The organism is Chroococcidiopsis sp. [FACHB-1243] (assembly GCF_014696895.1).
Classification (GTDB): domain Bacteria; phylum Cyanobacteriota; class Cyanobacteriia; order Cyanobacteriales; family Chroococcidiopsidaceae; genus Chroococcidiopsis.
The window spans coordinates 1-57,671 of the sequence record NZ_JACJQX010000026.1 but is presented as its reverse complement, the minus strand read 5'-3'; the positions used below and the strand labels follow the sequence as shown (position 1 = coordinate 57,671).

At 45.7% G+C, this 57,671-nt stretch carries 53 protein-coding genes (1 of these 53 running past the window's edge); 35 read left to right on the top strand and 18 right to left on the bottom strand.

Annotated elements, in window-relative coordinates:
* Positions 1-2,449, top strand: the final stretch of a protein-coding gene (locus H6G17_RS19615) for a translocation/assembly module TamB (protein WP_192159976.1). Its footprint begins 2,801 nt before the window's first position; the window shows 2,449 of its 5,250 coding nt (coding positions 2,802-5,250); its start codon lies off the left edge, out of view; the stop codon is at positions 2,447-2,449.
* A gap of 612 nt (positions 2,450-3,061) precedes the next feature.
* Here H6G17_RS19615 and H6G17_RS19610 read toward each other — a convergent pair.
* Positions 3,062-4,702, bottom strand: coding sequence for a S8 family serine peptidase (locus H6G17_RS19610; RefSeq protein WP_192160043.1), 1,641 nt, complete (start codon positions 4,700-4,702; stop codon positions 3,062-3,064).
* A 48-nt stretch (positions 4,703-4,750) separates the two neighbouring features.
* Between H6G17_RS19610 and H6G17_RS19605 the strand changes: the two genes are divergently transcribed.
* Genes H6G17_RS19605 through H6G17_RS19595 form a run of 3 tightly spaced genes read left to right on the top strand, consistent with a single transcriptional unit; the run spans position 4,751 to position 5,821 of the window.
* The gene (locus H6G17_RS19605; protein WP_192159971.1) at positions 4,751-4,915 is read left to right on the top strand and encodes a hypothetical protein; all 165 of its coding nucleotides are present in this window, start codon (positions 4,751-4,753) and stop codon (positions 4,913-4,915) included.
* Between the two features lie 3 nt (positions 4,916-4,918).
* On the top strand, positions 4,919-5,302 hold the full coding sequence (locus tag H6G17_RS19600) for a hypothetical protein (RefSeq protein WP_015156018.1): 384 nt from the start codon (positions 4,919-4,921) through the stop codon (positions 5,300-5,302).
* A gap of 54 nt (positions 5,303-5,356) precedes the next feature.
* Positions 5,357-5,821, top strand: coding sequence for an MgtC/SapB family protein (locus tag H6G17_RS19595; protein ID WP_192159969.1), 465 nt, complete (start codon positions 5,357-5,359; stop codon positions 5,819-5,821).
* A gap of 99 nt (positions 5,822-5,920) precedes the next feature.
* Here the strand turns inward: H6G17_RS19595 and recF are convergent, their stop codons facing one another.
* The 3 genes from recF to H6G17_RS19580 form a co-directional block, all read right to left on the bottom strand.
* The gene (recF, locus tag H6G17_RS19590) at positions 5,921-7,045 is read right to left on the bottom strand and encodes a DNA replication/repair protein RecF (protein WP_192159967.1); all 1,125 of its coding nucleotides are present in this window, start codon (positions 7,043-7,045) and stop codon (positions 5,921-5,923) included.
* A 165-nt stretch (positions 7,046-7,210) separates the two neighbouring features.
* Positions 7,211-10,051, bottom strand: a complete 2,841-nt coding sequence (locus tag H6G17_RS19585) for a cation-translocating P-type ATPase (RefSeq protein ID WP_192159965.1) — start codon at positions 10,049-10,051, stop codon at positions 7,211-7,213.
* Positions 10,052-10,256: 205 nt separating this feature from the next.
* Complete coding sequence (locus H6G17_RS19580) at positions 10,257-11,456, bottom strand: anion transporter (RefSeq protein WP_192159963.1); 1,200 nt, start codon at positions 11,454-11,456, stop codon at positions 10,257-10,259.
* A 246-nt stretch (positions 11,457-11,702) separates the two neighbouring features.
* Here H6G17_RS19580 and H6G17_RS19575 point away from each other — a divergent pair, with 246 nt between their 5' ends.
* The 4 genes from H6G17_RS19575 to H6G17_RS19560 all read left to right on the top strand — a co-directional run bounded on the left by H6G17_RS19575 (position 11,703) and on the right by H6G17_RS19560 (position 17,204).
* Positions 11,703-13,895 carry an ATP-binding protein gene (locus H6G17_RS19575; protein WP_199316865.1) on the top strand — a complete coding sequence of 731 codons (2,193 nt, stop codon included), beginning with the start codon at positions 11,703-11,705 and terminating at the stop codon, positions 13,893-13,895.
* An 88-nt stretch (positions 13,896-13,983) separates the two neighbouring features.
* Positions 13,984-14,436, top strand: a complete 453-nt coding sequence (locus H6G17_RS19570) for a response regulator (RefSeq protein ID WP_192159961.1) — start codon at positions 13,984-13,986, stop codon at positions 14,434-14,436.
* A gap of 237 nt (positions 14,437-14,673) precedes the next feature.
* Entirely contained in the window at positions 14,674-16,290 is a 1,617-nt protein-coding gene (locus H6G17_RS19565) for an ATP-binding protein (protein WP_192159959.1), read from the top strand.
* 143 nt (positions 16,291-16,433) lie between these two features.
* Positions 16,434-17,204 carry an SIMPL domain-containing protein gene (locus H6G17_RS19560; RefSeq protein WP_192159957.1) on the top strand — a complete coding sequence of 257 codons (771 nt, stop codon included), beginning with the start codon at positions 16,434-16,436 and terminating at the stop codon, positions 17,202-17,204.
* A 35-nt stretch (positions 17,205-17,239) separates the two neighbouring features.
* On the opposite strand, the gene H6G17_RS19555 is transcribed toward H6G17_RS19560, so the two are convergent.
* Positions 17,240-17,611 carry a single-stranded DNA-binding protein gene (locus H6G17_RS19555; protein ID WP_192159955.1) on the bottom strand — a complete coding sequence of 124 codons (372 nt, stop codon included), beginning with the start codon at positions 17,609-17,611 and terminating at the stop codon, positions 17,240-17,242.
* Between the two features lie 655 nt (positions 17,612-18,266).
* On the opposite strand from H6G17_RS19555, the gene H6G17_RS19550 reads away from it, so the two are divergent.
* The 3 genes from H6G17_RS19550 (at position 18,267) to mreD (ending at position 20,890) form a co-directional block, all read left to right on the top strand.
* Complete coding sequence (locus tag H6G17_RS19550) at positions 18,267-19,280, top strand: rod shape-determining protein (RefSeq protein ID WP_039716452.1); 1,014 nt, start codon at positions 18,267-18,269, stop codon at positions 19,278-19,280.
* A 122-nt stretch (positions 19,281-19,402) separates the two neighbouring features.
* Positions 19,403-20,152, top strand: coding sequence for a rod shape-determining protein MreC (gene mreC, locus H6G17_RS19545; protein WP_192159951.1), 750 nt, complete (start codon positions 19,403-19,405; stop codon positions 20,150-20,152).
* 144 nt (positions 20,153-20,296) lie between these two features.
* Entirely contained in the window at positions 20,297-20,890 is a 594-nt protein-coding gene (gene mreD / locus H6G17_RS19540) for a rod shape-determining protein MreD (protein WP_192159949.1), read from the top strand.
* Positions 20,891-20,937: 47 nt separating this feature from the next.
* Here the strand turns inward: mreD and hisC are convergent, their stop codons facing one another.
* A complete protein-coding gene (gene hisC, locus H6G17_RS19535; RefSeq protein WP_192159947.1) occupies positions 20,938-21,990 on the bottom strand; it encodes a histidinol-phosphate transaminase in 1,053 nt (350 codons plus the stop codon).
* A 263-nt stretch (positions 21,991-22,253) separates the two neighbouring features.
* Between hisC and ribD the strand changes: the two genes are divergently transcribed.
* From ribD to H6G17_RS19490, 10 genes are all read left to right on the top strand, one after another.
* The gene (gene ribD / locus H6G17_RS19530; RefSeq protein WP_192159946.1) at positions 22,254-23,423 is read left to right on the top strand and encodes a bifunctional diaminohydroxyphosphoribosylaminopyrimidine deaminase/5-amino-6-(5-phosphoribosylamino)uracil reductase RibD; all 1,170 of its coding nucleotides are present in this window, start codon (positions 22,254-22,256) and stop codon (positions 23,421-23,423) included.
* A gap of 27 nt (positions 23,424-23,450) precedes the next feature.
* Positions 23,451-24,470, top strand: coding sequence for an ABC transporter ATP-binding protein (locus H6G17_RS19525; RefSeq protein WP_192159944.1), 1,020 nt, complete (start codon positions 23,451-23,453; stop codon positions 24,468-24,470).
* Positions 24,471-24,476: 6 nt separating this feature from the next.
* Entirely contained in the window at positions 24,477-25,295 is an 819-nt protein-coding gene (locus tag H6G17_RS19520; protein ID WP_192159942.1) for an ABC transporter permease, read from the top strand.
* 47 nt (positions 25,296-25,342) lie between these two features.
* A complete protein-coding gene (locus H6G17_RS19515; RefSeq protein WP_192159940.1) occupies positions 25,343-25,801 on the top strand; it encodes a GFA family protein in 459 nt (152 codons plus the stop codon).
* Positions 25,802-25,861: 60 nt separating this feature from the next.
* A complete protein-coding gene (locus tag H6G17_RS34735) occupies positions 25,862-26,053 on the top strand; it encodes a type II toxin-antitoxin system HicB family antitoxin (RefSeq protein ID WP_347276452.1) in 192 nt (63 codons plus the stop codon).
* A gap of 126 nt (positions 26,054-26,179) precedes the next feature.
* Positions 26,180-27,739, top strand: coding sequence for a Gldg family protein (locus tag H6G17_RS19510; RefSeq protein ID WP_192159938.1), 1,560 nt, complete (start codon positions 26,180-26,182; stop codon positions 27,737-27,739).
* Positions 27,740-27,744: 5 nt separating this feature from the next.
* Positions 27,745-28,470: a DUF4340 domain-containing protein gene (locus H6G17_RS19505; protein ID WP_242038492.1), complete on the top strand. Its 726-nt coding sequence runs from the start codon at positions 27,745-27,747 to the stop codon at positions 28,468-28,470.
* 305 nt (positions 28,471-28,775) lie between these two features.
* Positions 28,776-29,060: an HU family DNA-binding protein gene (locus H6G17_RS19500; protein ID WP_015156000.1), complete on the top strand. Its 285-nt coding sequence runs from the start codon at positions 28,776-28,778 to the stop codon at positions 29,058-29,060.
* Between the two features lie 31 nt (positions 29,061-29,091).
* Entirely contained in the window at positions 29,092-30,222 is a 1,131-nt protein-coding gene (cobD, locus tag H6G17_RS19495; RefSeq protein ID WP_192159936.1) for a threonine-phosphate decarboxylase CobD, read from the top strand.
* A complete protein-coding gene (locus H6G17_RS19490) occupies positions 30,204-31,721 on the top strand; it encodes an NAD(P)/FAD-dependent oxidoreductase (RefSeq protein ID WP_192159934.1) in 1,518 nt (505 codons plus the stop codon). The genes cobD and H6G17_RS19490 overlap by 19 nt, the downstream gene beginning before the upstream one ends.
* Positions 31,722-31,829: 108 nt before the next feature.
* Here the strand turns inward: H6G17_RS19490 and H6G17_RS19485 are convergent, their stop codons facing one another.
* The 3 genes from H6G17_RS19485 to H6G17_RS19475 all read right to left on the bottom strand — a co-directional run bounded on the left by H6G17_RS19485 (position 31,830) and on the right by H6G17_RS19475 (position 35,457).
* Entirely contained in the window at positions 31,830-32,450 is a 621-nt protein-coding gene (locus H6G17_RS19485; RefSeq protein ID WP_192159932.1) for a heme-copper oxidase subunit III, read from the bottom strand.
* A 26-nt stretch (positions 32,451-32,476) separates the two neighbouring features.
* Positions 32,477-34,222 carry a cytochrome c oxidase subunit I gene (gene ctaD, locus H6G17_RS19480; protein ID WP_192159930.1) on the bottom strand — a complete coding sequence of 582 codons (1,746 nt, stop codon included), beginning with the start codon at positions 34,220-34,222 and terminating at the stop codon, positions 32,477-32,479.
* A 149-nt stretch (positions 34,223-34,371) separates the two neighbouring features.
* Positions 34,372-35,457, bottom strand: a complete 1,086-nt coding sequence (locus tag H6G17_RS19475) for a cytochrome c oxidase subunit II transmembrane domain-containing protein (RefSeq protein WP_192159929.1) — start codon at positions 35,455-35,457, stop codon at positions 34,372-34,374.
* Positions 35,458-35,563: 106 nt separating this feature from the next.
* Between H6G17_RS19475 and H6G17_RS19470 the strand changes: the two genes are divergently transcribed.
* The 6 genes from H6G17_RS19470 (at position 35,564) to H6G17_RS19445 (ending at position 40,771) form a co-directional block, all read left to right on the top strand.
* A complete protein-coding gene (locus tag H6G17_RS19470) occupies positions 35,564-35,737 on the top strand; it encodes a hypothetical protein (RefSeq protein ID WP_192159927.1) in 174 nt (57 codons plus the stop codon).
* 281 nt (positions 35,738-36,018) lie between these two features.
* Positions 36,019-36,984 carry a heme A synthase gene (locus H6G17_RS19465; RefSeq protein ID WP_192159925.1) on the top strand — a complete coding sequence of 322 codons (966 nt, stop codon included), beginning with the start codon at positions 36,019-36,021 and terminating at the stop codon, positions 36,982-36,984.
* A gap of 204 nt (positions 36,985-37,188) precedes the next feature.
* Positions 37,189-38,163 (top strand): heme o synthase, encoded by a 975-nt coding sequence (locus H6G17_RS19460; RefSeq protein ID WP_192160035.1) that lies wholly within the window; start codon positions 37,189-37,191, stop codon positions 38,161-38,163.
* Positions 38,164-38,288: 125 nt separating this feature from the next.
* Complete coding sequence (locus H6G17_RS19455) at positions 38,289-39,308, top strand: ABC transporter ATP-binding protein (RefSeq protein WP_192159922.1); 1,020 nt, start codon at positions 38,289-38,291, stop codon at positions 39,306-39,308.
* Positions 39,309-39,448: 140 nt separating this feature from the next.
* On the top strand, positions 39,449-40,345 hold the full coding sequence (locus tag H6G17_RS19450; protein ID WP_192160033.1) for an ABC transporter permease: 897 nt from the start codon (positions 39,449-39,451) through the stop codon (positions 40,343-40,345).
* A 3-nt stretch (positions 40,346-40,348) separates the two neighbouring features.
* The gene (locus H6G17_RS19445) at positions 40,349-40,771 is read left to right on the top strand and encodes a hypothetical protein (protein WP_192159920.1); all 423 of its coding nucleotides are present in this window, start codon (positions 40,349-40,351) and stop codon (positions 40,769-40,771) included.
* A gap of 36 nt (positions 40,772-40,807) precedes the next feature.
* On the opposite strand, the gene H6G17_RS19440 is transcribed toward H6G17_RS19445, so the two are convergent.
* Positions 40,808-41,245, bottom strand: a complete 438-nt coding sequence (locus H6G17_RS19440; protein ID WP_192159918.1) for a peroxiredoxin — start codon at positions 41,243-41,245, stop codon at positions 40,808-40,810.
* A 662-nt stretch (positions 41,246-41,907) separates the two neighbouring features.
* Between H6G17_RS19440 and H6G17_RS19435 the strand changes: the two genes are divergently transcribed.
* A complete protein-coding gene (locus H6G17_RS19435) occupies positions 41,908-43,146 on the top strand; it encodes a glycosyltransferase (RefSeq protein ID WP_192159916.1) in 1,239 nt (412 codons plus the stop codon).
* 65 nt (positions 43,147-43,211) lie between these two features.
* A complete protein-coding gene (locus tag H6G17_RS19430) occupies positions 43,212-44,255 on the top strand; it encodes a glycosyltransferase (protein WP_192160031.1) in 1,044 nt (347 codons plus the stop codon).
* Between the two features lie 21 nt (positions 44,256-44,276).
* On the opposite strand, the gene H6G17_RS19425 is transcribed toward H6G17_RS19430, so the two are convergent.
* Complete coding sequence (locus H6G17_RS19425; protein ID WP_192159914.1) at positions 44,277-45,833, bottom strand: TM0106 family RecB-like putative nuclease; 1,557 nt, start codon at positions 45,831-45,833, stop codon at positions 44,277-44,279.
* A 255-nt stretch (positions 45,834-46,088) separates the two neighbouring features.
* Here H6G17_RS19425 and H6G17_RS19420 point away from each other — a divergent pair, with 255 nt between their 5' ends.
* The gene (locus H6G17_RS19420) at positions 46,089-47,156 is read left to right on the top strand and encodes a SpoIID/LytB domain-containing protein (RefSeq protein ID WP_192159912.1); all 1,068 of its coding nucleotides are present in this window, start codon (positions 46,089-46,091) and stop codon (positions 47,154-47,156) included.
* Positions 47,157-47,234: 78 nt separating this feature from the next.
* Here the strand turns inward: H6G17_RS19420 and H6G17_RS19415 are convergent, their stop codons facing one another.
* The 3 genes from H6G17_RS19415 to H6G17_RS19405 all read right to left on the bottom strand — a co-directional run bounded on the left by H6G17_RS19415 (position 47,235) and on the right by H6G17_RS19405 (position 49,129).
* Entirely contained in the window at positions 47,235-47,537 is a 303-nt protein-coding gene (locus H6G17_RS19415; RefSeq protein ID WP_192159910.1) for a DUF1816 domain-containing protein, read from the bottom strand.
* A gap of 92 nt (positions 47,538-47,629) precedes the next feature.
* Positions 47,630-48,664, bottom strand: coding sequence for a 23S rRNA (guanosine(2251)-2'-O)-methyltransferase RlmB (rlmB, locus tag H6G17_RS19410; RefSeq protein ID WP_192159908.1), 1,035 nt, complete (start codon positions 48,662-48,664; stop codon positions 47,630-47,632).
* Between the two features lie 24 nt (positions 48,665-48,688).
* Positions 48,689-49,129, bottom strand: coding sequence for a ribonuclease III domain-containing protein (locus tag H6G17_RS19405; RefSeq protein WP_347276451.1), 441 nt, complete (start codon positions 49,127-49,129; stop codon positions 48,689-48,691).
* 124 nt (positions 49,130-49,253) lie between these two features.
* On the opposite strand from H6G17_RS19405, the gene H6G17_RS19400 reads away from it, so the two are divergent.
* Positions 49,254-49,496: a hypothetical protein gene (locus tag H6G17_RS19400; protein WP_192159904.1), complete on the top strand. Its 243-nt coding sequence runs from the start codon at positions 49,254-49,256 to the stop codon at positions 49,494-49,496.
* Here H6G17_RS19400 and H6G17_RS19395 read toward each other — a convergent pair.
* On the bottom strand, positions 49,484-49,852 hold the full coding sequence (locus H6G17_RS19395; protein WP_041462552.1) for an STAS domain-containing protein: 369 nt from the start codon (positions 49,850-49,852) through the stop codon (positions 49,484-49,486). The genes H6G17_RS19400 and H6G17_RS19395 overlap by 13 nt on opposite strands.
* A 224-nt stretch (positions 49,853-50,076) precedes the next feature.
* A complete protein-coding gene (locus tag H6G17_RS19390; protein WP_192159902.1) occupies positions 50,077-50,250 on the bottom strand; it encodes a hypothetical protein in 174 nt (57 codons plus the stop codon).
* A 79-nt stretch (positions 50,251-50,329) separates the two neighbouring features.
* Here H6G17_RS19390 and H6G17_RS19385 point away from each other — a divergent pair, with 79 nt between their 5' ends.
* The 3 genes from H6G17_RS19385 (at position 50,330) to H6G17_RS19375 (ending at position 53,227) form a co-directional block, all read left to right on the top strand.
* Positions 50,330-52,234, top strand: a complete 1,905-nt coding sequence (locus H6G17_RS19385; RefSeq protein ID WP_192159901.1) for a GTPase family protein — start codon at positions 50,330-50,332, stop codon at positions 52,232-52,234.
* Positions 52,235-52,360: 126 nt separating this feature from the next.
* On the top strand, positions 52,361-52,630 hold the full coding sequence (locus H6G17_RS19380; RefSeq protein WP_192159899.1) for a YciI family protein: 270 nt from the start codon (positions 52,361-52,363) through the stop codon (positions 52,628-52,630).
* A gap of 63 nt (positions 52,631-52,693) precedes the next feature.
* Positions 52,694-53,227 carry a DUF1499 domain-containing protein gene (locus H6G17_RS19375; RefSeq protein ID WP_192159897.1) on the top strand — a complete coding sequence of 178 codons (534 nt, stop codon included), beginning with the start codon at positions 52,694-52,696 and terminating at the stop codon, positions 53,225-53,227.
* Positions 53,228-53,231: 4 nt separating this feature from the next.
* Here the strand turns inward: H6G17_RS19375 and recJ are convergent, their stop codons facing one another.
* A complete protein-coding gene (recJ, locus tag H6G17_RS19370) occupies positions 53,232-55,268 on the bottom strand; it encodes a single-stranded-DNA-specific exonuclease RecJ (RefSeq protein ID WP_192159895.1) in 2,037 nt (678 codons plus the stop codon).
* Positions 55,269-55,328: 60 nt separating this feature from the next.
* Positions 55,329-56,858, bottom strand: a complete 1,530-nt coding sequence (locus tag H6G17_RS19365) for a YifB family Mg chelatase-like AAA ATPase (protein WP_192159893.1) — start codon at positions 56,856-56,858, stop codon at positions 55,329-55,331.
* Between the two features lie 62 nt (positions 56,859-56,920).
* Here H6G17_RS19365 and H6G17_RS19360 point away from each other — a divergent pair, with 62 nt between their 5' ends.
* Positions 56,921-57,271 (top strand): histidine triad nucleotide-binding protein, encoded by a 351-nt coding sequence (locus H6G17_RS19360; protein WP_192159891.1) that lies wholly within the window; start codon positions 56,921-56,923, stop codon positions 57,269-57,271.
* Positions 57,272-57,671: the final 400 nt, after the last annotated feature.

Sequence of the window (57,671 nt, the reverse complement as noted above, 5' to 3'; positions counted from 1 at the left end):
CGATTTGACAGTCAATCCCGACCGTCTAACCGCCCAAGGAAATGTGGCTGTAACTCAACCTGGTATAGGTAGATTGCAGGGCGATCGCTTAGCGGCACAATTTCGTTATGGGAATGGTGGCGGAACGCTGACTAATGGTGAATTTGTCAAAGGTCAAAGCCGCTATGCTTTGGCAGGCAGCTTTAGCCAAACTCCTCAAGGTCCTCAATTTCAAGCTAAAGCGAATATCGTCCAAGGCAACATTCAAGATATCCTCAGCGCCCTACAAATTTACGACTTTGAAGACCTGCAACGCGGGTTTCAGCCTCCCGACTACGCTACAGCAAAAGATATAGGAATCTTACAAGTCGGCGCACCAAATAGATCGCTATTGACTCAACTACGTCGTTATTCGGAAGTTTTAGTTTTACTGCAACAGCAGCGCCAGCAACGTAAGGATGCTTTTCCAGTCCCAGCTTTAGCCGAACTTCAGGGGACTTTTGGCGGTGAAATTACTGCTAGTGGTTCTCCCCAACAGAGCATTGCTGCTGATTTCAATTTGCGAGGGGATAAATGGCAGTGGGGCAAATATACCGCCGATCGCCTCGTTGCTACTGGTAACTTTAATGAAGGAGTGCTAACCCTACTTCCCGCGCGGGTACGATTGGACGAAAACACCGCTGTAGCTTTGACTGGTCGTTTTAGCAGCGAACAGCAATCAGGTCAGTTACGAGTCAGGGGCTTTCCGTTAAGCCTACTCAATGATTTTGTCGAATTACCGATCGCCGTGACAGGTAATGTGGACGGTACAGCAACCATCGCTGGTAGTACCGAGAACCCCTTAGCAGTCGGAGAATTTCAACTCAGCGAAGGCACGATCAATCAAAATCCTGTAGAATCGGCAGCAGCAAGTTTCAGCTATGCTAATGCCCGTCTCGGTTTCGGTAGCAACATTCTGATTGCTGGACCCGACCCATTAATGGCGACTGGTAGTATTCCCTTACAATTACCTTTCGCCTCCGTGAAGCCAGATGACGAGCAGATTCGGTTAGATGTCAATGTCCAAAATCAAGGACTAGCCTTACTCAATGTTTTAACCGACCAAGTAGCGTGGAAAGGCGGTGAAGGACAAGTTCGACTGCAAGTACGCGGTACTCTCAAGCAGCCAGAAGCGAAGGGAATTGCCCAAGTCAAAAATGCCACCATCACTGCTGCGGCGCTAACAGATCCATTAAGAAATGTCAATGGTAGAGCGCTATTTAATCAAGACAGAATTGCCGTTGAAGGGATTCAGGGTGATTTTTCCAGGGGTCAGGTGGTTGCCCAAGGCGTAATTCCGATTTTTGAGAATCTAGCAGCAAATGACCCAGATGCCGCTAATCCCCTTACCGTTTCTTTAGATCGGCTGAGGTTGAATTTACCCAATTTATATCAAGGAGGCGTTGACGGTAAAGTCACTGTGACTGGCTCCGCACTTAACCCCACAATCGGGGGTCAAGTTCTACTGGCGGACGGTCAGGTTTTTCTGCCAACTAGCAATGCCCCGGCTACGCCTGGGGCGCAAGGGGGACAAGGGGGACAAGGGGGAACAGCCCCGGCTCCAGCTGCTGAAGCACCTATAGAGTTGAACGATCTGCGGCTGACTTTAGGAAATAATGTGTCGGTAACGTTACCACCGATTCTTGACTTTCAAGCGGCTGGAACTTTAGTGGTAAACGGTATGCTGGGGGATTTGCGCCCTCAAGGAACTATCAATTTAGAACGTGGTAGCGTCAATTTATTTACGACTCAATTTGAGTTGGAGCGGGGCTACGAACAAAAAGCAACTTTTACACCAAAACAAGCTCTCGATCCGACTCTTGATGTGCGATTGATCGCATCAGTACCAGAAGTGACGCGATCGCAAGTTCCTTCTACTAATATTAGTAGTGAAGTTTCCGACAATACTTTATCTACAGATATCGGTTCTGTAAATACCGTTCGCGTGCGGGCAGTAGCTAAAGGACCAGCTAGCCAATTATTTGAAAATTTGGAACTGACAAGTAGCCCTTCCCGCAGTCAATCAGAGATTATCGCTCTAATTGGTGGTGGTTTCGCTCAAACCTTGGCAGGGCAGGGTGGTGGTGATACAACGACGGGACTAGTTAATTTGGCAGGAACAGCTATATTAGGTAACTTTCAAAATACGTTTACCGACATTGGCAATGCCTTGGGTTTATCAGAGCTGCGTTTATTCCCCACCTCTATTTCTAACGAGGAGCGATCGCGCTCTTCTACTCTTGGTCTAGCGGCTGAGGCTGGCGTTGATATCACGCGCAATGCTTATGTCTCGGTTTTGACATTCTTAACTGCACAACAACCAGCTCAATTCGGTTTGAGCTATCGCTTGAACGACAACACCCGCGTCCGCGCCGCGACAGATTTTGCCGACGATACGCAAGCTGTGGTTGAGTATGAAGTGCAGTTTTAAATCCTATTGTCATAGTAAGGTTGGCATTGCCCACCCTACACTCAAATTTCACTAATATAGTGGGGAGCAGGGAGCAGGGAGTAGGGAGCGGATGAAAAAGTTTTGGCTAATCTTGCTTGTAGACAATTGATTTGTCCTAATCTATTCACTTTTTGCTTTAATTACTATAAATCTTCTTTTATATTTCTATTCTGTTACAAAGAAGGTTATATTTTAAATATACAGGCAATAGTAACACATAGATTAATAAAGTTAGCTTATTGCAGTGAAAAGAAACTCAAAAGTATCGATTAGATATTTTGGGTTCAACATGCTGCACACTAAAAAGATACCCAAAAAATGTATTAGCGTTTAGTGGGAATTTTTAGGGAGGCAATTGCAGCTATGAATTTTATCGATTGTCTAGTTCTAACTTTTGCTAACATGGCTCTGTGTCTCAGCTTGCCTAAGCTACTGTCTTTATTGACAGCTCCAAAGACTCAGAAAATCGAAGGCATGAAACCAGCTTTAAGCGTACCAATAATTGAGTCTGAAGCTCCTAGCTTTCTCCAAATAGAAAGTTAGAAAGTTGAGAAGTTTCACTTTTTTGACTTTTAGATTTTAACTTTTGACTTACTTAGTAGGTACAGTCCACCAGGCGATCGCGTAAGGTTGAGAGGGTTGATTTACTTGTTGGCGAAATTGGACGCGAATTTTGTAATTGCCTGTAGTGGGAACTGGACAAAAAATATGCTCGATACTATCAACCTCGCTAACCGAGGTACAAATATTACTAGCAGCAGCGTTAGAGTCTGCATTTAATAAGTAAAGGTCGAGATTATTTAAACCGCGATCGCGAAAATCTTCTCCAAGATCGAATTCACCGTTTTGATTTTTATCTCTTAGCTCTACGAATCGATCCCATACTAGGGTAATTGCAACGTAACTACCTTGTTTTAAAGGTGCGGCGAGGACATAATCTTCAGCAGAGTTAGCTTTGAGTTGATGATAGTTCCACCCCAGCGCTGGAACTGGTTGCAAAGATTGCCACTGACCTACTTTAAACTGTTCGTAGGCGCGAAAAGCATTCAATTGACCTGCACCGATTTCAGAATTTAAAGAAACTTTGGGCTGACGGTAAGCATCGGAATCTATCCAATTACGATTTTGTTTGTCAATAATCGTCTTACTCATCCCTAATCGCAAGCCATCACCTGCATCTTGTACTTTATCAGCAGAGTTAAGCAACACCGCTTTCATCACCTGATGGCGACGAGCATCCAAACTCCAATTCCGTGTAGATCCCCCCAACCCCCCTTTCCAAGGGGGGCGAGAGGCGATCGCCTGCTTCTTAATCTGTTTATCTCCATATTCCTGTAACAGCGCCACTGTAGCTGTAACGTGAGGTGCGGCAAAGCTCGTACCCGTAACCTCCTTGACCTTAGCATCGGGGTTAAGGGCATAAACCCTGTTGCCAGGAGCAACCAAACTAATCGACTGCCGCGTACCGAGATTCATTTCTCGTCCCCGCAATCCACCTTTAACACCACCACCAGCAGCACTTAAATTTGTCACGTCAACTTTGCGGAAAATTCCGTCTTGACGGGAGGAAAAAGCAATATTCATGCCGTTGTAATTATCGGTAGGAATGGGAATTCCGCCCTTCCCCTGATTTCCAGCAATAACATACAACACATCGTGAACGCGACTAGACCAATCCAGACAGCGAGTTAGTAGAGAATGACCATCTAATCTCGCCTCCGGTCGCGGGTCGCGTTCCAAAGTTTCACCAAAACTAAAATTAATCGCCCGCACGTCACCGCTATTGCGGTTTGCCGTTGATTGTGCGGATAAACATTCTTCCGGCTGTCCGGCATACTTCACCGAGCCTACCGCAGTCGAGTATAACCTAGCTCCTGGGGCGATCCCTGCCAGAGTTTTGCGATCGCTAATCATAATGCTGGCAACATTTTGGGCGTGGGGGTCGATATTCGTATTTGCCTTAGCCTCACCATTACGCAAAAACACGCCAGCTGGGGCGATCGCAGGTTGTTTGGAAACCGCTTTGTCCAAGCCAAACTTTCCAGGTCGTCCAATCTCCACCTGACCGATCGCAATTTTCCGCCCAATTAAGTTGTAAGGTAATTCATGCAGCCGTTGGGCATCAATTCCCGCGACTCCGATAGACAGCGTTTCCTGCGTCCACACCGGACGCGCCAACCCCACAGATGCCAAACAAATGCCCCCTGTCACCCAGACCAGCTTTTTCACCAATTTCTCCTTCATTTAGGAAATGCAGCTTTACACTTTACTCTAAAACAAATGGGAGTCGAGAGCCGGGAGTCGGGAGTCGGTAGGGCGCACGGCTGTGCGCCCGTACGGGAGTCGTTCGGCGCGGAAGTCGGAAGTATTTCACGCACCACGCCTGAGCGCACCACGCATCACTCATTTAAAAAAGCTACGATCGCATTAGTACTGGAGTCATAAATTATGTGGGGTAGTTTTCAAAACAGTCAGTTACGGATTGAAGTAGAGGCATCAGCAGCAGCAATCAAAGATAGTTTGTTGCGTCCCGAACAAATGCAAAAATGGCTATCGCCACAACGGTTAGCTTCAGGAATGCCAGAACAACTCCATCCAGGTCTGACTTTTACTAGTTGGATTGGACCTGTAGCGATCGAGCATCAAGTAGAAGTGGCAAAGCCAAATTGTCTGCGCCTGTTACTCCACGGGGGAATTGATGGATTTCACGAATGGTATTGGGGCGAAGGTTGGGTACAATCGCGCATCGAAGGCGTATCCTTACTTCCACTCAATTTGGCTCAAACGTTAGGCTTGCTGCGCTTGCGCCAATTTTTAACAGTTAATAGTTAACAGATCTATGTAGAGACGTTACATGTAACGTCTCTACACCGCAACAAAGAACGAATGACTAATATATCTTTTGCCCCTGACGATTGGTTAAGTATTTGCTTCAGGCTAGCTATGGCATTGGTATTTGGGGCAATCCTCGGTGTAGAACGCCAGATCGGTCGCAAACCAGCGGGTTTACGCACGCATATGCTAGTCAGTCTGGGTTCGGCATTACTAATTATGATTCCATTGCAAATCGTGGCGACAGCAGAGGAAGGACGTGATGCGATTAGTCGCGTCATTCAAGGAATTGCTGCTGGAGTAGGGTTTATTGGTGCTGGAGAAATTTTGCGCGAAACTCAATCGCAAGCTCGCATAGATCGGGTACGGGGACTCACTTCAGCGGCAGCGACTTGGGTTTCTGCTGGCTTGGGAATTGCTGCTGGTTGCGGCTTATGGCAAACGGGTCTAGTTAGTTCTGTGTTGGCTTTGATCGTTTTGACTGTATTTAAAAGACTGGAACAACCGAGAAAGGGGTAATTGGGAAGTCGGGAGTCCGGAGTTGGGAGTCGGGAGTTAGTAAATTCTCCTCTGCTCCCCTGCTTCCTTGTCCCCCTTGTCTCCTTCTGTCTCCTGTCTTCACTGGTCACTGAAGATTTGCCCTGCATTAACTGAGAGAATTTGCGATGCTTGGAGCCACTGGGAATCGAAGGCAGCTAAATGAGTTGTAGCAATCAACGTTTGAAAACGGTCTTGAATTGCCTCTAGAAGTTGATTTTGACGGTTGAGATCGAGTTCTGCCAAGACATCATCTAGTAATAATAGCGGTGGTTCTCCGACAACGGCTTCGATCAGTTTCAATTCTGCTAGCTTGAGGGCTAAAACTAAAGTGCGCTGTTGACCTTGGGAACCATATTGCCTAGCAGGAGTTTGATTAATTGTCAATTCAATTTCATCTCGGTGGGGACCGACTAAAGTTGTGTTTTGATGTTGTTCGGCGATCGCTCTTTGCTCGATCTTGTCTAAGAAAGCTTGCTGCACTCCTTCAGGGTGAGTTTCGGTGAACGGTACGTTTGGAGCATACCGAACTTGCAAAACCTCGGCGCGATCGCTAATGCTAGCGTGCCACTCAGCAGCCAAAGGTGCTAAACGCTCGATCGCCCGCGCCCTTCTCCTCACTACCCGCGAACCAATAGTTACTAGTTGCGCATCCCAAGCCGCTAATTCTTCCTTCTCCTGTACGGGCATTGGAAACCCGCCCCTACTTTTCAAAAAGGCATTTCTCTGCCGCAATACTTGATTGTATTGCTGTAAGATATGGGCGTATACGGGTTCTAACTGGATTAACAGCGTATCCACCCAGTGACGGCGCTGTTCTGGCGCACCCCGCACTAGTTCTAAATCTAAACTGGAAAATTCTACAGCGTTCAAGACACCTAAAAAATCCAGTTGGCGGCGCAATTGTTCGCTATTGAGAGCTACTGTCCGCCGCCCCTGACGGCGCAGAGTTACAGATAGATCGATGATGCCTGCTTGTCGTTCTAGCTTGGCGTGAATTTGTCCGAATGCCTCTCCATCCCTAACTAAATCGCGATCGCGTGCCAAACGGTGCGATCGCAATGTTGCCAGCAATTCCACTGCTTCTAATAAATTGGACTTACCCTGAGCGTTATTACCCACCAATATTGTTTTAGGAGCAACGAAATCAACTCGCTGCGCCTGATAATTCCGAAATTGGTTCAAGTGGAGGGTTTTGAGGAACATTTTGATTGGGAATTGGGAATTGGGAATTGGTAGTTAGTAGTTGGTAGTTGGTCATGCGTCATTTGTCATTTGTGGTGATTGATGGAATTGATGGTTAGTGGCGATCGGTTTTGACTTTTGACTTTTGACTTTTGACTTAACTCATTACCCATTACCCATTACCTATTACCTATTCGCTTTCCGTCGCTGTTGCCAGTTAATAAACAACTTCTCCATTTCAATCCAGACGAACATTAAACTGCTGAAGCCAAAGCAGATTAATAATTCTATCGGAGTTATGAAGTGAGTGCCAAAGAAAGCTCGCAAGGGCGGAACGTAAATGAGCAGCAGTTGCAATACTGTGGTTAAACCTACAGCTCCTAAAACGTATGGATTAGACAACGGATTCATTTGAATTGTCAGACGGGTGTTGGAGCGAATCGCCAAAGCATGACCCATCTGTGCTAGGCAGAGCGTGGTAAATACCATCGTTTTCCAGCGATCGCGACTTAGTTCGTTCGGAATGACATTCGCTTGCGTGTGGAAATACGCCCATTCCATCAAAATAATTGACAAAATGGCAAAGATAATCCCAATCCGCACCATGTACCAGCCTAAACCTCGTGCAAAAATACTTTCGCGGGGACTAAATGGCGGACGCTTCATGACGTTGGGTTCGGCTGGTTCCACTGCCAAAGCCAACGCTGGTAGACCATCCGTCACTAGGTTCATCCAGAGAATTTGTAACGGTGACAGCGGTACGCCACCGAGTCCGAGAATGGGAGCCGCAGCAATGGTTAACACTTCACCGATGTTACTACCGAGAATGTATTTAATAAAGCGGCGGATATTGGTGTAAACAACTCTACCTTCTTCAGTGGCAGCGACGATCGTGGCAAAGTTGTCATCTAGCAATACCATATCGCTAGCTTCCTTGCTCACGTCCGTACCCGTAATACCCATTGCAATGCCGATATCTGCCTGCTTCAAGGCTGGGGCATCGTTCACTCCGTCTCCCGTCATTGCCACAAATTTACCTTTGCGTTGCAATGCCTGGACGATGCGCAGTTTATGTTCGGGAGACACTCTAGCATAGATGCTCGTTTGGTCTACTTCCCGTTCCAAATCGGCTTGACTCATCCGTTCTAATTCTTGCCCAGTTACGGCGCGATCGCCTGCTTGAGCAATGCCTAAATCGATCCCGATTGCCCTTGCTGTTAACTGGTGGTCGCCCGTGATCATGATCGGACGAATCCCAGCTTCGCGAGATCTTGCCACTGCATCCCTCACTTCTGGTCTGGGTGCATCCAGCATCCCCACCAATCCCAGCCAAACTAATTCTCGTTCTGAAGTATCTTCCGAACTTTCTGGAGGTATTTCTGCTAAAGGCTTGTAGGCAAAACCCAACACCCGCAGCCCTTGACTTGCCATTTGGTTATTTTTTTCCAGAATTTGCTGCCGCTGAGCCTCGTTAATCGCCACAGCGCGATCGCCTGTATGAATGCGATCGCACCTTTCCAAAGTCAATTCTGGCGACCCTTTCGTAAACATTAAATAAGCCGAATTATGAGAAGCTAAAGACGAGAGAGCGTAATCTTGTACCTCCTGCCTTCTGCCTCCTGCCTCCTGCCTCGTTCTACAAATCACGCTCATTCGCTTGCGTTCGGAGGAAAAGGGAAATTCCGCCACGCGGGGCAAACGGCTCGACCACTGGTCTTTTTGAATTCCGGCTTTAGCGGCTAAAGTCACCAACGCCCCTTCGGTGGGGTCGCCGACAATCTTCCACTGTCCTTGTTCCTCTTGCAGGAAAGAATCGTTACACAAGGCACAGGCAACTAGCAATGCTTGTAAGTCTGAATCTCGGTCTGCGTCAATCGCTTGACCATCACTCAAAAATTCTCCTTGGGGCGCATAACCTTCGCCAGTTACCCGCAGAGATTTTTGGTTTAACTCGACCGCCTGCACCACCATTTTATTTTGCGTCAGCGTCCCTGTTTTATCGGAGCAAATTGTGGTAACGCTGCCTAAAGTCTCTACCGCAGGCAGTTTGCGGATCAGGGCGTTCCGCCGTACCATTCGCTGCGTTCCTAGCGCCAGAGTCACGGTAATTACCGCTGGTAAGCCTTCTGGAACTACGGCAACTGCCATACTCAAAGATACTTGCAGCAGTTCTTCAAACGCATTCGGACCCAAGCGCACCACACCACCTATAACTACCAAAGCGACTAAAACCATCGCCCCTGCTACCAGGACGTTGCCCAACTGTGACATCCGTTGTTGTAGGGGAGTCGGTTCGCTTTCCACCGCTTGCAACATGGCAGCGATTTTACCGAGTTCCGTTTGCATCCCCGTATTGGTGACGATGACCTTCGCCCGTCCTTGAGTGACTTCCGTACCCTGATAGACTAAGTTCACGCGATCGCCCAATCCCGTATCTTCCGGTACTTGGATGTCGGCTTGCTTTTCTACCGCATGGGATTCTCCCGTCAATGCTGACTCGCGAATTTGCAGGTTTGATTCTTCGATAATCCTGCCATCGGCGGCGAGTTGGACTCCTGCTTCAAGCAGCATTATGTCCCCTGGTACGAGATCTTTTGCTCCAACTTCCGTCAGTTTGCCGTCGCGCGTGACTCGAACCAAAGGGGCAGATAGGCGTTTGAGCGCAGCTAGAGCTTTTTCAGCGCGGCTTTCTTGTAAGTAGCCGAGAATACCGTTGAGAACGACGATTAAACTAATCGCGATCGCGTCTTTGGGAAATTCGTTGTTGCGTATATCTAAAACTGCCGATACAACTGCCACGGCAATTAGCATCAGCAACATAATATTTTTGAACTGATCGATCAGGATCGCTAGCGGACTGCGACCTCCTGATTCTTGCAATTCGTTGGGTCCATACTCCTCTAAGCGTTGCTTGACTTGAGACGAGCTTAAACCCGCTTCTGCATTGCTTTCTAAGACTTGTATAGTTTTATCAACTTCTAAGGTGTGCCAAACGTGTGTTGGGTTAGAATGAGGGGTTGCAGACATGGATAGTTTGCTAAGAAATGCTTGCTGAATTAAATCATAAATTAAGCACTATATTTAAGCTATCTGTTCTAGGTAGTGGTGAGAGGCAGGGGAAGAAGTTGTAATTCACACCTCATAGTAATTCTCGATTGTGTGGATGACATTTGTAGGGGCGCACAGCTGTGCGCCCCTACAGACGTGTATTGCATCTAATTGAAAACCGCCATCATTGCTGTAGCCAAATATAGGCAATTCCTAACGTTACTAGAGTTAAAGGCAAGCCAAAGCGCAAATGTTCCCAAAAACTGAGGCGATAACCTTGTTTTGCCGCAGCTTCAGCCACAATCATATTTGCCACCGAACCTAAAAGCGTCATATTTCCAGCTAAAGTTGAACTAGCTGCCAGTAACAACCAACCTTGAGTACTATTTTGAGGAATTAATGGTTGTAACAACAATACTGCTGGAACGTTGGATATTAAATTAGAAAGCACTACTGTGACGCTTAATAATCCGGCGTTGCTATCTGTTAATACTGTAAAACTTTGAAGAAACTTTAGATTTTTAACACCGTTTGTGAGTATAAATAAGCCGGAAAACATCAGCAATAAATCCCATTCTACTACTGGTAAAATTTTCTGTGGCTTTAGCCTACGGGTAATTAAAAGCAATCCAGATGCTACCAACGCTGACTCTGCTAACGGTGCGCCGAGTAGAAATGCTGTTAACATCCCTCCAGTAATAATTAAACTTTTATACAGTACGGGTTTAAGAATACGTCTGCGTCTAATGTGGGAACGGTCGAGGGTAGGTTTCAAAGAACGAATTTCGGGATATAAATACCACAGCCAGCCTAATTGGACGAGCAATCCTACTATAGCGACGGGAGCTAAAGTTTGAGTAAATTCTAAATAACTAATTTTTGAAAAAGCAGCAATTAAAATATTTTGAGGGTTGCCGTTAAAAGTAGCAACGGAGCCAATATTTGTTGCCCCTACTAATGCTAAAAGATAGGGGATTGGGTTTAATTCTAAAACTAGCGCTAGAGCGAGTGTTAAAGGCGTAAAAATTAGCGCGATCGTATCGTTGAGAAATAAAGCTGATAAAAAACCACTCACGAATGTTAAAGCAGTTAGTAATCCAAAAGGACTGCGAGTATAACGTAATAAAATATTTAAAGCTAGTTGAAAAAACCCGGCGCTGGTAAGGTAAGCATTGACAATCATAATACTAAGGAGAAAAACGATCGTGCCAGCGTCGATCGCCTCCCAAGCTTCTTTAAGACTAAAACTACCAAAACCAACTAGACAAGCCACTCCCACAAAAGCGATTGTCGCGCGATTCATCCGCAAGCCGGGGAAGTATCCTAGCCCCAAACCTAAATAAGTTAACCCAAGGATAATGTATTGGAAAAGGTCATTTGTCATGAATGAGTAGTGAGTTGTGGTAATTGGTAGTGGTGCGTGTTGATCAGGTGTGGGATGTGGGGTGTATGTGGGGTAGTGTGGTGCGTGATGCGTGGCTTGCGACTTGGAATTGCTCCCTCAGCTCTCTTCTCCTTGTCCCCCTTGTCCCCCTCGTCCCCCTTGCCCCCTTGTCTCCCTCAACTCTTATTATTGATATTTGATAAAACTTAACAATATAATGATAGGCGCACTACCTGAGTGTTAGACGTGAATCTAACGAACCACGAAAAACCGATTCACGCTCCTGGCTCAATCCAGTCATACGGAATGCTATTGGCGCTGGAAGAACCAGAATTAAAAATATTGCAAGTTAGCAGTAATATCAACACGTATTTGGGGCTGCAACCCCAAGATTTACTCGATCGCCCTCTCAGTCATTTAATCGATCCGCAACAAGCGATCGCGATCGGGCAGCAGTTAACAGGAGAAAATACTAAAAGTCCGCTCAAGCTGTCAATTTCAACAGATCGAGGCAAACGTTATTTTGATGCGATCGCCTATCGCACGGCAGATGGAGCAATTGTAGAGCTAGAACCTATTGACTCGCCCAATGAAACTAGTTTTTTAAGCTTTCACGCAGCGATCGCGGGTATACTGTCTCAAATCCAAAATAGGTCTAGCTTGCCAGAATTTTTGCAATTAGTTGCCCAGGAAGTGAGAAAACTGACTGGATTCGATCGCGTCATGGTTTATCAATTCGATCCTACTGGTGCGGGTTGCGTTGTTGCTGAAACCAAACGCGCAGATTTATCACCCTATTTAGGGTTGCACTACCCTGCTACAGATATACCCCAGCCAGCTAGAGAATTATACGCTCGCTGTTGGCTGCGATTTATTCCCAATATCTCTGCTCCATCTGTAGATCTAGTCACGCTCGCTCGGCAACCTGTAGACTTAAGTTTGTCAATTCTCAGGAGCGTAGATGCTTGTTGCGTAGAATACCATCGCAATATGGGTGTATCAGCACTTTTGGCGATCGCCCTAATGCAGGAACAGCAACTTTGGGGTTTGATTGCCTGCCATCACTATACGCCTAAATATCTTACTTCTGAGGTGCGGATTGCTGGCAAGTTTTTGGGACAGTTGGCTTCGCTGGAGTTAGCCAATAAAATTCGTCAACAGGAATTGAGCGATCGCGTTAAGCTGAAATCGCTGCAATCCGAGCTAATCGAATCGATTTCCCAAGCGAGTAATTTTGTTGAAGCTTTAATCCAACCCGCACCGCGTCTGTTGAGCCTCACCAACGCCACGGGAGCGGCGGTTTGTCTGGGAAATGAAATTTCTTTAGTGGGGGCTACACCTAGTTTAGAAGAAGTGCGATCGCTAATAGACTGGGCAGATACTCAGATAAGCGATAACTTGTTTGCAACTGATTCCCTCGCGCAACTTTATCCTCCATCGGTAGAATTTAAAGCTACAGCCAGCGGTTTGCTATTATTGCGGATTTCTAAAATTCGCCGCTACTACATTCTCTGGTTTCGTCCCGAAGTTATCCAAACCGTGACTTGGGCGGGCGATCCAAACTCGTCGTTTCAGCTAGGAAATGGCAGCATGAGCCTGTCACCCCGCTGTTCTTTTGAACGATGGCAGGAAACAGTTAAATTAAAGTCATTGCCTTGGCAATCTTACGAACTCGATAGCGCCACCGATTTAAAAACTGCGATTGTGGGAGTCGTGCTACGCAAGGCAGAAGAATTAGCCCAAATTAACCAAGAATTAGAGCGCAGCAACCGCGAATTAGCTGCTTTTGCCTATGCTGCATCTCACGATTTGAAAGAGCCTTTACGGGGGATTTACAACTACTCCACAATTCTGCTAGAAGATTATGCTGCGTTGCTGGATCTAGACGGAGTTGATTGCTTGCAAACGATTAAGAGTTTGTCTCAGCGCATGGAAACTCTGATTGACGCTCTGCTGCGACTCTCGCTACTAGGAAAAGCCCAGCTGCATTTACAAGTAACCGATCTGAACGAGTTATTGCAACAAGCGATCGCCGTTTTATTTGCCAGCCGTCCAGACGCGCAGATGAGCATTCGCATTCCTCGCTGCTTACCAACAATCGAGTGCGATCCAGTGCTTGTCAGCGAAGTTTTCAGCAATTTAATGAGTAACGCCCTGAAATATAACGATAAAACAGATCCTTGGGTAGAAATTGGCTATGAGGAGCGATCTGGTGGATCGCCAATCTTGTACGTCCGAGATAATGGCATTGGTATTCAAACCCATCACCACGAAACAATCTTCAAACTCTTCAAGCGGCTGCACTCCCAAGATAAGTATGGCGGGGGAACCGGAGCGGGGTTAGCGATCGTCAAAAAGATTGTCGAGTTGCACACTGGGAGGATCTGGGTTGAATCTGTCCCTGGAGCAGGAGCAACATTTTATTTCTCTCTACAATAATTAAATTTTTCTAAAGGTATTTATGCTTAGTGAAACTTCTTGAAATAATTAACTTATGTAACAAAACATGTGGTTTTCATAAGAGCGGATGACAACTAGACCGAATGCACCGTTGCTGGTAGCTGAGGATAGCAATGAAGATTTTAAAATGCTACAACGGCTAATGCGGCGGATGACTGTGCAGAATCCCATTTATCGCTGTAAGACTGGGGATGAGGTATTAGACTTTCTGTATCAGGCGGGAGATTATCAAAGCCCCGATCTAGCGCCAAGACCTTCAGTTATCCTGCTCGATTTGAACTTACCAGGAATTGACGGACGCGATGTTTTAGAGTGCCTGAAGCAAGACATTAGTTTCAAAGAAATTCCGATAGTCGTATTTACGACATCTGCTAATCCTAAAGACATTGAATTGTGCTATCAAAGAGGCGCAAACGGTTATTTAATCAAACCAATGGACTCTAGCGAGTTAGAGAAAACCGTTCAAGCATTTGTAGAATACTGGCTCGAAGTCAACACGCCGCCATCAGTTGTCAGTTAATAGTTGTCAGTTATCAGTTAACAGGGAACGGGGACAAGGGGGACAAGGAGGACAAGGGAGAATAACAACCATCAACCATCAACCATCAACCATCAACAAATGACTAATGACCAATGACCAATGACCATTAAGTAAATTTTTTATATTTTATTTATATTTTGTTGCTTTTTCTTTAAAATTCTATAAGAATGCACAAATATAACTTCAGGAGAGTTATTGCTCTCCCGATCGCTAAATATGCCGAACGCTCAGACGCTACTCATCGTTGATGACTGTCCAGAAGATCGGAAAATCTATCGTCGGTATCTGCGGCAAGATCCGCATCAGTCATATCACATTCTAGAAGCTGATTCAGCTAAAGACGGACTGGCACTATACCAAGAAAGATACTGCGACTTGATCTTGCTCGATTTTTATCTGCCAGATATGAGCGGGTTAGATTTTCTGGAAAAGTTAGAGCTAGAATTGGCAGTTCCGACAGCGGTGATTATGCTGACAGGGCAGGGCAATGAAGGAATTGCTGTGCAAGCCATGAAGCAAGGCGTGCGAGATTATCTCGTTAAGCAATATTTAAAACCAGATGTGTTGCAGCTAGCGGTGCGTAACGCCCTGAAGCAGTCGTGTCTCCAAGCCGAGTTATGTAAAACGCGAGAGCGACAGCGTTTAATTACAACTACTGCGCTGCGAATTCGTCAGTCGCTAAATTTAGAGCAAATTTTACACACAGCAGTGGTAGAGGTACACCAACTGCTCAGATGCGATCGCGTTATGGTTTGTCAGTTTATTCCCACCCAAGGCAGTCAGATTGTAGCCGATTCGGCAAAGTCTAGCTGCGAATTAGAAATAGGTGACTTTATTCGAGAGTTTCCCCAAATTGGAAGCGGCTACGAGGCAAATTGGAGCGAGATTTGCGATCGCCTACCAGAACAGTTTCAGTCACCTGCAAGTTTAGTCGTACCGATTCAGCTCAGTTATAATTACACAAACTCGCAACCTTGGGGTTTACTGATCGCCCACCACAGTACTAGCGAGTGGCAGTGGCAATCAGATGAGGTAGAAATTCTACAACAACTGGCAGTACAGCTAGCGATCGCCATCCAGCAAGCGGAACTTCTAGCGCAGACTCAAGCTGCATTAGAGGCAGAAAAACAACTCAATGCGTTTAAATCCCAAATTATTGCCACCGTTTCCCACGAATATCGCACGCCTCTAGCTGCCATCCTCGCATCAGCATCAACATTAAAGCAAAATAGCAATCTACTACACCAAACCCAGCAACAACGGTTTCTGCAACTGATTGAAGACAAAGCCAGACACATGGCAAAACTAGTTGATGACTTGCTGAGCGTAAATCAAACAGAGTCGGGCAAGATGAAGTTTCAGCCGATGCTGCTCGATCTGAAGCAGTTATGCTCGGAATCGCTCGCAGAGCAAAAACAGCTAGCTAGCGATCGCCATCAATTAAGCCTCCATTCTACAGGAGATCTGCAAGATTTCTGGGGCGATCGGCGACTATTACGGCGAACCTTTGGTAACTTAATTTCTAATGCTGTCAAATATTCTCCTAATGGAGGGTGTATTGAGGTAGACCTTAAAGCAACTGACACACAAATAATCTTTTCTGTCAAGGATAAAGGTATTGGCATTCCCGCAGCAGATCGAGCCAACCTATTTAAATCTTTCAGTCGGGGTAGCAACGTTGATACCATTCCAGGTACGGGTTTAGGACTAGCAATCGCCAAAGCTTGCATCGACTTACACGGTGGAGAAATTAGCTTAAAAAGCGAAGTAGGGCAAGGAACTGAAGTGACAGTTATTCTTCCGACGAGAAAGAGGAGTGGAGAGAAGTCGTAAGTCGGGCGAATCTACGTGAATCTATTTGTTGCCGAAACTGTAACGCATCCAGAATTTGAATTGCTTCAATGCCAGATTAGGAACAAATCATTTCCCGATGCTTTCTAATTCAGCACGGCTACAGTGTGAGGTAAATCTAATCTATGCAACGCTCTCAAATTTCTGAAACACGATCGATAAAACCGCCCCTACGACTTCCCACTCAACTAGTTGCGATCGCCTTAAGCTTGTCAACTCTCAGTTATATTTCTCCCGTATGGGCGCAACCAGCTCCAGAAAAAATGGATCGAACTTATAAAACTCTGACTGTCACGGGTAGAGGGGTAGAATCTATCCCCACCACGCTAGCTCAGGTACGTTTGGGAGTGGAAGTACAAGGCAAAACAGCCCAGCAAGTGCAGCAAGAAGCAGCGCGGCGATCGTCAGCAGTTGTAGACTTATTGAAATCGCGTAACGTAGAAAAACTAGAAACTACGGGAATTTATTTAAACCCTCTTTATAACTACGCCAACAACGAGCAACGGCTTACGGGTTATTCTGCCATAAATACAGTAAGTTTCCGCGTCCCAACGTCACAAGCTGGTAATATCATTGATGCTGCCGTCAAAACTGGAGCAACTCGGATCGAAGGGGTGAGTTTTACTGCTACAGATGAGGCGATCGCCAAAGCGCGACAACAAGCCCTGCAAGCAGCAACAAAAGATGCTCAACAGCAAGCAAGTGCTGTTTTGAGTAGCCTCAATTTCAGCCAAAAGGAAATTGTCAGCATTCAAGTCAACAGCGCCAACCCGCCACAGCCTCCCATGCCTTTAATGGCAAGAGAAACAGCTTTTGCTGATAAAGCTGCTACGACTCCCATAGTCGGCGGAGAGCAGCAAATAGAGGCTTCTGTGACGCTGCAAATTGGTTATTGATGGTGTAGAGACGTTTCATGAAACGTCTCTACAGCTTAAAAATTATCATCGCTACTGTAACCGCTATAGCCGCCACCAGCTTCGTTGTCGCGTTTGGAGCCTAAAAGATCCATTTTGTCCACAAGAATGATTGGCGTTGAACGCGGTGTACCCGTATTGCGATCGTCCCAGGTGTCGAACTTTAAGGAACCCTTGATTCCAATTAAACTTCCCTTACGAACGTAATCTTTGGCTGTTTGCGCTGTTTTACCCCAAATTTCTAGCGTGAACCAGTCTGGTTCCTCGCTATTTTTGGTTGGTCTCCTTACAGCTAGCGTCATCCGGCACTTGACACTACCAGACTCAAAATACTTAATATCAGGGTCGCCACCAACACGACCGACAAGAGTAACAACATTAAGACTCATATCACTCAATTTTAGTACAATTGTACTCGAAATCCATAACCACAATCCTAACTTATTCCGTACCTATACTGGCAAGATCTCAGTTATCAGTTATCAGTGGCTGGTGGCTAGTGACTAGAGATAAAAAGCTGGTTTCACTAGTTACCATCCAATTAGCAATTACTAATTTATGAAGATTTTATGAATTGGAGCGTTATGTATTCACTTCTTGTCAACGCTCTCCTTTTTTCTTCAAAAGTCGATTAAGTGTTAATACTTATTCATCAAGCGATCGCCCGAGTTTCAATAGTTGGAAATCGGCTTTTCGGTAACTGATAACTGATAACTGATAACTGACAACTGAGGAATTACTTAAAGTAAGCAAAAAATGGCTTAAATTTGTATAAAGATTCAGTGAAATTACCCTTGGGAATTTAGTTGGATAAGCGTTAACTTTTCTTAACTGAAGGGGTGTTTTTGTCAGCCAGTCTAAGAATTGCAACTAAGCCTGACCGAGAATTAGTTGGCTCGACTAAACTCGAATTAGAGGGGTAAGAGAATTCCGATCTAGTTACTAATACTCTACTGATGTGTAAAAACTATATCTTGCTTTTACGGGGGAGTGAGAAGCGTGGGTATGTTTGGTCTGTTTAACCGTTTGTCGTTGTCTAGAGATATGGGTATCGATCTCGGTACTGCAAATACCTTGATTTATGTCTCTGGCAAAGGAATTGTACTGCAAGAACCTTCAGCGATCGCGCTGGATTTAAGCGATAAATCGTCAATTGCTGTGGGAGAAGAAGCCAGAAAAATGCTTGGTAGAACGCCTACTAAGCCCGTGAACGTCTCGGTAATTCGACCGCTACGTGATGGAGTCATTGCTGACTTCGATGCCGCTGAAATGATGCTGAAGCATTTCATGCAAAAAGTTCATGAAGGCAGGGTTGTCTCTCCCCGCGTCGTGATTGGTATTCCCAGTGGAGTTACGGGGGTGGAACGCAGAGCATTGATGGATGCGGCATCTCAAGCAGGCGCGAGAGAAGTTTATTTGATTGACGAACCACTAGCAGCAGCAATCGGCGCGGGTTTGCCCGTTGCCGAACCCATCGGTAGCATGATCGTAGATGTTGGGGGTGGAACAACCGAAATCGCCGTTCTCAGTCTTTACGGTACGGTACTGAGCGAATCGGTACGAATTGCAGGGGATGAGCTGAATGAAGCCATCATGCAGTACATGCGAAAAATTTATAACTTAGTCATCGGCGAACGCACGGCGGAAGAAATTAAGCTGCGGATTGGCTCTGCCTATCCCTCCCGCGATGACGAAGATAATATGATGGAAGTTAGGGGATTGCATTTGCTTTCTGGTTTGCCGCGTAGCGTCACGATCAAAGAACCAGAGATTCGCGAAAGTATGTCAGAACCGCTGTCTGTGATTGTGGAAGCACTCAAGCGGACGCTGGAACGGACACCACCAGAACTTGCAGCCGACATTGTAGATCGAGGTATTATGCTTGCGGGTGGAGGCGCGAAGTTGAAAGGACTAGATACGCTAATTAGTCATGAAACTGGAATTGTCACCCACGTAGCAGCCGAGCCGATGCACTGTGTCGTCTTAGGAACGGGGTTGGCACTAGAAAAATTCAAGCAAATGGAGCGAGTGTTTAGCGATCGCTCTCGGCGAGGGTAGCGTTGACAGTTGACAGTTAACTATCAACTGTCAACTACAAACAAACTGCATACCTCTCAGTTATCTAAACCTAAAAGCCTATTAAGTCAGCCCAGCGAGTTGACTGCTAACTACTAAAACCTATGTATATCGAACGTCGTCAGTGGTGGGAGAAACGCGCCCTACCGATCTTACTATGCATTGTTGCTCTTGGTACTGCATGGACTATCAGGCAGACCCAGGCAGCACTGATTTTTGAAATTTATCAACTCATCACGCTCCCGTTTCATCGCTCGGTTTCCGTGCAAGCAGAGCGCTTAAGTGATGCTCAAAATCAAGAGCTTCAAGCTCAGTTAGCAGAACTCAAAAGTCAAAATCAACAGTTGAAAAAACTACTGAGTTATGAGTCTGCTAATAATTTAAAACAAGCTATTGTCGCTCCAGTCATCGGACGTAGTGCCGATCAATGGTGGCAACAAATAACTTTGGGACGCGGTACGAGTACGGGAATTAAAGTCGGAAATATCGTCACTGCTCCTGGGGGGTTAGTGGGTAAGATTAGTAGCGTCACTCCCAATACCAGCCGCGTACTGCTAATTAGCGATCGCACCAGTCAGCTAGGGGTGACAGTCAGTCGCAGCCGTCATACAGGATTTTTACGCGGGTTATCAGAAAGTCAAGCCGTGATGCAGTTTTTTGATAAAGTGCCTGACGTGAAACGCGGCGATGCGATCGTCACTTCTACCTACAGCCAAATTTATCCTGCCGGATTACCTGTAGGTAAGATTGAATCCATTGACTTGAGTAAAAGCCCCGCTCCCGAAGCTATCATCTCCTTTTCTGCTCCCATGCCCCATCTAGAGTGGGCAGTTGTCTACGCTAAGAGCGAGTGAGTCGGTAGGGGCGCATAGCTGTGCGCCCCTACCGACTCCCTACTCATTTAATTACGATTTACAAATTCTGAATTACGATTTTTGTTTGCTGCTTTAAGATCGAGGCTCTGAAAATTGAAATTTTAAAAAATATCCTCTTTTTTTATGCAGGGACTTAAATCTTTGCGTCATCGGTGGCAGAAGTCTCCTGGTTGGCGACAGCTTATTAATGGGGTGGCAATTGTTGGCTCGGCGAGTTTGTGTCTGCTCCTACTACCGATGCGCTTGCCAGGAACAGTTTTACTTGGTATTGCTCCTAACTGGCTACTGATCTGGGTAGTCACTTGGAGTATTAAACGCTCGGTTTTACAAGGAGCGATCGCAGGTATTACTTTAGGACTGATTCAAGATGGCATGACTGCCCATAATCCTACCCATGTTTTTGGTTTAATGATGGTGGGAATTCTGACGGCACGGTTGCAAAAGCAGCGCTATCTTCAGGAAGATTTTATTTCTGTGGCTTTAATTGTCTTTGCTATGACAATTATGGTAGAGACGATCGCCACCCTACAATTTGGTTTCCTGGGTGAGGCAACAACATATACATTTGGTTTGCCATTAGAGAAATTAGCTGAGGTATGGCAACATCACCAACAAATTGCATTAATCTCAGCCGTAATTAGTAGCCTTTGGGCTCCAGTTATTTACTATCCCTTAAATCACTGGTGGACGACAACGAGATTTTTGGGCACGCGATGATGATCTGAGAACAGCTTTAATCGAGAATTTTTGGTCAAAACCTGCCCCTACATTTTTCCCATAATCTCAGCCAGAGCCTTGACAAGTTGAGCGTTTTGCTCGTCTGTACCAACGGTAATGCGAAGTTTGTCTTCTAGGCGCGGATGGGGAAAATATCGGACTAATATACCTCTTGTTTTCAAACTGTAGTAAAGATATTCGGCATTACCATGAGGCGATCGCGCTAGAAGAAAGTTGGCTTGGGATGGATAAATATCAAAGTTGAGTTTTTGCAATTCACTAGCTAACGTTGCCCGTGACGTTTTGATTTTCTCGGCATTAGCATTTTTGTGTGCTTGGTCTTGAAGTGCAGCTACTCCTACAATACAGGCGATCGCATCAACGTTGTAGCTATCTTTCACCTTCATTAATCCGGCAATTAAAGCAGGATTAGCTACAGCAAAACCCAGTCTGATCCCTGCTAAAGAGTAGCCCTTGGAAAGCGTTCTTAAAATGATGACATTATCGTGTTTTTTAGCTAATTCCAAAGCATCTTCTGTGGCAAAGTCAACATAAGCCTCGTCAATGACTAATACACCGTGCAATTGCGCCGCTAACTTGTCGAGTAAATCTAGTGGCACAACTGTACCAGATGGACTGTGAGGTGAAGCAATAAATGTCACAGCTCCATTTGCCGCGATGATTCCTTCTAACGGCAGATTGTAATTATCGTCATAGGGAATTTCGACAAATTCAGCATCCTGAATCTGTGCCAAGGTACGGTATAAAACATATGTTGGCATGGGACAAACAATCTGCCGCTGTGGTGAGGTACAAGCGCGGGTAATAACACCAAGCAGTTCGTCGCTACCGTTACCGACAATAATCCAATCCGAAGGGATATCTAAAGCAGCACTAACAGCAGTGCGAAAACGTCCAGCCATTGGTTCTGGATAGCGCCGTAATAATTCTCCATCTAAGTTACGCAGCGCTTCCAATACCAACGGTGACGGTGGGTAAGGATTCTCATTCGAGTTAATTTTGATAATATTTGCACCAATGAGCTGTTCTCCAGGTACGTAGCCTGACATTTGCTCGATATTGTGGCGAAAATATGTCATAGCTTTGTAGGGGCGGGTTTTGACCAAAAGTTTACAACTAAGGTTGTCAATCTATTTGTTAAACCCGCCCGTACAGTTGTAGGGGCGGGTTTTTTGAAAAGCCCTGTAAATGAACAAATAGTTCGACGGTTAACCTTATCCCGATCGCCATCGGAAGTATTAATCCGTGTATAAATGTGGGAGCTTGTACTGTAAAACTCTCACCAAGCCTATAATATAGCGCAGAATCTCAGCTAATCTTTGGAGTACAAGCGGCATTGGCAATGGATTCCAAAATAGAGCCAAGGGTAGGTAATGCTTTCGACCGAGAAATGATGCAAAGGTGTCTTACCCTTGCCCGTCGTGCTTTGGGACGCACTGCCCCTAATCCTATGGTTGGGGCTGTTGTGGTACAAGATGGAAAAATCGTTGGCGAAGGCTTTCATCCTGGGGCGGGGCAGCCTCATGCAGAAGTTTTTGCCTTAAAAGCAGCAGGCGATCGCGCTCTGGGAGCTACCGTTTACGTCAGCCTCGAACCTTGTAACCACTACGGACGTACTCCCCCTTGTACGGAAGCTTTAATCGCGGCTAGGGTAGCAAAAGTCGTAGTAGGAATGGTCGATCCGAACCCTCTTGTTGCAGGTGGAGGAGTGGCGCGGTTACGCAGTGCCGGAATTGAAGTTGTTGTTGGAGTGGAAGAGGCTGACTGTCGGCAACTTAATGAAGGATTTATTCATCGCATGATCTATCAGCGACCCTTTGGCATCTTCAAATATGCCATGACCCTCGATGGCAAAATCGCCACCACAAGCGGTCATAGTGCTTGGATCACCAATCCAGCAGCGCGAGAGGAAGTGCAGCAGCTACGAATTGCGTGCGATGCCATCATTGTTGGCGGAAACACCGTGAGAATTGACAATCCTCGCTTGACAATCCGCCAAATTGATGAGCCTAATCCTTTGCGGGTGGTCATGAGCCGGACGTTAGATTTACCAACTACAGCTCATTTGTGGCAAACCGAAACAGTACCGACATTAGTAATGACGCAAACAGGAGCAAACCCTGACATGCAGATGCTATTACGCGATCGCGGTGTAGAAATTTTAGAACTCGATTCCCTCACCCCCACCGCAGCAATGGCTCATCTCTACCAGCGCGGCTGTCTTTCCGTCCTGTGGGAATGCGGCGGAACTTTAGCAGCAGAAGCGATCGCCCAAGGTACAGTTCAGAAAATTTTCGCCTTTATTGCCCCCAAAATCATCGGCGGAAGTACAGCCCCCACCCCAGTAGGTGATTTAGGTTTTACCCAAATGACACAAGCCATAACTCTCGAACGAGTCCAATGGCGCACCGTAGGATCTGATTGTTTGATGGAAGGGTATTTACCAAGTCGGGAGTCGGGGGACAAGGGGGACACGGGAGACACGGGGGACACGGGGGACACGGGAGAATAATAACCAATTACCAATTACCACCAACTGATGATTGAAGTCGAACATTTGAGTAAAACTTACGGTTCTACGTCTGGGATTCAGGATGTGACTTTCAGCGTGGAAGCGGGAGAAATTTTGGGTTTTCTTGGACCCAATGGAGCCGGAAAGACGACAACTATGCGGATCTTAGCTGGCTATCTACCTGCGAGTAGCGGTACGGCACGCATTGCAGGCTATGATGTCCACGAACAGTCCTTAGCCGTGCGTCAGCAGATTGGTTATTTACCAGAAACACCACCTCTATATCTCGATATGACGGTGGAAGGGTTTCTATATTTTGTAGCAAGACTGAAGGGAGTAGCCGCAGGCGATCGCCATCGGCGGGTCAAAGCAGCTATTGAAAGGTGTAACCTACAAGAAAAACGGCGTGTCTTGATTCGCAAACTTTCTAAGGGTTTCCGTCAACGGGTGGGGATCGCTCAGGCGATCGTTCACGATCCCCCAGTGATTATTCTCGATGAACCTACGGTAGGACTCGATCCCCGTCAAATTATTGATGTCCGTAATTTAATTAAAAGTCTTGCTGATAGCCATACAATCGTGCTTTCTACCCACATTTTGCCGGAAGTTAGTATGACCTGTAACCGTGTCGCCATCATCAATCGCGGACAAATCATTGCTACCGGAACTCCTGATAGCTTAGAAGCCAACCTAACTGGTGGTGCAGGATACGAAATTGAGACTGAAGGCGATAGCGCGGCGGCGCAACAATTAATAAAAATGCTGCCCAGCGTGCGATCGGTAGAATCAATATCTACCACAGAAGCCAATCGCTACGTGCTGCGAGTCGTTTCCCAACCAACTACGGAGCCAGGACCAGATATTGTTGCCGTTTTGGTCGGAATGGGACTGAAAATTTACGAAATGCGAAGAACGCGAGCATCTTTGGAGGATGTGTTCTTAGAACTGACTATGGAAGAGAAGCCGTTAGAAAGTGAATCGGGAGTCGGTAGGGGCGGGTTTCTAAACCCGCCCGTACAGGAGTCGGAAGTCGGCAGTGGTGAGTAAATTATTATGCGTTTAATCTTTGGTAACATCATCGCGATTTATCGAAGGGAGTTACAAAGTTATTTTGTCTCTCCTTTGGCTTATGCGATCGCGGGTATATTTTGGTTATTATCTGGGTTTTTCTTTGCCTTGATTCTGTTGGGTCCACAAGGAATTATTCAGCAAGTTGCTCAAAGAGATTTACTGCAAGGGCAGCAACCTGGAGTTCCCGCTTCACCGATTGATGTGGCTTACGAGTTTCAACAGGCTTTCTTGGGAATTATGGGTTCTTTGGCTTTATTTATCTTGCCTATATTGTCAATGGGTTTGTATGCCGAAGAACGCAAGCGCGGAACTTTGGAATTACTCGCGACTTCTCCCGTAACAAACTGGGCGGTTGCTGTAGGGAAATTATTAGGAGTTGTTACATTTTTTCTAACGCTGATATTGCCAATTTTTGCTTATGAAGCATTTGCTTTAAGTACTGCGAACCCTGCCGTATTTCCAGTCGTTCCCTTGATGGGACATTTGGGACTCATCCTATTAGCGGCAGGGATCTTATCTTTAGGAATGTTCATTTCTTCTCTCACCGATAGCACAATTTTGGCAGCGATTATTACGTTCGCTTTAATTTTGTTTCTTTGGGTGGTAGATGCGATCGCCCAAAATCTCAGCGGTACGCCAGTAGGTGCAATTTTGAGTCATCTTTCCTTACTCAAACACTATACCAATTGGATTCAAGGAATTTTTGATTCTAGTAGTTTAGTTGTTTTTCTCAGTTACATTCTGTTAGGAATTTTTCTCACCGCACAGGCGATCGACGCTTTGCGATTTCAAAGATCTTGATGTTGCGATCGCGTTTCAAAAACAAGTAATTAATTTAAGGTAAAAATATGACGGCTCCTTACACTGGGGGATGTCAATGCGGACAAATTCGCTACGAGATACAGGCTGAACCTTTAACCCTCTATGCTTGTCACTGCAAAGAATGCCAACAACAATCTTCCAGTGCGTTCGGGATGTCAATGCCTGTGCCTCGTGAGGCAGTTATTATTTTGCAAGGACAACCGAAACAGTGGAAGCGGTTTTCTGACAGTGGGCGTGAAGTTATTTGTTTATTTTGTGATGAGTGTGGAACGAGATTGTTTCATTACCCCGCTCGTAATCCCAAAATTACTAACGTTAAACCTGGCACGCTAGATGATACTAGTTGGTTGAAACCTGTCGATAATTTGTGGACTCAAAGCGCCCAAAAATGGATGAATTTTGACGACACAATGCTCAACTATGAAGCACAACCAGGTGATTTTACGCAATTATTTGAGCATTTTTGTATACGTAATTCTATATGATTTGGAATCCAGAAGACTACGCCAAAAATTCAGATGCTTCAGACTGGAGAAGTTATGTAAATACAAAATGTCAAGATTATTGTAGAAAAATACTCTGATGGTTACGTTGCATACCCAATCGGAATTGAAGGAGTTGTGATTGGTGAAGGTAATAGTTATGAAGAAGCTGTGTCAGATGTTAGATCGGCTATTCGTTTTCATATTGAAACTTTTGGCACAGAAGTCTTGAAATCAGAAAATCCAAGATTATAGAAATCCTAAATTATTCACGAATAACAGATGCTTTCTACTGCATTGCCTCCTATAAGTTATATATAGCCCCCCTTTTTAAGGGGGGTTGGGGGAATCTCTTCTGCCATACTCAAAAATCAATTTATTATGAAAACCATTGCTAAAAAAACGAAAAAAAACTACTGGCAATATCTATTTTTACTCGGTCCCTTTCTCATCCTCATGGGCTTAACAGCGGGGACTGTTGCAGGTAGCTGGGGAATTATCCCGTTAGGATTAATTGCTGCTGGCGCTGTTTTGAGTCTTTTAGGTTTGCTGTGGCAAGCCTATAAAACTAAGTGGTGGAAGCGACGTTCGACTCAGGCGGGAACAAATGCGATCGCCGCAACTTTAGCAGTTTTGGTCATTCTCGGACTGATTAATTTCTTAGCCACGCGCTATCAAACGCGGATCGATTTCACCGAAACGGGACTATATACGCTAGCCCCTCAGTCGCGGGAAATTGTCCAAAATTTGTCTCAACCTGTCAAAGTGTGGGTGTTCGATCGCAACCAAAACCCTCAAGATCGAGCATTATTAGAAAATTATCGCCGTCAAGGGTCGCAATTTAGTTTTGAGTATGTCGATCCGCAAACACGACCAGGGATAGCTCAAAAGTTTGGCGTGAGATCGTTTGGTGATGTTTATGTAGAAGCAGGCAATCGGCGACAGTTCGTACAATCGGTCGGACAAGGGCGATTGTCAGAAGTGCAACTGACAACTAAAATTCAGCAAGTGACAAGCGATCGCGCTGGAAAAGTCTATTTCCTTCAAGGTCACGGCGAAGTTGGGATCGGGGAACAGAGTAAGCTATCCTCAGCCCTGAATACACTTAAAGATAGAAACTTTGCTGCCGAACCGCTGAATTTAGTCCAGCAAGCGAAGATCCCTCAAGATGCGACTGTAGTTATCGTTGCTAGTCCCAAACGAGGATTATTTCCGCAAGAAGTCAAAGCCTTAAGCGCGTATTTAGAACAGGGTGGAAGTTTGATGCTACTCCTCGACCCAAATACAAACCCCAATTTAGATAGTCTGCTGCAAAATTGGGGGCTTACCCTAGATAACCGAGTGATTATCGATCCCGCAGGACAAGCAATCGGTTTTGGACCTGCTTTTGCTGTGGTTGATAACTACGGACAACATCCAATTACACAAGATTTTGGGAGTAATCTATCGATTTTCGGTGGCGCGAGAGCAATTGACAGCAAACCAGTCACAGGGGTGGAAGCAACGCCAATTCTACAAACGAGTGCTGAAAGTTGGGCGGAAAGCAACATCCAAAGCCAACCATTGCAATTTAATCCTCAAAGCGATCGCAAAGGTCCTTTAACTATAGGTTACGCCCTCAATCGCATCGTCTCAGCCGAGCCAGTAGCTAATTCTGCTCCCAAGACAACTCAAGCCAGGATGGTCGTCATTGGTAACGCTCAATTTGCGATCGATGGATTATTCGAGCAGCAATTGAATGGAGACGTATTTTTAAATTCCGTTAGCTGGTTGAGCAGTCAAGATAACAAACAAACTCTATCCGTGCGCCCTAAAGAACAAAAACAGCGTCGTCTGAATCTTACGCCCCTACAAATTAATCTTCTAGGTTGGATCTCTCTAGTCATTTTGCCAGTGATTGGTTTTGCTTCTGCTTTATTGCTGTGGTGGCTGCGGAGATAAATCAGTTGTCAGTTATCAGTTATCAGGGAGCAGGGAATAGAGAACGGGGAACCGCGACCAACTACCAACTACCAACTACCAATTACCCATTACTCATTACCCATTACCCACTTCTGATGAAACTCCAACGCACGACCTTAATTTTGCTCCTCCTCGCGCTGGGAATGGGGGGGTTTGTGTACTTTTATGAAATTCAAGGCACGCCTCAACGCCAGGAAGCACGAGAAAAGCAGCAACAAATATTTACGTTTAAAGAAGACCAAATTCAGTCTCTAAATGTTAAGACTCGCAACCAAACTTTACAGTTTACTCGCGATCGGGATAGTAAGACGGGGTGGCGAATGCAGGTTCCCGAGAAAGCGCCAGCAAGCGAAGGGGCGATCGCCTATTTGTTAGATTTGTTGGTCAGTAGTAAGAGCGATCGCGTTTTGACCGTACCCGCCGCACAGCTCTCTGACTATGGCTTACAGCAACCTCAAGCGACGGTAGAAGTTAAGTTACAGGATGGGAAAACTCATCGATTGGTCTTGGGTCAGCCAGATTTTAACCGTAGTTTTTTGTACGCTCAAGCCGATCCACCGACTCCACAACCCGCTCAAATTAGCGTACTATTGGTCTCTACTAATTTTGAGAATGCTGTCAACAGACCTCTAACAGAGTGGAAACAGGCTTCAGCACCGCCCAACAAATCGCCAGAGTCGCAAACAAATCTTCAAAACAATCAAAAATAGCCTTGCAATTATATCAGGTTATATTTTTTTGTTTTTATCAAAAAATCAATTGGCGGAATTTCGTCAAAAATTGTGCAGAAAAAATCGAGCAATTGTCTAAAAAATCCTGAAATCCATATAACTTAAAGGTTTTAACGATCTATATTTGGCAAGCAGACCTTAGAATAGGTCAATGAAATATCCAACCAATGAGAGTTTCAGCGATTTTAGTGGGCAAACTAGCCACAGACAAAAGTTGAAGCTCAGGTTGCGAGAGTTCAGAATCACTTGTTTTGAGGTAGTTTGTTAACTCATAGGAGAATGAAATGAACAAGGGTGAATTAGTCGATTCAATTGCTGAAAAGGCAAGCGTGACGAAAAAGCAAGCAGATGCCGTGCTGACAGCTGCTTTGGAAACCATTATCGATGCAGTCTCCACAGGAGATAAAGTGACACTAGTAGGCTTTGGCTCTTTTGAGTCGCGGGAGCGCAAAGCTCGCGAAGGTCGCAACCCGAAAACTGGCGATAAAATGGAAATTCCGGCAACTAAGGTTCCGGCTTTCTCAGCAGGGAAGCTATTTAAAGAAAAAGTCGCTCCTCCCGAAGACTGAGAATAAAGTTCTTGCAGGAAACCCGAACTGGATGCAACCCGTACATGGAGGAAATTTAGCTTGGGCAGCAGCGATCGCGGGTTGTGAGTCCGAAGCGATTCTCGATTTTTCGGCTAGTATCAACCCTTTGGGACCACCCCAAAGCGCGATCGCGGCGATTCAATCTGCCATAAGCCAACTCAGTTCCTACCCCGATCCCAATTACAGCGAACTGAGAACAGCTCTAGCGCAGGTGCATCAGTTACCACCAGAATGGATTCTGCCGGGGAATGGCTCGGCAGATTTACTTACGTGGGCGGGTTGGGATTTATCGGAATTAGCTGCAACTTACCTCGTGACTCCAGCTTTTGGCGACTATTGGCGGGCGCTGAAAGCGTTTGGTGCAAAGGTTGTTGAGTGTCCGTTGGATTTAGAGGGAACAGGGAACAGGGAGCAGGGAGCAGGGGACAAGGGGGACAAGGGGGACATGGAAGCAGGGGAACAATTCAAAATTCCCCTCACTCCTCACTCCTCACTCCTCGCTCCTACAAATTCTGGTTTACTGCTCAACAATCCGCACAATCCTACGGGGCGGTTGTGGCACAGAGAAGAAATTTTGCCCTATCTGGAGCAATTTGCTTTAGTAGTGGTGGATGAAGCTTTTATGGATTTTCTACCACCAGCAGCGGAACAAAGTCTGATCCCATTGGTGCAGAAATATCCTAATTTAGTCATTTTGCGATCGCTGACTAAATTTTACAGCTTGCCAGGACTGCGATTGGGATACGCGATCGCCCATCCCGAACGTCTTAGTTGTTGGCTGGCGCGACGCGATCCTTGGGCAGTCAATACTCTTGCCGTTGCTGCGGCGATCGCGGTACTTCAAGATAGCCAGTTTCAGCAACAAACTTGGGCATGGCTACCACCTACACGAGCGCGATTAGAGCAGGAGTTATCTCAGATTCCAGGATTGCAACCTCTGCCTGGTGCTGCTAACTTTTTATTGGTAGAGTCTGAGCGACCGAGTTCAAAACTCCAACAGCAGCTATTAAAACACGAGCGAATTTTAATCCGAGATTGTCTTAGTTTTCCCGAACTGGGCGATCGCTATTTTCGGGTTGCCGTGCGCTCTACAACTGAAAACGAGCGCCTCATCAAAGCACTATGGCAGATTACGACATAGTTATTATTGGCGGTAGCCCAGCCGGACGCTACGCCGCCGCGATCGCCGCACAACAGAATACTACCGTAGCTTTAGTTGAGAGGGAGCAGGGAGCAATTCAAAATTCAAAATTCAAAATTCAAAATTCAAAATTTTCCAACTCCCGTACGGGCGGGTTTCTAAACCTGCCCCTACCGACTCCTGACTCCCTTTCTTACATAGGGCAATTAGCTCGACAATGGGAAAAGATGGGGAATTTTGGCTTGCAGGTAAGTCATGAAAAGGCGATCGATGACTGTCAAGTTTCCATTCAGTGGGAACGGGTAATGCAGTGGGCGCAAAACGTCCAGTCAAATTTAGCAGAGGAGAATTCACCTACTGTTTTAGCTGCTTTAGGAGTTGATTTTATTCTAGGACAGGGTAAGTTTGTCGTTCAGCCAAATCTGGGCTTTGTCGTTAATAATCGTTGCCTGACAGCGCGGAAATATCTGATTGCCACTAACCCACGTCCGATAGTTCCTGCGATTGAAGGGCTAGCAGTTTCAGGATACTTAACCGCTACCGAGGTTTTCTCGTCGTTGACTTCTCCGAACCCACCAAAACGTTGGGCAATCCTCGGTGGCGATCCAAATGGGTGTCAGTTGGCACAAACATTAGCACGATTGGGTTTAGATGTCACTTTAATTGTCCAGCGTCCTCACATCTTACCCAGAGAAGATCTAGAAATTGCTCAGTTATTGCAAGCTATTCTCGAAGCTGAGGGAGTGCGCGTTCTCACCCATACTACCGTTACTCAAGTCAAAGGCATTGAAGGCAAAAAATGGATTCAAGCCGATCGAGAGGCTATGGAATTTGATGAAATTGTACTTTGTGCCGGACAACAGCCAGAACTCGAACAGCTCAATTTAGAAGCAGTGGGAGTGAAAATGCAACGCGATCGCCTGCGATTGAATCAAAAATTGCAAACGACAAATTCACGCATTTATGCTTGTGGAGATGCGATCGGCGGTTATCAATTCGCTCATATTGCCAATTATGAAGCTAAAATTGCTCTGCAAAATGCTTTACAAAATGCTTTGTTTTCTGCTCAATATCGAGTTGATTATCGTAATATTCCTTGGTTAGTCTGTACCGATCCGCCCTTAGCAAGAGTGGGTTTTACAGTAGCTCAAGCCAGACGGAAATATGACAATGATGTCTTAGTATTACAGCATTATTTTAAGACTTTAGCAATCGCCCAAATTCAGGATGAAATGACGGGGATTTGTCAATTAGTCGTGCGGCGTAATGGCACGATTTTAGGTGGGGCAATTATTGGCTCTCAAGCAGGGGAGTTAATTAATGTTATTGCTTTAGCGATCGCCCAAAAACTAAAAATTGACTCAATTGCCGATCTCGTTTCCGTCTATCCCAGTTGGGGAGAAATTTTAGCTCAAACTGCCAGCGAGTATCTTTCTACTTCACTATGTCAAAAAAATTGGCTGCAAAATCTGCTTGCCAAGATAGGGTGCAGGGTGTAGCAATAAGAAAAAACCCCTATGTAGGGGCTAATTTCAACCAAGTGCAAAATGTAAGATATCTTCAGTTTAGATCGGTTAACAGCAGACGACACTAATAACTGTTAACTGTTAAAGCAAATACAACAAACCAAACAGAACAATCCAAACAACATCGACAAAGTGCCAATAAAGTTCGGCGGCTTCTACACCAAAGTGATGCTCTTGACTGTAGTGGTTGGCGCGACGCGATCGCCACAAAACCGCTAAGATTGCCAATACGCCAACAGTCACGTGCAGTCCGTGGAAACCAGTCAGAACATAAAATGCACTGGCAAATAAGTTCGTTTTCAAACCAAACTCTAGATGGCTGTATTCGTAGATCTGTCCTGACAGAAAAATAATCCCCATCGCCGCTGTAATTGCCATCCAGGTACGCATACCCGTGACATCATTCTTCTTAATTGCGGTATCGGCATTATGCATCACGAAACTACTAGAAATCAGGATAATCGTGTTGACTCCTGGTAGTAGAAGTTCTAATTCTGGCGTTCCTTCGGGGGGCCAACTGGGTAAAGTGGAGCGATAAGCCAAATACGCGCCAAACATGCCGATAAAAATCATGCCCTCTGCAATTAAGAACATGACTAAGCCAAACATCCGAAAATCGGGATGTTCTTCGTGATGGGCGGCTTCTGCTTTGTGGTGGTAATTAAGTTCCGTTTTTGCTGGGTCTATGGTTGGACTTTGCATAATTTAGGGAGTAGGGAGTGGGAGTTCTACTTACGATCTTCAGGATTGGCAGCTACATTTGGGTCGGGATCGGCACGTAAAGCCGATTTGGGTCCAGCAGCTAAAGCCGGTTCTCTTTCATCAGCCAAGGGAACATCGACCTCAGATTTAGGTCTGTCCATACCGTAATCGTAAGGACCAGTTGCTAGTACGGGAAATCCATGAAAATTTTCGATCGCCGGTGGCGAGCTTGTCATCCATTCTAAGGTTAGTGCTTCCCAAGGATTGTTACCAGCTTTGGGACCGTACATCCAACTCCAAATCGCATTAATGATGAACGGTACGGTGGAGATAGCTAGTAAGTAAGCCCCCATCGTACAGACAAAGTTCAGCGTAGCGAACTTGGCATCATACTCGGCAATCCGGCGGTTCATACCCATCAGTCCGAGTTTGTGCATCGGTAAGAAACACAAGTTCATCCCAACATACATCAAAGCGAAATGAACCTTACCCCAGAATTCATTCATCATCCGTCCTGTCATTTTGGGATACCAGTGGTAAATTCCAGCATAGATCCCGAAGACCGAGCCACCAAATAAAACGTAGTGCAGGTGGGCAACGACAAAATAGGTATCGTGAACGTGGATGTCAAACGGTACGGCAGCCAGCATTACACCACTGATCCCGCCGATGACGAACAGGCTGACAAAGCCGATCGCAAACAGCATCGCACTGTTGAGCCGAATTTTACCACCCCACATCGTCCCCAACCAACTAAAAACTTTGATCCCCGTAGGTACGGCGATGATCATCGTTGTGATCATGAAGAACATCCGCAACCAACCAGGAATACCACTGGTAAACATATGGTGCGCCCAGACGATCAATCCCAAAAAGCTAATTGCCAAACTCGAATAGGCGATCGCTTTATAACCGAAAATTGGTTTGCGGGAGTGAACGGGAATCACCTCAGAAATGATCCCGAAAAAGGGCAGAATCATGATGTACACCGCAGGGTGCGAGTAGAACCAAAACATATGTTGGTAAACTACCGGATCGCCGCCCCCTGTGGGATTAAAAAATGCCGTGCCAGCAAATAAGTCGAAAGATAGCAGAATCAAAGCACCTGCTAACACTGGTGTAGAAACGAGCGTCAAGGCAGAAGTCGCCAGCATTGCCCAACAGAATAGGGGCATTTGCGTCGTACTCATACCTGGTGTCCGCATCTTCAACAAGGTGACGAGAAAATTAATTGCCCCCAAAATTGAAGAAGTTCCCAACAGCAAGACGCTGATAATCCAAATTCCCTCGCCTAATTGTCCCGTTACCAAACTGAGGGGTGGATAAGAAGTCCAGCCAGCATCGGCAGCGTCGCCCAAGACTAAACTACTGATGAGTAAGATTCCCCCAGGTGGGATCATCCAAAACGCAACCGCGTTTAAGCGCGGAAATGCCATATCCTTCGCCCCAATCATCAAGGGAATCAGAAAGTTGGCAAACCCCGCTCCTGCTGGCACGATCCACAAAAAGATCATGATCGTGGCATGAAGTGTAAACAAGCTGTTATACACTTCGCGACTGACAAAATCGACTTCGGGCGTTCTCAGTTCCGTCCGCACCATGTCAGCCATTACGCCGCCGATACAGTAGAAAATAAACGTCGTCACCAGGTATTGAATGGCGATTACCTTATGGTCGGTATTAAAAGTAAAGTAATCGCGCCACTTTCTTTCCCCTGGTTCTGCTTCCAAGATAGATAAGTTAGCCGATCGTTGAATTTGTGCTTGAGTCATAACAAAAAAGGGAGTAGGGAGTAGGGAGTAGGGAGTAGGGGAATACAACAGAGAGAAGGAAAAGGAGATGATTTGGCTGTTGCTTCATCGTCCTTGTCTCCGTTGTCCTCCTTGTCCCCCTTGTTCCCCTTGTCCTCAAAATCTCAACACTAGTGATGGTGAAGCTGGTGTAGCGTATCGGGCTGAATTCCCATCTGCGCGGTGTAGGGGGAGAGAAATTCAGCAGGGGAACGATCTGCGGCATTTAGGGCGATCGCCTGTTCTAGGTTGCCTTGAGTTGCTACTTGTTGTTCCTGCATCCACTTGTCAAAGTTTTCTGGTGTTTCCACAATAAACTTGGTGTTCATCGCCCCGTGATAAGGACCGCATAGTTCAGCACAGATCACTTTATATTCCCCTACAATTTTTGGGGTGAAGCGAATTTCACTTTGTCTACCAGGAATCACATCTTGTTTTAAACGCAACTCTGGAACCCAGAAGGCGTGAATTACATCGTTTGCTGTCATGTCTAGCTTCACCTCTTTACCAGCAGGAACGTGCAATTCGCTAGCCACAACGCCCGTATCTGGATAGGTGAAAATCCAAGCATATTGCAAGCCAGTGACGTTAACTGCTAGCCCTGGGACTTTTCCTTCGTTACCCGGGCTAGCACCAATGCCAGGAGATACTATACCTATACCAGGAGAATCGCGTTTTTGCGGCACTTGGTCGGAGTTACGAACGGAGGCTGTAGCTGGATCTGACATTGCCTCATCCGACTTGATTTGATTTGCGTTAGGTTCGGTGCTAGGCGGCGTATCGTTCAATGTTGCCGCGATCGCTGCCCCTGGCATCTTCATTGCTTGCCCAGCAATAGGGGCTTCGTGAGCGCTGTGGGGATCGAAACCACCAATTTCGTTGTAGACATCAAAGCTGTAGATCGATAAGCCGATGACAATAATTGCCGGGATCGCCGTCCACAGAATTTCTAGAGGAATATTACCGAACACGGGAGGCGCGTCAGTGTTATCGCCCTGGCGACGGCGAAACTTAAAGGCAGCATAGATCAATATGCCTTGTACCAGCACAAACAGACCCGTGCCAATCGTCATCATTGTGTCGAACAGCCCATCAACCAAGGTGGCTTCATCTGAGGCTGCCGTGGGTAGTAACCCGTGATTCTGACCGTACCACAGACTTGTCAGAGTCAAGACGATGCCAATTAATAGCGTCCAAATAGAACTAGGAATGTTCACGGTTAAGGATTTGATAATTTTTAGCTTCTTAACAATTAGCCACACTCACTTACCAAGGTAGTGCAGCCAGCCCAAAACCTGCCGATCCTCAAGTTAATTTTTTCTGATGTTTTGGAGGGAGCAGGGAGCAGGGGAGCAGAGGGGCAGAGGGAGCAGAGGGGCAGAGGAAGCAGGGGAGCAAAGAGAGAAACTGCCTCTCGCCAGAGCGCAAGAGCGCCTTTCACCAACTACCAACTACCAACACCCCACACCCTTTCTTCACGCTCTTACTGATAACTGACAACTGATTCCCGTCTCAATCGAATCGACTACCTAAGCGAATCTAGCTCAAGTTTGAGTTGGTTATCTATAAACCATGAACAAATGTAACGGAGTAGAACAATTTAAAAATCTCTAAAGCTTAGGGGCTAAGCTACGGCAATCCGGCACATTAGGTATATGGCTAACCAAATCACCTTGCGACGATGCGCTAGGGTGGAAGGTGAGCTAGCACTTACATATTTGTAAATACTTGGTTAGATACTGGCAACTCTTTGAAGACAGGCAATTAAGGTACAGTCCATGACTGAGTTCGTCCTGCAAAGACAAAACACAGACACAATCGAGCAGTCCCAGCCACGGGAAAGAATTCGGCGATTGGTGTGGAAATTATGCGTAGCAACTTTGATCTTGATGGCGATCGGTAGTGCTACGCGGGTAATGAATGCTGGGTTAGCTTGCCCAGACTGGCCCCTGTGTTACGGTACGCTCGTACCGACTCAACAGATGAATTTTCAAGTATTTTTAGAGTGGTTTCATCGCCTAGATGCAGCTTTAATCGGGCTAGGGGCGATCGCGCTAACAGTCGTGAGTTGGTGGAACCGTAACTTTCTCCCCCGCTGGCTACCTTGGGCGGCGATCTTTGCCCTTAGCCTGATTGTCTTTCAAGGGGTCTTGGGCGGACTGACAGTTACGGAATTACTGCGATTCGATATTGTCACTGCGCACTTGGGAACGGCGCTCTTATTCTTTAGTGCATTACTGGTTATTGGCACGGCACTCACGCCTTATCAAGGAACTGGTAACGCAGGTAAATTGGCTTGGTTGGGATTGGCTGCTGCTGTGTTAGTCTACGTGCAAAGTTTGCTTGGCGCATTGGTAGGTTCGCGCTGGGCGCTACACCAATGCTTAACCGGACAGCAATTGTGTAGCGTCATGTACAGTCACATCGGGGGTGTGGTTCCCCCAACGCTAGCTACCTTAGTTTTAGTACTCCTGTCTTGGCGAACTCCGGCTTTGCATCCCGCATTGCGCCGACTGGCAAACATGGCTGGCGGACTAATCCTACTACAAATTCTTTTAGGGATCGCCACCTTCCGCTTGCATTTACAAGTAGAACCACTGACCGTATCGCACCAGTTTGTTGGTGCAGCCTTACTAGGTGTTTTGGTTGGCTACACCGTACTAGCAATTCGCGATGCCTCCGGCGGTTCGCGAAGCGATCCTCGCGGTTATAGCAATCAGCTGTCAGTTATCAGTGAGCAGTGACCAGTGACCAGTTATTAGGGAGCAGGGAGCACAGAGAGCGCACGAGCAGTTGATTTTGACTTCTGACTTCTGACACCTGTACGGGCGGGTTTACCAATTGTCTTTGACTCTGACCAGTATTTCTGGTGAACCCGCCCCTACGAATGACTTCTGACTTCTGATACTGTGTTGGTTTCAAAATAAACGGAATTTGGTGTGAATTTTATGATCGGGGCAGATGTCTCTAGACACCATCAAAACTTTCTTCAAGTCGTTCATAGCTACTATCAGCTAACTAAACCGAGGATTATACCTCTACTTCTGATTACAACTGCTGGCAGTATGTGGATTGCAGCCGAAGGACGAGTCGATCCAAAATTACTCGTTGTCACCCTAGTTGGGGGAACTTTTGCTGCTGCTGCTGCCCAAACCGTCAACTGTATTTACGATCGCGATATCGATTATGCGATGGAACGAACCCGCCACCGTCCAATTCCTTCAGGACGAGTACAGTCGCACCACGCCCTAATTTTTGCGATCGCCCTAGCCGTAATTTCTTTCTCACTCTTAGCGGTCTTTGCCAACTTGCTAGCGGCTCTGTTAGCAATGTCTGGTATCGTTTTCTACATCGCCATATATACCCATTTTCTCAAACGTCATACCCCTCAAAATATCGTCATTGGTGGTGCAGCAGGGGCAGTACCCGCCTTAGTTGGTTGGGCAGCGGTGACAGGCACTTTAAGCTGGACGGCTTGGACGCTTTTCGCCATTGTCTTTCTGTGGACACCACCTCATTTCTGGGCGCTAGCATTGATGATCCGCGAAGACTACGCCAAAGTAGGCGTACCGATGTTACCAGTTGTAGCAGGTGACGAGGCTACAGCAAAGCAGATTTGGTTTTATACCTTAATTCTGATCCCCACTACGTTTTTACTGATTTATCCCCTGCAATCATGCGGTTTCATTTACAGCGCGATCGCCCTTATTCTTGGTAGCATCTTCGTGCAAAAAGCTTGGCTGTTATGGCACAATCCCACCTGTAAAACTCAAGCGCGATCGCTATTCCTCTACTCCATCCTTTACATGATGCTATTGTGTGCGGGCATGGTGGTCGATAGCCTACCCTTCACCCACCAGGTTGCAAACGCTTTAGCTTCCAGCTTAAACACCATCATCAGCACGATTCTCATTTCTAGATAGTGGTGCTTTGACTAGTGGCTAGTCAATCTATTTTCTTGCCACTAGTCACTAGTCACTACTCACTCTTCTATGATGAAGACAGGAAGTATTTAGATTTGTATCGCTGCTAGCGAGAAAAAGCTCCTATGGCTCCTGCTGTTTTCATCCAAAATTTGCAAAAGCGTTATGGCAGTGTTGAGGCTGTCAAAGACATCTCCTTTGCGATCGAACCTGGGGAGATTTTTGGTCTACTCGGTCCCAACGGTGCGGGTAAAACTACAACCTTGCGCATCTTGTGTACCCTCTCTACACCAGATGCAGGAGTAGTAGAAGTTTCTGGAATTTCAGTAGTAGATAACCCTAGAGCCGCTAGACGAAGATTGGGATACGTAGCCCAAGAAGTCGCCCTCGATAAAGTGTTGACTGGACGCGAGTTGCTACAATTGCAAGCGTCTCTTTACCACATACCTAGTAAACTAGTCAAACAGCGGGTGGACACGGTATTAAATTTACTCGGCTTGCAGGAGTACGCAGACAAAAAGACGGGAACGTACTCTGGGGGATTACGCAAGCGTCTAGACTTAGCAGCAGGCTTGCTACACGCTCCCGATGTTTTGGTATTGGACGAACCCACGGTTGGACTGGATATTGAAAGCCGTTTTGTCGTGTGGGATTTTTTACGCCAACTGCGCGAACTAGGAACTACCGTCTTAATCACCAGCCACTACCTAGAAGAAATTGACGCATTAGCCGATCGCGTAGCAATTATCGATCGCGGTTTAGTTATTGCTTCCGGTACGCCTTCCCAATTGAAAGACAAAGTAGGAGGCGATCGCATTACCCTCCGCATCCGCGAGTTTTCTCCCCCAGAAGAAGCAGAAAAAGCTAAACAAATGCTGACAGCACTGCCCTTCGTCCAAGAAGCGATCGTTAATAGCGCTCAAGGTAACTCGCTCAATCTCGTTGTCACACCCCAAGCAGAAGCTTTAACTCAAATTGAAGGAGCGATGAAATCTGCTGGCTTACCAATTTTTGGCATTTCCCAATCTCGCCCTAGTTTAGACGACGTTTACCTCGCCGCCACAGGTCGCACTCTGATGGATGCCGAACTCGCCGCCGCCGGAAGCCGCGATCCCAAAGCAGAAAGAAAGCAAAATATGAGATAGGTAATGGGTAATGGGTAACGGGTACTAATGGTTAATAGTTATTGGTCATTTGCAACTCACTATTAACACCTATCAACTACCAATTACCAACTACCAACTACCAATTACCAATTACCAATTACCAATTACCAAACAATAATATGAGCAGCACTTTTATACCTCCAAAATCTGATGCTAATTGGCAACAACTGGCATCGACGGCAGTTCAAAAAGAAGATACTCCTAACTGGCTAGGAGAACTCGTCCAAGAAACTTTGGCACTGACTCGCCGCCTTTTCATCCAGTTGCAGCGTCGCCCCTCAACTTTAATTGCTGGAATTATTCAACCTGTCATGTGGTTGATTCTATTTGGTGCTTTGTTTCAAAATGCCCCCAAAGGACTGTTTGGAGATAGCACCAATTACGGTCAATTTTTAAGTGCTGGCGTGATCGTTTTTACTGCTTTTGGAGGAGCGCTAAATGCAGGATTACCAGTCATGTTCGATCGCGAATTTGGCTTTTTAAACCGCTTATTGGTGGCTCCTCTGGCTTCGCGCTTCTCGATTGTTTTAGCTTCAACTATTTTTATTGTCAGTCAGAGTTTGTTACAAGCAGCGGTAATTGTGGCGGCGGCTGCCTTTTTGGGCGCTGGCTTACCCAATCTAGCTGGTTTGGGTGCGATCGCTTTAATTATTTTACTGCTGGCTTTGGGCGTAACAGCTGTAAGTCTCGGTTTAGCCTTCGCTTTACCAGGACATATAGAACTGATTGCTGTAATTTTCGTGACTCAACTACCCTTACTATTTGCTAGCACGGCTCTCGCGCCTTTGTCTTTTATGCCCAAGTGGTTGCAAATTGTCGCCACAATCAATCCATTAAGCTATGCGATCGAACCGATTCGCTATCTCTATCTACACAATAGCTGGAACTTAGGTAGTGTAGTCATGCAAGCTCCTTGGGGTGCAGTGACATTTGGCGGAGCTATACTGATGTTGGTCGGTTTTAGCTTCGTAGCTGTGCTGAGCATTCAACCCTTACTGCGGCGGACTCTGGCATAAGGTATGAAGCCTACCTTTTCTCCTATTTTCAGTTATGTGAGCCATCACTCCATGAAAATCTCTGCTTCCTCTCTAACAAAAATCTTTTTCGGTGCAGTAGTAGGAACGAGCTTAGCTACCTTATTACTACCACACCCCACTTGGGCGCAAGCAACCACAGATGCCGAACCTCTGCGGGATCTGAATCAGGAACAAAACCGCGATCCCTTTTCCCGTGGTGATACTGGCGACGCTATGAGCGGTTTAATGGATATTATGCACCGCGCTCAAATGGGTAATATTCGTTCTGCGGGAGATTTTGCCACCGAGCAAAATCAATCTTTGGACGATGCCGCTGCTAAGTTTCGCCAGCAGCAGCTACAAAGGATGCAACAAAATCAATTGCAGCCTAATAACAATCCTGCTAATCCACCTCAAACAAAATAAGTAAGTAAAGGGATGGCGTTGCCATCCCTTTACTTTTTATAATCCTAATGCTGCTAGCACGTCACTAGCGTGGCTTGTGGTATTAACACTGCTATCAACGTGGATAATCTTACCGCTCCCATCAATGACGTAAGTTACGCGCTTGGCATAGCCGCCACCGTCAACGTCATAGGCTTTAACTAGAGTCTGCTGAGTGTCAGCTAAGAGCGGAAAATTCAGCCCGTATTTCTCAGTAAACTGTTGATGAGACTGCTCGTCATCAACGCTTACACCTAAGACTACAACTTCTTTGCCATCGTAGGTTTGCTTGGCATCTCGGAAACTACAAGCTTGTTTCGTACAGCCCGGTGTATCGTCTTTTGGATAGAAGTACAAAACTACAGTTTTACCAGCAAAATCAGATAAGGAGACTGTATTACCATTAGTATCTTTGACTGTAAATGTAGGTGCTTGCGTACCAACTGCTAAAGCCATAAGTTTCAGTATCTCCCTAAAAGTTGATTGAATCTACTAACAGTAAACATATCTTATCTATCACTATTATTGTGGCGATCGAAAAAGAGTTTACTGTATTTCCTCTCTCGATTATTTTATCAATAATTGTTATCTTTTTAAACTCTATTTTTTAACATAATTTCTTAACACTCAGCGATCGCGAGAGATCCGTTCAGTGACTTTTAGCTTTAAGGGATGCTTTGTCAAGCCTCTCAGTATACATAATTATTAATTTTCAACCATAAGTTTTTGCGTCCAAATTATCTAAGAGTTTTCTCACATTAATTCCCTAGAAAACTCATTAACATCTTGTTCAAGATCTTATTTAAAACTATCCGCTCGCTTACTTTGTCTTTAAAACAGAAAAAAGATAAAATTTGTAGCAAGCCTTACCGATTCTCAAGGGTAGAAATAAACCGATCGAGGTTTGCCAAATTTAACGAGCATTAGACTCGTTTTGATGTTTTCCTCTATGAATTTTGGGTAACTTGTGAGATTATACAATTGCTCCTGCAATTTGGTAAAAGATATAAGTAATCCGTTTATTCTCCGCCTAACTCGTAGTTCCTGATTGCTTCATTAGCATCAGTCTTCTATAGACAGTACCAAAATTTTTATCTTAAAATCCCCGCTCAATCTCTATGCTAAAAGTAGCATTTATTGTCAATCACTTTCCTTTACTTTCAGAAACCTTTATTCTTAACCAAATTACCGGACTCCTAGAACGCGGACATCAAGTAGACATATATACTTGCACTCCAGGCGATCTGAATAAAGTACATCCTGATGTAGAAAAATATTGCTTACTAAAACGTACTTATTATCTACCAGAGATTCCCCAAAACTTTCTAAAACGATCGCTCAAAGCAATTGGTTTACTGAGTATAAATTTTACGAAAGCACCTAGAAAATTACTGCGATCGCTTAATGGTTTCAAGTATGGCAAATCGGCAACTTCTTTACGATTATTTTATGCCGCGATCGCTGGTGCAGACAAAGAAGCATATGATATCGTTCACTGTCAGTTTGGAACTTTAAGTTTTTGGGGTATGCTGTTTCGGACAATTAATGCTCCTCAAGCCAAATTAGTCGTATCGTTTCGCGGCTACGATATCAGCCAATTCATTCAAGAACATGGCGATCGCATTTACGATCGCACCTTTGTAGAAGCCGATCTCTTTCTGCCAAATTGCGACTTTTTTAAACGTCGTCTCCTCAAACTCGGTTGTGACGAAAAAAAAATCTGCGTTCACTACTCAGGAATTGATTGCGATCGTTTCAAATATACACCCCGCTATCGCCATTCTCATCAGAAAATATGTATTGCTACCATTGGGCGTTTAGTAGAAAAGAAAGGAATTGAGTACAGCATTCGTGCTGTAGCAAAAATAGTAAAATCTTGCCCTAATCTAGAATATAAAATCGTTGGCTGCGGTTCTTTACAAACAGAACTAGAACAATTAATCCAAGAACTAGAGTTAACTAATATCGTACATCTATTAGGTAAAAAAGATCGGCAGGAAATCATTGAAGTTTTGCAAGCATCTCACATATTTATTGCTCCCAGTATCACGGCACGCGATGGCAATCAAGATGCCCCTGTTAATGTCTTAAAAGAAGCAATGGCGATCGGCTTACCAGTTATTAGCACCTATCACGGAGGAATTCCAGAGCTTGTAGAAGATGGTGTTTCTGGGTTTCTAGTACCAGAAAGAGATGCAGAGGCGATCGCCTCAAAGTTACAATATTTAACCGCACATCCAGAGATATGGAATATTATAGGTGCAGCTGGTCGCGATCGAGTAGAAAAATATTTTAATATGCAAAACCTTAACGACGAACTTGTCGATATTTATCAGAAAGTGAGTAGTGAAGAGTGAAGAGTGACTAGTGGCTAGCGGCTAGCTATTTACAAATGACAAAAGACAAACAACAAATGATAAATATGAATTTACCCAAAGTTACAATTGTAGTAACTCCTCGCGAACGTTTTAGTTATACTAAAGAGTCTTTAGAAAGTATATACGCACATACGCAAATTCCTTTTAAATTAGTTTATATTGATGGTAACTCTCCTAGAAAAGTACGCCAATATTTAGAAGAACAAGCGCGAGTTAGAAACTTTCAAATTATCAGAACAGATTACTATCTTTCTCCCAATCAAGCTAGAAATATAGGCTTGCGTCAAGTGGATACTCCATATGTTGTATTCGCTGACAATGATGTGGTTGTTTCCCCTGGTTGGTTGGAAAATTTAGTGCGGTGTGCTGAAGAAACACAAGCGATAGTCGTTGGACCATTGATGTGTCAGGATTTACCAATACATGAAATCGTCCACTTTGCAGGTGGCGAATCTCATATTTGGGTTGACAAAAATAAAGCAACTCCCAGACGCAGGTTGCGAGAAAAGATGTACAAGCAGGGAAAACGAGTCGCAGAAGTCCGCGATCGCCTATACCGTAACGAAACTGAATTAGCAGAATTTCACTGCGTTCTCGTGCGTACAGAGATCTTTTCCCGCATTGGTTTATTAGATGAAGCCATGCTGAACACAAAAGAACATCTAGACTTTTGCATGAGTGTCAGGGAGGCGGGAGGTAAAGTCTATTTTGAACCCAGCAGCCTTGTCACTTACGTACCGGGACCACCCTTAGAGTGGACGGACTTACACTTTTATATGCTGCGTTGGAGTGATGCATGGACTTTAGCGAGTTTGCATCGCTTGCGTGACAAGTGGAATTTAGCTGAAGATACTTACTTTCTACAAAAATACAAACAATTAGGTTGGCGGCGGCGATGGACAATCGTTCATCCCCTCAGCCACCGTCTCACCTTTGGGATTAAAAGCTATTGGCTAGAAAAAATTCTCGTTCCCCTCGATCGCATTTTAAATCGTTACTTGACATCAAGCCACGCTCGACAACAGCAAAAATTTCAACTACAACCGCAACAAACTAACGACATACAGGACAATGGTTTTGCAGCTTGAAATCAGGAATAGAAACGCCAGCTAAGATACTAAAGAAACTCGATCTAAATCCGTTTCTAATTCCCGCTTGATGAAAGTTTCTAACCAATCTTTTACCAGACGAGTCGCGCGACAATCATCTTCGTTATAACGTTCAATTACTTCGAGAAAAGAGCGATCGCCTGTTGCTAACCAGCGATCGTACCAATAAATACACTGCGAACCGTGCGCTTGAGGATCGCGCCATTCAAACCCAATCCAACGAGCGATCGCTTTGAGAGCATAACTTTCAATCGGTAGCACCACAGTCTGGGCGATCTGCTCGTAAACATCGACACAGCGATCGACGATCGCTCTAACTTGTTCTACTGGTGTCCGATAAAGTTGAGCCAAGCGCTTAATTGTCTCGACTTCATACGAGAAAAAATGAAAAATGGGCGCTTGTGGATAGCGCCCAACGATCTCTAAAAATTGTTGCCAAATCGTGCTTTCATCTGACTGTGTTTCTGCTAGTAAAGAATGAAAAGTTTCCGTTTGCTTCAGGCGATCGACCACTAACACTCCTAACATGTAATCGAGATTTAGATCTGGCTGTGCCTCAATATCAAAGTAGATTTCAATGGGATTTGGTAATTGGTAATTGGTAATTGGTAATTGCTCCCCTGCTCCTCTGCCCCTCTGCTCCCTCTGCCCCTCTGCTCTCTTGCCCCCCTGCTCCCTGCTCCCTGCTCCCTGCTCCCTTAAAAGCGAAATCGGACGATTTTCCAAGACTGACTGCGCTTGCAATACCAAATGATGAGCTATCTTTTTGTCAAAGCCTCGTAAGCTTGCTAAGTCAGATGAGTTAGCCTTAGCTAAAGATTCTACCGTGACAAGATCGATCGCCTGTAACTCTTTATAACGGTTGGGTGTCACCCCAGGTAGTAAAGACAAATGTTGTTGAGATCTGGCAACGCTAGAACAATAAGTATACCAACGGCATAAACTGCATCGCTGGCGAGAAATAAAGACTTCTGGTGCTTGAGGTGCTGCTAGTGTTTGGACGCACTCGGCAAAAATTTGCTGCATTTGCGGCAGTATTCTGGCTAAACTTACCTCATACATCTCTTTCCGACGCAAGAGCAACCAGGCTCGATCTGGTGTAGTCTCCTGCACCATGCCCAACGCCTGTCCGTGAAAAGCAGCTACAACTTGATACTCTAATTTGGGGCGCTTACCTAATTCAATTTGGGCTGGAATATACATCCAATTTCCAAAAATCGATTGCCCTGGTTGTTTAATTAACAAATCGGGACGGCTGAGTAGTGTTACATCTTCTGAAGTGTGGGCGATTATAACTCCTCGATAAATCTGCTCTACACCCTGTTGCATTAACTGCCAAGTTGCTGTTGCTCCTGCTTGCCAATCCTCTTTAGAATACTGAGGTTGCTGATAAATCCGTTCTGCCATCATGCTCTGTCTATGCTCGAACTTGTCCTGTTGTAACTTCAGCAACAGTTCGCTAGGAGCATCTTTAAGCGCCAAATCTCCGTGGCGATCGAGAAATGGGCGACGATTACAACGTTGGTATTGTAGCAGCAGCTCAGCAGTCATTAGCATAGCTCTAGCGTAACAGGAAAACCATGAGTGATGTGTAGTGCGCTGAGGAATGGGCTGTTGGTAGTTGGTAATTGGTAAAATTACTGGTCACTGGTCACTCATAGCTGCTCGATCGCTCCCTGCTCGATCGCTCCCTGAAAACTGGTCACCGATCGCTGATTCGGCTAAAATGACTTAGTTCTGCTGTGCTACCGTCAGATGGTTCGGCGGGTTGACGATCGCGACTGATGAACGTAAAGCTAAACGCAAAGCTATATGAGTAGATTCGACCGACAAAATAGAGGATTCAAAGTTATTGGAAATTTAGGGATATTGCTGATCCCGATCGCGTCTGCACCTCTGCTTTTACCTTTGTTCAGTCAATCTTTCTCTCCGACTTCTACTACGGCAACAGATCCATCTTCTGCGACTTCAGCTAACAATAATGTTGCGAATAACGTTTCTAGTGTTGCTCAATGGGAGGCAGAAGCTAGGCGGGAGGAGCAAAGCAAGATACCAAAAACTCAGCCACCAACGCTCAATCAAACGAACAAACAGCAACCTCAAAAAATTAAACGAAAACGGCAGCCTGTAGCCAAAAAAACACAATATGCTGCGCCAAACTTAGAAATTCGCGTGGCGATCGCTCAAGATGCAGATTCTCTAATTGTTGGCTCCTCAACTCCCGCCCAAGTTGTAGAAACAAACGGCAAAGTCTTACGCCAATTGCCCAACGGACAAGCTTTTACAGCACAGCCTGGCGACTCAGATCGGATTACAATTGGCAATGCCCAATTACCCAATGCAGTCTGGATTTACCCCCAAAAAGGAGGTGTGGTATACGTAGGCGATCGCTGGTATAGAGGTAAACTCCTGCTCGTTGCTCGACAACAGAAGCTACTCGCGGTTAACTATGTCGATTTAGAGCATTATCTTGCTAGCGTTGTCGGTAGCGAAATGCACGCTTCCGCCCCAACTGAAGCTCTTAAAGCTCAAGCCGTCGCTGCCCGTTCATATGCTTTGGTTCACATGGTACGTCCGGCAAATTCCTGGTTTAATCTCGGGAATACCCAGCGCTGGCAAGTCTATAAAGGGATGAACAGCGAGTATAACACTACGCAAAAAGCCGTCAAAGATACTGCTGGGCAGATTATTAGTTATCAAGGCGGCGTAGTCGAATCGCTTTACGCTGCGACAGATGAGATCGTTCAGAAAGCTCATGGTGGCAAAGGTATGAGCCAAACAGGAGCCTATCGACTGGCAGCACAAGGCTACAACTACCTGCAAATTCTGGCGCACTATTACCCCAAAACCGCCACAGCAAGGCTGGAAATCAAGCCTTGAAGTAGGAGAGGAGCAGAGGAGCAGGAAAGACTAAAACAACTTCTGACTCCTGACTTTTGCCTTTTGACTTTTTCAGAATTACATTTGACTGCTGAGAATTGGCTTGATTTGCGGTTCCGATCTTTCTCCCATATCATCGGCGATCGTTAACCGAGAGGGTTTACAGCGTTTGATCTCGACTGCAATCCCTTGGGCTCCTTCATGCTCCAAATCTTCTATGTAACCACGCTGGGCAGCTGCCGCTTCTTTGGCGCTGAGAAAAGGACCGAAGTAGTAAGTACAACGGGGATTTTGGGTATCAATTTCTACCCACCATGCCCAACCGAAGTTATGGAAGAAGCTAATCAGATTTTCTTTAGTGTGATTCCAAATTGGGTTCATGTCTTTTTTTTCCTATCAGCTTGTGGTAAAGGATTCGGGCTAATAAAACAAATCGTAAACTATTGTCACAGTTCGTAAAAAAAATTTCATCGCTAGTTTTCTAATTTATCTTTTTTTGTACCCATGTTGACATAATTTACATGTTGCCAGCGTTGGCGAAAAATTTCGTAAAGTGCCATACCAGTTGCGACAGAAGCGTTCAAACTCGGCGTATTGCCTGACAAGGGAATCGATACCAACAAATCGCAGCAGCGCTGAGCGCTCAAACTCAATCCTTCCCCTTCCGAGCCAACTACTAGCACAATAGGACCACTGAATTTGACTGTCTGTATCGATTGTTCCGCTTCTAATGCTGTACCGTAAACCCAGAAACCAGCTGCTTTTAATTCTTCTAAAGCACGGCTGAAGTTAATGACTCTGGCAACAGAGAATGTTTCTAAAGCACCCGCTGCGACTTTCATCACCGTAGACGTGATCCCAGCAGCTCTGCGTTGAGGGATGACTAAGCCTTGCGCTCCAATTGCCTCAGCGGTACGGATAATTGCCCCTAAGTTGTGAGGATCGGTAATGCCATCGGCAGCAACAATTACGGGTTGCTGAGAAGTCGATTTAGCTTTGTCAATTAGCTCTCCTAATTCCAAATAATCGTAGGGAGCTACTTGAGCGGCGATCCCTTGATGATTGGCGTGATGGGTAATTTGGTCTAGGCGTTTGGGTTCAACCTCATCAATGACCGTACCATTCTCCTTTGCCTGTTGGAGCAGAGAATGAAAGCGATGATCGTAACGCAAACGAGCAGTAACCCAAAGCCGATTAAGCTGTCGTTGGGTTTCCAAAGCTGTCAGCACGGGATGGCGACCGTAAATCAGATCGCTCTCTTCTTCTGATGTGGACGGTGGAATTTGGGACGAGAAACGATCTGTCTTGTCGCGCTCTGTATTGTAGGTAGGACTATCTAAGACTGGTCGAGAGAAATCTTTCTTTACTGCCCCATGACGTTTTTCCCCATCCTGTTTAGTGCCATTATGTTTGAGATCGGCACGCTTGCCTGTATAACGCTCTGGTTTGCCACGTTGCGGTTTTCCAGAAGGGTTAGATTTGGCTTTTAATTTGGGTAGCTCTGTCATAAATTTTTCTTATTGTTAAGAGTCCTAGCATTCTTTTTTATTTATACTAGGGGAGTTTAATGTTTCTGTAGGAGCTAATGGTAGCTGCTCCAAGAGTTGATACAAGCGCTGGCGATCGCTCAGATAAAGATAGCCTACGAGAGTTTCTAAACTCGTTGCTTGTTGATAAACTTCTGGTGCGGCGCGACGTGGTCGTCCTACAGTAGCATTACGTCCCCGACGCACGATTTCTAATTCAGCTTGATTGAGATATGGAGTGAGAAATTGTAAGTGCGAAGCCTGTGCCTCGGCTCTAACCTGGGCAACGACAAGGTTGTGGTAAGCCTGCGATCGCTTGTGGGGCAGTAAAAAGTGGCTCCTCACATACAGCTCGTAAACCGCATCGCCCAAATATGCTAAAGCCGTAGGTGAGAGTTGTTGTAGCTGCCCAGGAGCGATCGCTAACCAACTAGGTAGCAACTCCAACTGAGTGACTACATCTGTCTGAGCTTCCCGAGCTGAGCCGTCGAATAAATTGTCCTCCTTCGGTTCCACTCCGTTTGGATTCTCCCAGAACAATCAGTTGTCAGTTGTCAGTGACTGGTGACTGGTGACTGGTGACTGGCAGCTAGACCGAAACAAGGATCTAGTCAATACACAGGCTACTCTCCAACTACCAATTACCAATTACCAATTTCAGCGATCGGCGATCGGTGACTACATTATTATGATCGATCCCCAAATTCAGGGGGTTGAACCTATGATAAGTTTTTTATATCAAAAAATTAAGCTATCCAGATCGCAAAACCGGATAGCTAAAGTTAAAATGCCTGCGATCGCTCAAGATGCTTGAATATTTTCTAAAGCTGCTTCAACAGTCGGTCGTAAACCTAAATATTGCTCTAGGTTAACTGTCTTGACTGTTTGAGTTACGCGGGCATTGGTGACAATTTGTGAAGTCCCACCGTTAGTTTCAGTCTGCTTCTTCAAATGCACCAAAGCGCCGATCCCAGAACTATCGACAAAATCAATTTGGGACAAATCCAATATGATGTGCTTTGGTCCCTCTTCAACATACTTGCCGAGTACCTTGCGAAAGGTTGGTTCTGAAAAGGCATCAAGCAAACCCGTCAACCGGAATAACTGATAATTACTCCGAACCTCACGAGTTCCTCTCAGGCTAACAGTTAGATTTAGTGTCTCAGCGATAGTTCCCTCCTCGCCACTTCTTGTTTCAAATCGAGGCTAAAGTATAAATGCTTGGTTGAGATGTTGTCTACACTCAGGTGGTAGAAGTTAGGGGCTTGAGGCTAAGAGCTTGGTGGTAGAAAACAGAACATCGTCTATTCCTGTTCGCTTCAGATCTTGCCTTTGCACTCCTAGTTTTTAAATTTTAACTCCTCCTGTCTCTGTGGGTATAAAATACTATGAATTTATTGTAGGTAATGGGTAGTTGGTAGTTGATGGTTGTTGGTTGATGGTTGTTGGTTGATGAGTGGTGCGTGACTTAATTGCGAATTGCGTAACGCTCCGCTTCGCCTTTGGCTAACACGTAGCGAGGCGATCCCGTAGGGGTAGTGTAGCGCAGCGAAAAGTGCGAATTGCAAATTGCTCCTCTGCTCCCTGCTCCCTCTAAACTAAAACGATAGACTTTTTACAGATATCTCATCCAGTTAGGTAGGGGCAATGGTGCGATTAAAGCTGTGGCAGTGGATTGTCTTAGCAACTCCGATCGCGTCTATCGTTGGTTTCTTCCTGGTAGCAGCAGGTTTGCAGATCCATGAGTGGCGCATCAATTGGATCTGGGGTCTGTTTATTCTAATATTTGTCGGCTGGCGGTGGTTGCTAGTCCGGTGGACTCGTTCTGTTGTCGTGGAAATGGAGGCTGTAGCGGCAGAAGTTAGCAAAGAAATAGAATCGTTTTCCGCAGATGCCACACTCTCAACGCCAGACAGCAGCAAGAAAGCAGAAGCCACGCTACAAGAAATTCTCGTTGTAGCACAAAGCGATCGCCCTTTGTGGGAGGACTGGCAAACTTTTTGGCAGCGCTGTCAAGATTTAGTTGTCGCAATCGCCCAGATTTACCACCCAGAAGTCAAGTATCCGCTTTTAAATATCTATATTCCTCAAGCTTACGGACTGATCCGAGGGACGGTAGATGATTTAGATCGGTGGATACAAAAATTATCCCCTGCTTTGAATCAAGTTACCGTCGGGCAAGCATATGAAGCTTATGAAGTTTACCGCAAGCTAGAGCCATCGGCGCGGAAATTCTGGCGGGCATGGAACTTAGCACAGTGGCTTTTGAACCCAGCCGCCGCCGTAGCGAAAAAAGCTAGCCAGCGTTACACAAACCAGGCAGATCGACAACTTTTGGTCAATTTGAGTCAATTGTTACGGGAAGCAGCGTTAAGAAACCTGTGTCGGCAAGCGATCGCTCTCTACAGTGGCGATACCTTACCTGGGTTAGAATCCTCCAAGACTTCAACTCTACCCCAGGCAAAAACTCAAACTCTCCGAGAGATTTTGACGCAAGCCGAGCCTGTGGAAATTGTAGAGCAAAAACCTGTCAGCATTCTCCTAGTAGGACGCACTGGAGCCGGAAAAAGCAGCTTAATTAATACCTTATTTAGAGCAGAACTCGCCGCCGTTGATGTTTTACCTAGCACCGATCGCTTGCAAAATTATCGCTGGCAAACTGATACGGGAGAAACGCTGACACTGTGGGATACGCCGGGATACGAACAGGTTAATCGCGCCCAGTTACGGGAACAGGTTCTCGAATATGCCAGCAACTCAGATTTGTTGCTACTTGTCAATCCCGCCCTCGATCCGGCGTTACAAATGGATGTAGACTTTCTCAAAGATATTCAGACAGAAGTAACGGATTTGCCCGTAATTACCGCTGTCACCCAAGTCGATCGATTGCGTCCGATCCGCGAGTGGCAACCACCTTATAATTGGGAACTGGGCAATCGCCCCAAAGAAATTTCCATCCGAGAGGCGATTCAGTATCGCGCCCAACTGCTAGCGAATTACTGCGATGTCGTGCTACCCATTGTCACGGCAGATCCGCAAGTCGGTCGAACTGCTTGGGGAATCGATGCGCTATCCTTAGCTTTAGTTCAGGCGATCGCCCCTGCTAAACAACTCCGGCTAGCACGCTTCATGCGCGATTTAGACACTCGTACCACCGCCGCCGCCAAAATCATCGATCGCTACACCTTCCAAATGGCAACGACTCAAGGACTCACGGCTTTACTCAAAAGCCCTGTCCTCCAGTTTATCTCCACCATCTCAACCGGATCGCCTACCTTAGCTAATCTCCTAGCGGCACAAATTCCGGTGGAACAATTGCCTGTTGTCATTGGTAAATTACAAATGGCATACGAACTATTTTCACTGCTCAACCCGGATAAAAATCCGCGTAACTTCGACTTACTCGCCCTGTGGTCGTTGTTATTGGAAAACTCAGCATCTCCAGAAAATAATGCTTGGGCATTCGGTCATGCTTTGGTAGAGTATTGGACGCAGAGTTTAACTGTCGAACAATTAAGACAGCGGTATGAAGGTTATCTCAAGCAAGTCTGAATTCATGACTGATGGCATGAAAATGGTAGATTGTACGAAACATAATCAGTTTATGTTTCAATTCCATGCTTTTCAGCGTCGGTTAAGTGCTTTCTATCTACAAAAACGTAAAGAGTGAAAAAACTTATGCCTAAATATATCGTATGGGGAAGTTACTGCAAGGACGTGTTGGAAAAGCGCGTACCTTATCGACAAGCACATTTAGATGGTCTGGCAAAACAGAAAGAAGCTGGGGTTTTAATTACAATTGGTCCAACTAAAGATGTAACCAAAGTATTTGGGATTTATGAAGTAGAAGATGAGGCGACAGTACGGAATTTGATTGAGTCCGATCCCTATTGGGTCAATGGGATTTGGACGGAGTATGAAGTCAAAGAGTGGATACAGGCTTTTTGAAAATTGTACTTAAAAATTCCGTCTTGGCTTCGGTTCATACAAAAACATTTTAGAGGTGAAACAATGTCAGCGATCGCCACTCAATCAAATTTAATTATCAAGCGAGTACTTTTCACCTGCATATCTTTACTATTAGTTTTTGCTTGTTTACTAGGAACAAAAATAACTTTGACAGGGGAACCGCAGTTACTTGCTGGAACTCGTCCCGACAATTTAGGCGTTCGTGCGGGTGAACTTGCACCTTGTCCCAACACTCCTAATTGTGTTAGCAGTCAGAGTCAAGATCCCGCACATAAAATCGAGCCTTTTATTTATAATTCCTCTGCTCAAGCGGCTATGACTGACTTAAAAACTGTGCTTCAGTCATTTAGAAGAACAAAACCGATCGCTCAAACAGAAAATTACCTCTATACGGAATTTACCATTCCTGTTGTTGGGTTTGTAGATGATGTAGAGTTATTTTTAGATGATAATGCTAAAGTCATCCACGTTCGTTCGGCTTCTCGTATGGGTGAGTCAGATTTGGGTGTAAATCGCAGCAGAATAGAAACTTTGAGAGCAAAGTTTAACCAAATTAATCGCTCTGATTCTATATAGAAAATTAAGTTTTAGCCATCTCCAAAGCTTGAATTGCCGCTTGAACGAGATTGTAATAATGGGGTTGAAAGAGATCGACTTGAGTAGCATCTTTACGGCTACTACCTAATAACCCCATCAGATTTCCTGCCTCAATTGCTAAAACTCGTCCTTCAGTGTTCTTAATTCTTAATTCCAACGAATTATTTGTAGGGAAAACACCGCAAGTATAACGCCGCTGTTTGTATTCAAAGGGAATTGTAGTGGCAGTTCGTCTCAGGGGAAATAATATTTGCGGCTGATTAGCTAGACGCACACCAATTAATTCTAACTCAATATTAGTATTGCCATTCCAAGTATTTTCTCGCAAACGATAGGCAATATCTATCCGTGGTGGTAAAGGGAAATATTCGCGCCAACGCCAGGCGATCGCTTTCATTTGGACGGGAGAGTTATTATTTTGAGCAACGGTCAATTTAATATGACCCTTACCAATAATCTGCTGGTCGATGACTTTAACATTAGCCGTCCAGAAGACGGGTTCTGGATTCTCAATTCCACAAGGATGTAAAATATCTAACTGTTGATAAAGTTGTAAATTGAGCCGATCTAAATTGGCTTGCGTGTCAATTTGAAGCAATGGCTTTAAGTGTTCCGGTTGCAAACAAGAGTTAGCAAATTGAATCAACCGCGATCGCAATGCTTCTAAGTTTTCAGTTGGCAGGGAAAAACCGCCTGCTGCTTTATGTCCGCCAAACTTACCTAATAACTCTCGACAGAATTCCAAGGCATCAAAAACATTAAATTCAGGAATACTACGTGCCGAACCGCGAATGTGATGTTCGTCTTCATACGTGCCAATAAATACGGGTACGCCGTAGCGTTCGACTAGGCGAGAGGCGACGATCCCGATTACGCCGTGATGCCAATTTGGTTGAACGACAAGTAAGACACGATCCTCTTGTAGAGACATGGCGTGCGATGATTCGACATAAGCGATCGCTTCCCGTTCGATTTCTTCGCAAAGTTGTTGGCGACGGGCGTTAATTTGTTCGCATTGCATTGCCCGTTCTAAGGCAATTCCGGCATCATCAGTTGTCAATAGATCGATAACAATTTGCGGATCGCCAATTCGCCCGATCGCATTAATACGAGGACCGAGGCGAAAACCGATATCATCTGGTTTGAGCGACTTATTTTTGTCGTTCACACCACTAACTTGAATCAAGGCTTGAATTCCCTCAAGCTGAGACTGAGGCAGCAGTCTCAATCCGCGTTTCAGCCACCGACGATTGACACCAATTAAGGGTGCGAGATCGGCGATCGTTCCTAAAGTAAAGAGTTCCAATAAAGGCTTGACTAAACCCTTGAGTTGTCTTGTTTTCTGAGCCAGACAAATAGCCAAAACGTAAGCAACGCCAACCCCAGCTAAACCCCAATAAGGTGAAGATTCGGGAATGAGTTTGGGATTGAGGATCGCGTTTGCTGGGGGTAAAGTGGGGGGAATGTCGTGATGGTCGGTGACGATGACATTTAAACCGAGTTCTCTTGCTCTGGCGATTGGTTCGATCGCGGCAATACCATTATCTACGGTTAAAATCAGCCGCACGCCTTCAGTGTGGAATTCTTCGACAATCCGCTTGTTAATTCCATAGCCCTCCTGCATCCGGCTGGGAATGGCATAATCGACTTGCGCCCCCAACCAGCGCAGGCTGCGGAGTAGCAAGGCTGTACTCGTCATTCCGTCAGCATCGTAGTCGCCGCAAATGGCAATTTTCTCTTGGGAAGCGATCGCCTGTTGCAATAATTCTATGGCGATCGCTAGGTCGGGAAATGCCTCTAGGGGTGAGGGCAAATCTAAAGTTTCTGGATTGATAAATATTTCTGCCTGCGCTGGTGTCTCGATGCCGCGATTGACTAAAAGCTGGTTGACTATAGGTGAGAGCTGGTTTATTTTTGTCAACTGGCTGACCAACTCCGGTTGAGCTGGATGTATTTGCCAGCGCTGATTTGGCAAGCGACGCGGACGGCGAGGTAATCCTGATGGCGGTTGGGCTAACACGGGGACAGAAATAGAGGCTCAGCACTATATTGTATGAGGCTAATGGGTAATTTAGCGCGATTACTGCATTCGATCTATAGTTCTATACTGAATTGCCTCGGCAACATGATGGCTTTGTAGGTTTTTCTCTGCCCCTAAATCGGCAATTGTCCGCGCTACCTTAAGAATGCGATCGCTGGCTCTAGCGGATAAGCCTAATTTCCGAATTGCTCCTTCTAATAAGCTTTTAGAAGCATCATCTAATTGACACCACTTCCGCAAATGGCGACTTTGCATTGCTGCATTACAACTAACAGACAATTCTGACTCAAACCGATCGCGGGTGCGATCGCGTGCTGCCTGTACTCTTTGCCTGACGCTTTCCGAATCTTCCCCCGTTGGTTGCTGGGTAATCTCTTCTGGTTTCAGCCGATTCACAGCCACCTGCAAGTCAATTCGATCCATCAAGGGACCCGAAAGTTTTGCCCAGTATTGCTCTCTTTGTCGTGGGGAACAGGTACACGCTTGGATGGAATCGCCAAAGTAACCGCAAGGGCAAGGATTTGTACTCGCGACTAAAGTAAACTGGGCGGGAAACATCACCGATTGGCGAGTACGGGATACGGTAACGTGACCGTCTTCTAAAGGTTGGCGTAGAAATTCCAAGACATCTCGCTTGAATTCCGTTAATTCATCTAAGAATAGAACTCCGTGGTGAGCTAAAGAAATTTCCCCAGGACGGGGAAAAGTCCCGCCACCAACTAAAGAAGGACCAGAGGCGGAATGGTGGGGACTGCGAAAGGGACGTTCTGCAACCAGCGAACCTTTATTTTTCAACAACCCGGCTACCGAATGAATTTGGGTAACTTCCAGCGCCTCATGAAAACTGAGTGGTGGCAAAATTGACGGTAGACGACGAGCCAGCATCGTCTTCCCACTCCCTGGTGGACCCACGAAAATTAAGTTATGCCCCCCAGCTGCGGCAATTTCTAAGGCTCTACGAGCGTGAGCTTGTCCTTTGACATCTTTTAAATCTGCACCAAACTGGATACTTCTGACGATCTCCCGCTTGCCTTCAAACTGCACGGGCTGATACTTTTCTGGCTGATTGAGAAATGCTGCAACTTCCGATAGAGACTGAAAACCATAAACTGATATCCCTTGTACTAAAGCTGCTTCCTGGGCATTATCTGCGGGTACGACTAACCCAGTAATCCCCATTTTTTGCGCCGCCGCCGCCACGGGTAAAACACCAGCCACTGCCCGCAAGCCTCCATCTAAGGAAACTTCACCCAGAAATAAAAAATCCCCTAGCATTTGCGGGTTGACCTGCTCTGAAGCCGCCAAAATGCCCACGCTCATCGGTAAATCGAAGCTGGGTCCTTCTTTCCTAATATCTGCTGGCGCTAAGTTAATTACGATCCTTTTCAACGGGAAGGCATACCCAGCGTTTTTGAGCGCTGCTTTCACCCGTTCTTTCGACTCCTGAACTGCCAGATCCGGTAATCCTACCACGACAATTCCTGGTAGCCCCGCCGAGACATCGATTTCGACTCCTACTTTGACGGCATCGATGCCGACAATTGATGCACTCCAAACCCGTGCCAGCATTTTATATTTCTTCCATGACAAGAACCCTTTAGAATCTCTAACAGAGTTCAAGGGCGATCGGCATGAGTGAAACTACAGATACTATTTTTGGCAAAATCATTCGTAAAGAAATTCCCGCCAATATCGTTTATGAAGACGAACTGGCGATCGCATTTACAGATATTAATCCCCAAGCGCCCGTTCACATTCTCGTGATTCCCAAAAAACCTATAGCCAAGCTATCGGATGCTGAATCTCACGACCAAGCCCTCATGGGTCATTTGTTACTAACTGTTAAGCGAGTCGCCCAACAAGTAGGACTGAATAACGGCTATCGCGTCGCGATCAATACTGGTGCAGACGGCGGACAAACTGTGGATCACATGCACCTTCACATTCTTGGCGGGCGACAAATGAGTTGGCCTCCTGGTTGACTCGTGTTTCACAGAGACATTTCTGTGTGGATAAGCTGAGGGAGCTGAGGAAGAAATAATAATTAAATTACTGATAGAAAGAGTAATTTTCGAGCTTGTATTGAATTTCGATTATGCGGCTGAAAGCTTTGCCACGAAAGTTTTTCAGCCGCTCTGTCTTTCATCTGAACCGAATAAGCTATAATAAAAACTTATTGTTACTATAACATAAGCTAATCTTCATAATCTTTACAAAACTCCATGAAGTTCCTTATAGTATTAACAACAGGGAAAACAAACCCTGATTTGCATAACCAAACGCAATACATAGAACCATGACAACCACATTACAAAGACGCGAAAGCGCTTCCTTGTGGGAACAGTTTTGTAACTGGGTAGCAAGCACAGAGAACCGCCTATA

Excerpts from the sequence above, each read along its gene's own strand:
- cobD (WP_192159936.1), top strand. The coding sequence starts at position 29,092 with ATGCAACCCGTACATGGAGGAAATTTAGCTTGGGCAGCAGCGATCGCG.
- rlmB (WP_192159908.1), bottom strand. The coding sequence starts at position 48,664 with ATGACAGAGCTACCCAAATTAAAAGCCAAATCTAACCCTTCTGGAAAA.
- H6G17_RS19550 (WP_039716452.1), top strand. The coding sequence starts at position 18,267 with ATGGGTATCGATCTCGGTACTGCAAATACCTTGATTTATGTCTCTGGC.
- H6G17_RS19595 (WP_192159969.1), top strand. The coding sequence starts at position 5,357 with ATGACTAATATATCTTTTGCCCCTGACGATTGGTTAAGTATTTGCTTC.
- H6G17_RS19445 (WP_192159920.1), top strand. The coding sequence starts at position 40,349 with ATGAAGCCTACCTTTTCTCCTATTTTCAGTTATGTGAGCCATCACTCC.
- H6G17_RS19570 (WP_192159961.1), top strand. The coding sequence starts at position 13,984 with ATGACAACTAGACCGAATGCACCGTTGCTGGTAGCTGAGGATAGCAAT.
- H6G17_RS19465 (WP_192159925.1), top strand. The coding sequence starts at position 36,019 with ATGACTGAGTTCGTCCTGCAAAGACAAAACACAGACACAATCGAGCAG.
- H6G17_RS19525 (WP_192159944.1), top strand. The coding sequence starts at position 23,451 with ATGATTGAAGTCGAACATTTGAGTAAAACTTACGGTTCTACGTCTGGG.
- H6G17_RS19385 (WP_192159901.1), top strand. The coding sequence starts at position 50,330 with ATGGTGCGATTAAAGCTGTGGCAGTGGATTGTCTTAGCAACTCCGATC.
- H6G17_RS19360 (WP_192159891.1), top strand. The coding sequence starts at position 56,921 with ATGAGTGAAACTACAGATACTATTTTTGGCAAAATCATTCGTAAAGAA.
- H6G17_RS19455 (WP_192159922.1), top strand. The coding sequence starts at position 38,289 with ATGGCTCCTGCTGTTTTCATCCAAAATTTGCAAAAGCGTTATGGCAGT.
- H6G17_RS19585 (WP_192159965.1), bottom strand. The coding sequence starts at position 10,051 with ATGTCTGCAACCCCTCATTCTAACCCAACACACGTTTGGCACACCTTA.
- H6G17_RS19580 (WP_192159963.1), bottom strand. The coding sequence starts at position 11,456 with ATGACAAATGACCTTTTCCAATACATTATCCTTGGGTTAACTTATTTA.
- H6G17_RS19470 (WP_192159927.1), top strand. The coding sequence starts at position 35,564 with ATGTTTTGGAGGGAGCAGGGAGCAGGGGAGCAGAGGGGCAGAGGGAGC.
- H6G17_RS19490 (WP_192159934.1), top strand. The coding sequence starts at position 30,204 with ATGGCAGATTACGACATAGTTATTATTGGCGGTAGCCCAGCCGGACGC.
- H6G17_RS19605 (WP_192159971.1), top strand. The coding sequence starts at position 4,751 with ATGGGAGTCGAGAGCCGGGAGTCGGGAGTCGGTAGGGCGCACGGCTGT.
- H6G17_RS19555 (WP_192159955.1), bottom strand. The coding sequence starts at position 17,611 with ATGAGTCTTAATGTTGTTACTCTTGTCGGTCGTGTTGGTGGCGACCCT.
- H6G17_RS19375 (WP_192159897.1), top strand. The coding sequence starts at position 52,694 with ATGTCAGCGATCGCCACTCAATCAAATTTAATTATCAAGCGAGTACTT.
- H6G17_RS19460 (WP_192160035.1), top strand. The coding sequence starts at position 37,189 with ATGATCGGGGCAGATGTCTCTAGACACCATCAAAACTTTCTTCAAGTC.
- H6G17_RS19415 (WP_192159910.1), bottom strand. The coding sequence starts at position 47,537 with ATGAACCCAATTTGGAATCACACTAAAGAAAATCTGATTAGCTTCTTC.
- H6G17_RS19565 (WP_192159959.1), top strand. The coding sequence starts at position 14,674 with ATGCCGAACGCTCAGACGCTACTCATCGTTGATGACTGTCCAGAAGAT.
- H6G17_RS19515 (WP_192159940.1), top strand. The coding sequence starts at position 25,343 with ATGACGGCTCCTTACACTGGGGGATGTCAATGCGGACAAATTCGCTAC.
- recF (WP_192159967.1), bottom strand. The coding sequence starts at position 7,045 with ATGTTCCTCAAAACCCTCCACTTGAACCAATTTCGGAATTATCAGGCG.
- H6G17_RS19440 (WP_192159918.1), bottom strand. The coding sequence starts at position 41,245 with ATGGCTTTAGCAGTTGGTACGCAAGCACCTACATTTACAGTCAAAGAT.
- H6G17_RS19430 (WP_192160031.1), top strand. The coding sequence starts at position 43,212 with ATGAATTTACCCAAAGTTACAATTGTAGTAACTCCTCGCGAACGTTTT.
- H6G17_RS19420 (WP_192159912.1), top strand. The coding sequence starts at position 46,089 with ATGAGTAGATTCGACCGACAAAATAGAGGATTCAAAGTTATTGGAAAT.
- H6G17_RS19510 (WP_192159938.1), top strand. The coding sequence starts at position 26,180 with ATGAAAACCATTGCTAAAAAAACGAAAAAAAACTACTGGCAATATCTA.
- H6G17_RS19600 (WP_015156018.1), top strand. The coding sequence starts at position 4,919 with ATGTGGGGTAGTTTTCAAAACAGTCAGTTACGGATTGAAGTAGAGGCA.
- mreD (WP_192159949.1), top strand. The coding sequence starts at position 20,297 with ATGCAGGGACTTAAATCTTTGCGTCATCGGTGGCAGAAGTCTCCTGGT.
- H6G17_RS19435 (WP_192159916.1), top strand. The coding sequence starts at position 41,908 with ATGCTAAAAGTAGCATTTATTGTCAATCACTTTCCTTTACTTTCAGAA.
- H6G17_RS19425 (WP_192159914.1), bottom strand. The coding sequence starts at position 45,833 with ATGCTAATGACTGCTGAGCTGCTGCTACAATACCAACGTTGTAATCGT.
- H6G17_RS19380 (WP_192159899.1), top strand. The coding sequence starts at position 52,361 with ATGCCTAAATATATCGTATGGGGAAGTTACTGCAAGGACGTGTTGGAA.
- H6G17_RS19520 (WP_192159942.1), top strand. The coding sequence starts at position 24,477 with ATGCGTTTAATCTTTGGTAACATCATCGCGATTTATCGAAGGGAGTTA.
- mreC (WP_192159951.1), top strand. The coding sequence starts at position 19,403 with ATGTATATCGAACGTCGTCAGTGGTGGGAGAAACGCGCCCTACCGATC.
- hisC (WP_192159947.1), bottom strand. The coding sequence starts at position 21,990 with ATGACATATTTTCGCCACAATATCGAGCAAATGTCAGGCTACGTACCT.
- H6G17_RS19560 (WP_192159957.1), top strand. The coding sequence starts at position 16,434 with ATGCAACGCTCTCAAATTTCTGAAACACGATCGATAAAACCGCCCCTA.
- ribD (WP_192159946.1), top strand. The coding sequence starts at position 22,254 with ATGGATTCCAAAATAGAGCCAAGGGTAGGTAATGCTTTCGACCGAGAA.
- H6G17_RS19365 (WP_192159893.1), bottom strand. The coding sequence starts at position 56,858 with ATGCTGGCACGGGTTTGGAGTGCATCAATTGTCGGCATCGATGCCGTC.
- H6G17_RS19500 (WP_015156000.1), top strand. The coding sequence starts at position 28,776 with ATGAACAAGGGTGAATTAGTCGATTCAATTGCTGAAAAGGCAAGCGTG.
- H6G17_RS19485 (WP_192159932.1), bottom strand. The coding sequence starts at position 32,450 with ATGCAAAGTCCAACCATAGACCCAGCAAAAACGGAACTTAATTACCAC.
- ctaD (WP_192159930.1), bottom strand. The coding sequence starts at position 34,222 with ATGACTCAAGCACAAATTCAACGATCGGCTAACTTATCTATCTTGGAA.
- H6G17_RS19450 (WP_192160033.1), top strand. The coding sequence starts at position 39,449 with ATGAGCAGCACTTTTATACCTCCAAAATCTGATGCTAATTGGCAACAA.